At 68.1% G+C, this 56,837-nt stretch carries 53 protein-coding genes and 1 riboswitch (1 of these 54 running past the window's edge); of the genes, 34 read left to right on the forward strand and 19 right to left on the reverse strand.

The features are described from left to right. The first annotated feature begins 830 nt into the window (after window positions 1–830). Window positions 831–1,481: a hypothetical protein gene (locus ACJH6J_RS21100; protein ID WP_346414773.1), complete on the forward strand. Its 651-nt coding sequence runs from the start codon at window positions 831–833 to the stop codon at window positions 1,479–1,481. A gap of 524 nt (window positions 1,482–2,005) precedes the next feature. Here the strand turns inward: ACJH6J_RS21100 and ACJH6J_RS21105 are convergent. After that, a complete protein-coding gene (locus tag ACJH6J_RS21105; protein WP_346414774.1) occupies window positions 2,006–2,182 on the reverse strand; it encodes a hypothetical protein in 177 nt (58 codons plus the stop codon). A 299-nt stretch (window positions 2,183–2,481) separates the two neighbouring features. Between ACJH6J_RS21105 and ACJH6J_RS21110 the strand changes: the two genes are divergently transcribed. Next, window positions 2,482–3,486 (forward strand): glutathione S-transferase family protein, encoded by a 1,005-nt coding sequence (locus ACJH6J_RS21110; protein ID WP_406804487.1) that lies wholly within the window; start codon window positions 2,482–2,484, stop codon window positions 3,484–3,486. A gap of 1 nt (window position 3,487) precedes the next feature. Here the strand turns inward: ACJH6J_RS21110 and ACJH6J_RS21115 are convergent, their stop codons facing one another. Next, window positions 3,488–3,970, reverse strand: coding sequence for a DUF2771 domain-containing protein (locus tag ACJH6J_RS21115; RefSeq protein ID WP_060998943.1), 483 nt, complete (start codon window positions 3,968–3,970; stop codon window positions 3,488–3,490). Then, window positions 3,967–5,607, reverse strand: a complete 1,641-nt coding sequence (locus tag ACJH6J_RS21120; protein WP_064859310.1) for an MFS transporter — start codon at window positions 5,605–5,607, stop codon at window positions 3,967–3,969. Before ACJH6J_RS21120 ends, ACJH6J_RS21115 begins: the two co-directional genes overlap by 4 nt. Window positions 5,608–6,108: 501 nt before the next feature. On the opposite strand from ACJH6J_RS21120, the gene ACJH6J_RS21125 reads away from it, so the two are divergent. Then, on the forward strand, window positions 6,109–6,807 hold the full coding sequence (locus ACJH6J_RS21125) for a DUF3027 domain-containing protein (protein ID WP_234789681.1): 699 nt from the start codon (window positions 6,109–6,111) through the stop codon (window positions 6,805–6,807). On the opposite strand, the gene ACJH6J_RS21130 is transcribed toward ACJH6J_RS21125, so the two are convergent. Both ACJH6J_RS21130 and ACJH6J_RS21135 read right to left on the reverse strand, forming a co-directional pair. Next, the gene (locus ACJH6J_RS21130; protein ID WP_060998947.1) at window positions 6,804–7,262 is read right to left on the reverse strand and encodes an SRPBCC family protein; all 459 of its coding nucleotides are present in this window, start codon (window positions 7,260–7,262) and stop codon (window positions 6,804–6,806) included. The genes ACJH6J_RS21125 and ACJH6J_RS21130 overlap by 4 nt on opposite strands. 30 nt (window positions 7,263–7,292) lie before the next feature. Further along, window positions 7,293–7,559 carry a DUF2530 domain-containing protein gene (locus ACJH6J_RS21135; RefSeq protein ID WP_060998949.1) on the reverse strand — a complete coding sequence of 89 codons (267 nt, stop codon included), beginning with the start codon at window positions 7,557–7,559 and terminating at the stop codon, window positions 7,293–7,295. 41 nt (window positions 7,560–7,600) lie between these two features. On the opposite strand from ACJH6J_RS21135, the gene ACJH6J_RS21140 reads away from it, so the two are divergent. From ACJH6J_RS21140 to ACJH6J_RS21150, 3 genes are read left to right on the forward strand one after another with little or no spacing between them, the layout of a single operon-like run. Next, entirely contained in the window at window positions 7,601–8,032 is a 432-nt protein-coding gene (locus ACJH6J_RS21140) for a MarR family transcriptional regulator (protein WP_318986769.1), read from the forward strand. A 23-nt stretch (window positions 8,033–8,055) separates the two neighbouring features. Continuing rightward, a complete protein-coding gene (locus ACJH6J_RS21145) occupies window positions 8,056–8,877 on the forward strand; it encodes an RNA methyltransferase (RefSeq protein WP_318986797.1) in 822 nt (273 codons plus the stop codon). 10 nt (window positions 8,878–8,887) lie between these two features. Next, window positions 8,888–9,163 (forward strand): DUF2537 domain-containing protein, encoded by a 276-nt coding sequence (locus tag ACJH6J_RS21150; RefSeq protein WP_212813194.1) that lies wholly within the window; start codon window positions 8,888–8,890, stop codon window positions 9,161–9,163. A gap of 164 nt (window positions 9,164–9,327) precedes the next feature. On the opposite strand, the gene sepH is transcribed toward ACJH6J_RS21150, so the two are convergent. Continuing rightward, complete coding sequence (gene sepH, locus ACJH6J_RS21155) at window positions 9,328–10,290, reverse strand: septation protein SepH (RefSeq protein WP_406804488.1); 963 nt, start codon at window positions 10,288–10,290, stop codon at window positions 9,328–9,330. Window positions 10,291–10,415: 125 nt separating this feature from the next. Beyond that, window positions 10,416–11,522, reverse strand: a complete 1,107-nt coding sequence (gene serC, locus ACJH6J_RS21160) for a phosphoserine transaminase (RefSeq protein ID WP_020098899.1) — start codon at window positions 11,520–11,522, stop codon at window positions 10,416–10,418. A gap of 205 nt (window positions 11,523–11,727) precedes the next feature. Between serC and ACJH6J_RS21165 the strand changes: the two genes are divergently transcribed. Both ACJH6J_RS21165 and ACJH6J_RS21170 read left to right on the forward strand, forming a co-directional pair. Continuing rightward, the gene (locus ACJH6J_RS21165) at window positions 11,728–12,744 is read left to right on the forward strand and encodes a diiron oxygenase (protein WP_029120319.1); all 1,017 of its coding nucleotides are present in this window, start codon (window positions 11,728–11,730) and stop codon (window positions 12,742–12,744) included. A 15-nt stretch (window positions 12,745–12,759) separates the two neighbouring features. After that, window positions 12,760–14,436, forward strand: coding sequence for an FAD-dependent oxidoreductase (locus ACJH6J_RS21170; RefSeq protein ID WP_406804489.1), 1,677 nt, complete (start codon window positions 12,760–12,762; stop codon window positions 14,434–14,436). 59 nt (window positions 14,437–14,495) lie between these two features. On the opposite strand, the gene ACJH6J_RS21175 is transcribed toward ACJH6J_RS21170, so the two are convergent. The 3 genes from ACJH6J_RS21175 to ACJH6J_RS21185 all read right to left on the reverse strand — a co-directional run bounded on the left by ACJH6J_RS21175 (window position 14,496) and on the right by ACJH6J_RS21185 (window position 16,866). After that, complete coding sequence (locus tag ACJH6J_RS21175; RefSeq protein WP_020098902.1) at window positions 14,496–14,948, reverse strand: VOC family protein; 453 nt, start codon at window positions 14,946–14,948, stop codon at window positions 14,496–14,498. Between the two features lie 99 nt (window positions 14,949–15,047). Next, complete coding sequence (locus ACJH6J_RS21180) at window positions 15,048–16,190, reverse strand: citrate synthase 2 (protein ID WP_406804490.1); 1,143 nt, start codon at window positions 16,188–16,190, stop codon at window positions 15,048–15,050. Window positions 16,191–16,245: 55 nt separating this feature from the next. Beyond that, on the reverse strand, window positions 16,246–16,866 hold the full coding sequence (locus ACJH6J_RS21185; RefSeq protein WP_406804491.1) for a maleylpyruvate isomerase N-terminal domain-containing protein: 621 nt from the start codon (window positions 16,864–16,866) through the stop codon (window positions 16,246–16,248). Between the two features lie 40 nt (window positions 16,867–16,906). Between ACJH6J_RS21185 and pdxH the strand changes: the two genes are divergently transcribed. From pdxH to ACJH6J_RS21220, 7 genes are all read left to right on the forward strand, one after another. Beyond that, entirely contained in the window at window positions 16,907–17,581 is a 675-nt protein-coding gene (pdxH, locus tag ACJH6J_RS21190) for a pyridoxamine 5'-phosphate oxidase (RefSeq protein WP_346414781.1), read from the forward strand. Continuing rightward, on the forward strand, window positions 17,578–18,849 hold the full coding sequence (locus ACJH6J_RS21195) for an MFS transporter (protein WP_346414808.1): 1,272 nt from the start codon (window positions 17,578–17,580) through the stop codon (window positions 18,847–18,849). Before pdxH ends, ACJH6J_RS21195 begins: the two co-directional genes overlap by 4 nt. A 118-nt stretch (window positions 18,850–18,967) precedes the next feature. Beyond that, window positions 18,968–20,263, forward strand: a complete 1,296-nt coding sequence (locus tag ACJH6J_RS21200) for a citrate synthase (RefSeq protein ID WP_226520639.1) — start codon at window positions 18,968–18,970, stop codon at window positions 20,261–20,263. A gap of 232 nt (window positions 20,264–20,495) precedes the next feature. Further along, the gene (locus ACJH6J_RS21205) at window positions 20,496–21,950 is read left to right on the forward strand and encodes an MFS transporter (protein WP_226520640.1); all 1,455 of its coding nucleotides are present in this window, start codon (window positions 20,496–20,498) and stop codon (window positions 21,948–21,950) included. Continuing rightward, the gene (locus ACJH6J_RS21210) at window positions 21,940–22,359 is read left to right on the forward strand and encodes a MarR family winged helix-turn-helix transcriptional regulator (protein WP_053856484.1); all 420 of its coding nucleotides are present in this window, start codon (window positions 21,940–21,942) and stop codon (window positions 22,357–22,359) included. Before ACJH6J_RS21205 ends, ACJH6J_RS21210 begins: the two co-directional genes overlap by 11 nt. 49 nt (window positions 22,360–22,408) lie before the next feature. Next, complete coding sequence (locus ACJH6J_RS21215; RefSeq protein WP_036419981.1) at window positions 22,409–22,774, forward strand: FKBP-type peptidyl-prolyl cis-trans isomerase; 366 nt, start codon at window positions 22,409–22,411, stop codon at window positions 22,772–22,774. Between the two features lie 118 nt (window positions 22,775–22,892). Beyond that, the gene (locus ACJH6J_RS21220) at window positions 22,893–23,900 is read left to right on the forward strand and encodes an OmpA family protein (protein WP_346414783.1); all 1,008 of its coding nucleotides are present in this window, start codon (window positions 22,893–22,895) and stop codon (window positions 23,898–23,900) included. Between the two features lie 86 nt (window positions 23,901–23,986). Here ACJH6J_RS21220 and ACJH6J_RS21225 read toward each other — a convergent pair whose 3' ends face one another. After that, window positions 23,987–25,336: a HAMP domain-containing sensor histidine kinase gene (locus ACJH6J_RS21225; protein ID WP_226520642.1), complete on the reverse strand. Its 1,350-nt coding sequence runs from the start codon at window positions 25,334–25,336 to the stop codon at window positions 23,987–23,989. Window positions 25,337–25,435: 99 nt separating this feature from the next. Next, on the reverse strand, window positions 25,436–26,146 hold the full coding sequence (locus ACJH6J_RS21230) for a response regulator transcription factor (RefSeq protein WP_029104649.1): 711 nt from the start codon (window positions 26,144–26,146) through the stop codon (window positions 25,436–25,438). A 73-nt stretch (window positions 26,147–26,219) separates the two neighbouring features. Between ACJH6J_RS21230 and ACJH6J_RS21235 the strand changes: the two genes are divergently transcribed. The 5 genes from ACJH6J_RS21235 to ACJH6J_RS21255 are packed head-to-tail and all read left to right on the forward strand — an operon-like array spanning window position 26,220 to window position 32,153. Further along, window positions 26,220–27,209, forward strand: coding sequence for a phospholipase D-like domain-containing protein (locus tag ACJH6J_RS21235; RefSeq protein ID WP_406804492.1), 990 nt, complete (start codon window positions 26,220–26,222; stop codon window positions 27,207–27,209). Further along, entirely contained in the window at window positions 27,202–27,801 is a 600-nt protein-coding gene (locus tag ACJH6J_RS21240; RefSeq protein WP_406775867.1) for a chromate transporter, read from the forward strand. Before ACJH6J_RS21235 ends, ACJH6J_RS21240 begins: the two co-directional genes overlap by 8 nt. A gap of 10 nt (window positions 27,802–27,811) precedes the next feature. Beyond that, entirely contained in the window at window positions 27,812–28,372 is a 561-nt protein-coding gene (locus ACJH6J_RS21245; protein ID WP_406804493.1) for a chromate transporter, read from the forward strand. 47 nt (window positions 28,373–28,419) lie between these two features. After that, window positions 28,420–30,339 carry an ABC transporter ATP-binding protein gene (locus tag ACJH6J_RS21250; RefSeq protein WP_406804494.1) on the forward strand — a complete coding sequence of 640 codons (1,920 nt, stop codon included), beginning with the start codon at window positions 28,420–28,422 and terminating at the stop codon, window positions 30,337–30,339. Further along, window positions 30,336–32,153, forward strand: a complete 1,818-nt coding sequence (locus tag ACJH6J_RS21255) for an ABC transporter ATP-binding protein (RefSeq protein ID WP_406804495.1) — start codon at window positions 30,336–30,338, stop codon at window positions 32,151–32,153. Before ACJH6J_RS21250 ends, ACJH6J_RS21255 begins: the two co-directional genes overlap by 4 nt. Window positions 32,154–32,157: 4 nt before the next feature. Here the strand turns inward: ACJH6J_RS21255 and ACJH6J_RS21260 are convergent, their stop codons facing one another. Beyond that, a complete protein-coding gene (locus tag ACJH6J_RS21260; RefSeq protein ID WP_346414788.1) occupies window positions 32,158–32,997 on the reverse strand; it encodes a LuxR C-terminal-related transcriptional regulator in 840 nt (279 codons plus the stop codon). A 76-nt stretch (window positions 32,998–33,073) separates the two neighbouring features. Between ACJH6J_RS21260 and ACJH6J_RS21265 the strand changes: the two genes are divergently transcribed. The 4 genes from ACJH6J_RS21265 to ACJH6J_RS21280 all read left to right on the forward strand — a co-directional run bounded on the left by ACJH6J_RS21265 (window position 33,074) and on the right by ACJH6J_RS21280 (window position 38,958). Beyond that, entirely contained in the window at window positions 33,074–34,774 is a 1,701-nt protein-coding gene (locus ACJH6J_RS21265) for an AMP-binding protein (protein ID WP_406804500.1), read from the forward strand. Beyond that, on the forward strand, window positions 34,774–36,396 hold the full coding sequence (locus ACJH6J_RS21270) for an AMP-binding protein (RefSeq protein WP_406804496.1): 1,623 nt from the start codon (window positions 34,774–34,776) through the stop codon (window positions 36,394–36,396). The genes ACJH6J_RS21265 and ACJH6J_RS21270 overlap by 1 nt, the downstream gene beginning before the upstream one ends. Before the next feature lie 132 nt (window positions 36,397–36,528). Beyond that, a riboswitch (M-box (ykoK) riboswitch) is annotated at window positions 36,529–36,701 on the forward strand. A gap of 261 nt (window positions 36,702–36,962) precedes the next feature. Beyond that, complete coding sequence (locus tag ACJH6J_RS21275; protein ID WP_346414790.1) at window positions 36,963–37,115, forward strand: hypothetical protein; 153 nt, start codon at window positions 36,963–36,965, stop codon at window positions 37,113–37,115. 82 nt (window positions 37,116–37,197) lie between these two features. After that, a complete protein-coding gene (locus tag ACJH6J_RS21280; RefSeq protein WP_406804497.1) occupies window positions 37,198–38,958 on the forward strand; it encodes an NRAMP family divalent metal transporter in 1,761 nt (586 codons plus the stop codon). Window positions 38,959–39,001: 43 nt separating this feature from the next. On the opposite strand, the gene ACJH6J_RS21285 is transcribed toward ACJH6J_RS21280, so the two are convergent. Beyond that, window positions 39,002–39,196: a hypothetical protein gene (locus ACJH6J_RS21285; RefSeq protein WP_226520652.1), complete on the reverse strand. Its 195-nt coding sequence runs from the start codon at window positions 39,194–39,196 to the stop codon at window positions 39,002–39,004. Window positions 39,197–39,559: 363 nt separating this feature from the next. On the opposite strand from ACJH6J_RS21285, the gene ACJH6J_RS21290 reads away from it, so the two are divergent. After that, window positions 39,560–40,306 (forward strand): SDR family oxidoreductase, encoded by a 747-nt coding sequence (locus tag ACJH6J_RS21290; protein WP_318986766.1) that lies wholly within the window; start codon window positions 39,560–39,562, stop codon window positions 40,304–40,306. 6 nt (window positions 40,307–40,312) lie between these two features. Here the strand turns inward: ACJH6J_RS21290 and ACJH6J_RS21295 are convergent, their stop codons facing one another. Together ACJH6J_RS21295 and ACJH6J_RS21300 are read right to left on the reverse strand one after the other, a co-directional pair. Further along, window positions 40,313–41,065 (reverse strand): IclR family transcriptional regulator, encoded by a 753-nt coding sequence (locus ACJH6J_RS21295; RefSeq protein WP_226520654.1) that lies wholly within the window; start codon window positions 41,063–41,065, stop codon window positions 40,313–40,315. Then, window positions 41,062–42,519: an APC family permease gene (locus tag ACJH6J_RS21300; RefSeq protein ID WP_226520655.1), complete on the reverse strand. Its 1,458-nt coding sequence runs from the start codon at window positions 42,517–42,519 to the stop codon at window positions 41,062–41,064. Before ACJH6J_RS21300 ends, ACJH6J_RS21295 begins: the two co-directional genes overlap by 4 nt. Before the next feature lie 254 nt (window positions 42,520–42,773). Here ACJH6J_RS21300 and ACJH6J_RS21305 point away from each other — a divergent pair, with 254 nt between their 5' ends. The 3 genes from ACJH6J_RS21305 to ACJH6J_RS21315 all read left to right on the forward strand — a co-directional run bounded on the left by ACJH6J_RS21305 (window position 42,774) and on the right by ACJH6J_RS21315 (window position 47,770). Then, window positions 42,774–44,273: an aldehyde dehydrogenase family protein gene (locus ACJH6J_RS21305; RefSeq protein ID WP_226522057.1), complete on the forward strand. Its 1,500-nt coding sequence runs from the start codon at window positions 42,774–42,776 to the stop codon at window positions 44,271–44,273. A 108-nt stretch (window positions 44,274–44,381) separates the two neighbouring features. Further along, window positions 44,382–45,848, forward strand: a complete 1,467-nt coding sequence (locus ACJH6J_RS21310) for an APC family permease (RefSeq protein WP_346414795.1) — start codon at window positions 44,382–44,384, stop codon at window positions 45,846–45,848. Next, window positions 45,845–47,770, forward strand: a complete 1,926-nt coding sequence (locus ACJH6J_RS21315; RefSeq protein WP_346414796.1) for a primary-amine oxidase — start codon at window positions 45,845–45,847, stop codon at window positions 47,768–47,770. The genes ACJH6J_RS21310 and ACJH6J_RS21315 overlap by 4 nt, the downstream gene beginning before the upstream one ends. Before the next feature lie 69 nt (window positions 47,771–47,839). On the opposite strand, the gene ACJH6J_RS21320 is transcribed toward ACJH6J_RS21315, so the two are convergent. Continuing rightward, on the reverse strand, window positions 47,840–48,979 hold the full coding sequence (locus tag ACJH6J_RS21320) for an FAD-dependent monooxygenase (protein ID WP_346414797.1): 1,140 nt from the start codon (window positions 48,977–48,979) through the stop codon (window positions 47,840–47,842). A gap of 96 nt (window positions 48,980–49,075) precedes the next feature. Here ACJH6J_RS21320 and ACJH6J_RS21325 point away from each other — a divergent pair, with 96 nt between their 5' ends. Further along, entirely contained in the window at window positions 49,076–49,618 is a 543-nt protein-coding gene (locus ACJH6J_RS21325) for a TetR family transcriptional regulator (RefSeq protein ID WP_346414798.1), read from the forward strand. Here the strand turns inward: ACJH6J_RS21325 and ACJH6J_RS21330 are convergent, their stop codons facing one another. Together ACJH6J_RS21330 and ACJH6J_RS21335 are read right to left on the reverse strand one after the other, a co-directional pair. Next, on the reverse strand, window positions 49,619–51,118 hold the full coding sequence (locus ACJH6J_RS21330; protein WP_346414799.1) for a carboxyl transferase domain-containing protein: 1,500 nt from the start codon (window positions 51,116–51,118) through the stop codon (window positions 49,619–49,621). Window positions 51,119–51,136: 18 nt separating this feature from the next. After that, complete coding sequence (locus tag ACJH6J_RS21335; RefSeq protein ID WP_318986762.1) at window positions 51,137–51,970, reverse strand: DUF6498-containing protein; 834 nt, start codon at window positions 51,968–51,970, stop codon at window positions 51,137–51,139. An 83-nt stretch (window positions 51,971–52,053) separates the two neighbouring features. Here ACJH6J_RS21335 and ACJH6J_RS21340 point away from each other — a divergent pair, with 83 nt between their 5' ends. The 5 genes from ACJH6J_RS21340 to ACJH6J_RS21360 form a co-directional block, all read left to right on the forward strand. Continuing rightward, window positions 52,054–52,788, forward strand: coding sequence for an enoyl-CoA hydratase (locus ACJH6J_RS21340; RefSeq protein WP_226520662.1), 735 nt, complete (start codon window positions 52,054–52,056; stop codon window positions 52,786–52,788). Next, on the forward strand, window positions 52,788–53,903 hold the full coding sequence (locus ACJH6J_RS21345) for an MBL fold metallo-hydrolase (RefSeq protein WP_318986761.1): 1,116 nt from the start codon (window positions 52,788–52,790) through the stop codon (window positions 53,901–53,903). Before ACJH6J_RS21340 ends, ACJH6J_RS21345 begins: the two co-directional genes overlap by 1 nt. 73 nt (window positions 53,904–53,976) lie before the next feature. After that, window positions 53,977–56,391, forward strand: coding sequence for an HAD-IC family P-type ATPase (locus tag ACJH6J_RS21350; RefSeq protein ID WP_406804498.1), 2,415 nt, complete (start codon window positions 53,977–53,979; stop codon window positions 56,389–56,391). A 49-nt stretch (window positions 56,392–56,440) separates the two neighbouring features. Then, window positions 56,441–56,653, forward strand: a complete 213-nt coding sequence (locus ACJH6J_RS21355; RefSeq protein WP_212813150.1) for an antitoxin — start codon at window positions 56,441–56,443, stop codon at window positions 56,651–56,653. A gap of 2 nt (window positions 56,654–56,655) precedes the next feature. Further along, window positions 56,656–56,837, forward strand: the beginning of a protein-coding gene (locus ACJH6J_RS21360) for an SRPBCC family protein (RefSeq protein WP_212813148.1). The gene runs 256 nt beyond the window's last position; 182 of the gene's 438 nt are visible here — the first part of the coding sequence; it begins with the start codon at window positions 56,656–56,658; its stop codon lies beyond the right edge, outside the window.

A 56,837-nucleotide genomic window follows, 5' to 3' on the forward strand; every position in this document is an offset into this window, starting at 1 on the left:
CACCGTCAGACGGCGATCAACACACCGAAACGGAGGTCGCCTGAAACACCCCGATCCACAGGTATTGACAATTGCTCTGGCGCGTCATCGCAGTTGCCGAGAACGGCGAGTGTATCGTCGGCGAGTCTGATTGGCCACCTTTCCATTCCCCCGCCTGACGCTAGATAAACGCGATGGCGTCCAAGTCGCTGAGCAGGAACAACACGCCGTTGCTCCTGCCGGACACGCCCTGCCTCGGGTGCTTAGCGTGCCTTGCAGTGGGACGCGCTGGATCTTTACGGACTCAAAGCCAACCCGACCCCTCTGAGTGGCAATACCCGGGATGGCGGCGCCGCAGACGGCGAGCGCCGCTCAGATAGCGGTTGCTCTTGTAGCGGATTCACACCACTCCGTGGCGACTCCCGATGGTTTCGGCCGACCCCCAACAAAACACGCTCCGTGGTCGCACCGCTGCCCTCCCCGCCGAGTCCAGGACGGCAAGAGACCGCCGGACGACCCCGCGCTGTACGAATCCCGCGGTCAACTAGCCGAGGTGCGGCGACCTTCTCCTGGTGGAACCGGCGCTGATTCGAGGGGTCACCTGCTAACAGGCGTCGCGGTGCATTTGGAACCCTAATGGCGGTGCGCCGTGACCCGCACTTCTCGCCAGTTGCCACCGGTGCCGGTCGGCTGGCCGGTAGAAGGTGCGGCTAAACATCGGGGCCTAACAGACGATCCACTTAAATGTCTGCCTTCGGCGAGTAATGTATGCGTCCTCAAAGACACTCAGCATAGAGAAGAGTATCGGGTTGAGGTTGAAATCTTGGAGGCTGTGGTCACCGGGAGCGAAGGTGACCCTGGGCGTTATTCTTCTCCTCGCCGCAGGCTGCGCTGCCATGTACTACGCCGACTTGAATAAGGAATCGGTCTTTCCAGCTGCCGCTGCAACAATTGCAGTCGGAGCCCTATTCGTCACCGCTTACAGTGCTTTCAACTCCAGCTCCCGAATGAGGAAAAAGGACAGTCTCGAAGCTTGGACAGAGTGGTCGGACTCTACTCGCGCAGCGCGTCGCCGCGTGACTGACGTTCTTGGCGAGAAGAACCTCACCATGAAGCAGGGGAAAGCGCTGTTAGGTGATGGCACACTCGTGGACAAAGACGGCAACGACTTGACCGAAGAACAGTGTCTTGCGGTCGACCGTGACATCACGGACATCCTGAACGGTCTTGAGAGACTGGGAGCGGGAGCCGTACTTGGCGTCTATAGCGACGCAGTCTTTCGCATCAGGGGTGGGACGATCATCGAACGGACGTACCAGCGGTTCCTGCCTTACATAATCGCTACAAGAGAGGCGGAGGATGTCGAGAAGCGCCAGACCCGAGCGTTTACTGAGCTCTCTGTCCTCTATCAAATGATCGAGCCATCTTTACTGTCGCAGTTACTGCGAGGCAGTAGAGCGTCGTCCGACCAAGCACGGCTCGACGCGTATAGACGCGCATAAGCCCAGATAGTTGATCACATAAAAAGAGGCCGCAGCCAAGTTCGGCTGCGGCCTCTCGCGAAGTACGCGCGTGGACTCTAGAACTCGTCCTTCTCTTCCCATGTGGTCATGTCGATACTCTCCCTCATTTGCTCGCACTTTTCAACGACGAACACGCCCGTTGTGTTCCAGTTTCCTAACAACCCCGGTTGTGACGCTCCCCACTGCGAAATGCCGTCTGACCTGGTCCGTTCTCTGTGGATACCCCTCTTGGGCTCACCGCAATCACTGAAGGCTACAGCAGTTAGCAACACTTGGCTCAGAACTCGGCCGCGCGGACCCGAGGCTCTGGCTGGGCATGAGCTGGCCGATTGGGTTGGCGAACGCGGCGTCGGATTCCTCGACCGGGGAGCGCAGTAGGTCAACGGCGTCTTCTCGGCTAAGCCGTGCCACAACCGTCTCCACGATGAGCCGTCCAGCTTGACCCCGTCGCGGCTCAACCTCTCGCATCGACTGACGCTGGCCGCGGCTGCTCTTGGCGGAGTTCATTGGCGCACCGCACCCTCGCGGCCACAGAAGATCAGGTCCGAGAGTAGGTACTTTCGCACCCGTGGCGAGTTGGTGACGCGACCCGTCTCCTGCAACTTCCGTGCTGCCTGATCCCACACCCCCGGTTTGACGATGGCGGGCCAGGTGCCCTTCTTCGGCTTGGCCGGTGACATTGCCGTCTTCGTCCTTCTCCAACACCACCTGACCCCGGTACTCGCGCAACCCGGCGTTCCGTGGCGCGAGCAGTAGCGCCCGCGCCGACGCACCGGTCCACCTGCTGTCCACGGTGCCCACGACCACCTCGCCGTCGGGACCTACGCGCTTGAACTTGTCTCCGACGCAAGGTGTCCGAGGTGGTCAAGGCCGTCGCGCGCGAACTCGACGCCTGATCCACGCGCCGAACGTTGGCTTGTGTTCGAGAGTCGGCTGATTTCTCGTACCCAAGCCAACTGTTCGCGGGCAGACTGGGGACGTGACCTACGTCAAGCCAGGTTCTGAGTACACCCGCGACACCAACTACATCAGCACCCGGATCACGGCCGACGGTCGTGACGGGTACCCCGTCGAACCCGGGCGGTATCGGCTGATCGTCGCCAGGGCCTGTCCCTGGGCCAACCGCGCCATCATCGTCCGTCGGCTGCTGGGCCTGGAAGATGTTCTCTCCATTGGCTTTTGCGGTCCGACGCACGATCAGCGTAGCTGGACATTCGACCTGGATCCCGGCGGCGTCGACCCGGTGCTGAAAATCCCGCGGCTGCAGGACGCCTACTTCAAGCGCGACCCGGACTACCCCAAGGGCATCACGGTGCCCGCGATCGTCGACGTGCCCACCGGTGCCGTCGTGACCAACGACTTCGCGCAAATGACGCTGGACCTGTCCACCGAATGGACGGCGTACCACCGCGACGGTGCGCCGCAGCTGTACCCCGAGCATCTGCGCGACGAGATCGACAGCGTCGCCAAGCGCGTCTACACCGAGGTCAACAACGGCGTCTACCGCTGCGGGTTCGCGGGATCACAGGAGGCGTACGACGCCGCCTACGACCGGCTGTTCACCGCGCTGGACTGGCTGAGCGAAAGGCTCAGCGGCCAAAGGTATCTCGTGGGGGACACCATCACCGAGGCCGACGTGCGGCTGTTCACCACGCTGGCCCGGTTCGACCCGGTCTATCACGGGCACTTCAAGTGCAATCGGTCCAAGCTCGCCGAGATGCCGGTGCTGTGGGCGTACGCCCGGGACCTGTTCCAGACCCCCGGCTTCGGCGACACCGTCGACTTCGTGCAGATCAAGCAGCACTACTACATCGTGCACGCCGACATCAATCCGACGCAGATCGTGCCGAAAGGTCCCGATCTGGCAAATTGGCTGACGCCGCACGGCCGGGAAGCGTTGGGCGGCAGGCCTTTCGGTGACGGCACGCCGCCCGGGCCGGTTCGCGACGGTGAACAGGTGCCGGCCGGCCACGGCGCTGGGTAGGTCAGGGCCAGACGGTCCGCACGGACCATTCGGCGTGCGGCAGGGGGAACTCGTTGCCGTCGGAATCCCTTGCCAGAGTGGGCAGTTGGACGGCGAGCCCGAGCAGCTTGCCGTGATGCGGGTCGACGGTCGGGATGGTCACGGCCAGCCGCTGGTTCGGCCGGAACTCGCTGACGGTGGAACCGTCGTCCTCGTAGGCGAGCAGCAGCACCCACGGCGCCCGCGCCACGGGCTGCGGCACGGACAGCTGAATGGGGTGCCGCGCCGTGACGTGCAGTTCGCCCGTCGTCGCGGGGACGTCGCACGCCTTCAGGTGGACGTCGCAGTAGCGGTACGGCCCGATGCGCGTCAGCTGGCCATCGGTGAAGGCGCTGATCTCGGGGAAGTCGGGACCCTGGTGCCGCGTCAGCCGCCAGACCAGGACACCTGTGGCCGTCGCCGACAGCACCGCGACCACTGCCAACAGCGCGAGAACTCGTTTCATATCCATCCTTGACGCGCCCCGGGCATTGCCGCGGGATCGGGCCGTGGTCCTTCCTGCTCGGCGAGTACGGGCCGGTTGCCGCCGAAGCCCGGGATCAGTGAGCCACCGTTGTAGCTCACGAGGGTCTGGGCGAGCCCGGGGATCAGCAGGGCGCTGACCGCGGTGAACCCGACCCAGAGGTCGGTATAGATCAGCACACCGACGGCGCCGCCGACCACCCAGGCCAACTGCAGCACCGACTCGGACCGGCCGAAGGCCGACGCCCGGGACGCCTCGGGCAGGTCGTGCTGCAGCGAGGCGTCCAGCGACGCCTTGGAGATCGCCGTGGCGGCCGAGGTGATCAGCGCGGCGGCCGCGGCCACCATCAGGTTGCCGGCCACCGCGGCGGCGATTGCCGCAGCAGTGACGATGACAGTTGCGCGCACGACCACCTGCGCGGGATGCCCCAATTTGAGGCGGGCACTGGCGATGTTGCCGGCGAAGTTCCCGATGCCGGCGGCGGCGCCGATGAGGCCGAGGATCTTCAGCTGTTCCCACGCACCCGCGTCGTGCGACTTGGCGACGAACGCGGGGTAGAGGAACAGAAAGCCGACGAGCACCTTGATGGTGCAGTTGCCCCACAGTGACGTGATGATGTTGCGGCCCAACGGCTGTCGCGGGGACTTGTCGTGATGCGGATGTCGCAGCTGCTCGGTCGGCGCGTGATACGACAGCGTCGCCGGCACCTCACCCTCGGTGACCTCGACCCACTTGGGGATGCGCATCGTCAGGACGGCGCCCGCGACCGCCACGACGGCGACGACGTAGAGCGCGCCCGGCAGATGCATCAGGCCGAAGGTGTACTCGAACGCGGCTGCGACGCCACCGCCCAGACCGGTGCCACCGAGCAGCCCGAACATGGTGAGCCGGGAATTGACCCGGACCAGGTCGATCGTCGGTGGCAGCACACGTGGCGTCACGGCGCTGCGCAGCACGCTGAACGACTTGGACAGCACCATCATCCCCAGCGCGCACGGGTAGAGCACCCACGGGGGATAGCTGCCCGTGGCGCCGTCGTAGTTGCCGATCAGCACCAGCGCCAGCACCACGCGCAGCGCGAACGACACCGCAAGGGCGACGCGCCGGCCGTGCTGCACGCGGTCCAGCGCCGGCCCGATGAGCGGGGCGATCACCGCGAACGGCGCGATGGTGATGAGCAGGTACAGGGCCACCTTGCTCTTGGACTCACCTGAGGCCGCCGCGAAGAACAGCGTGTTGGCGAGCGCGATGCCCATCGCCGCGTCGAGCGCGTTGTTCGCGACGACGGGCCACGTCAGCGCCGTCAGACCGGATTTGTCGGCGCCGTCGGCCGTCGCGGCCCGGTGCACCAGGCCATACACCTTGGTGCCCATCTCACGGCTGCGCTGCGCGGCGGCCCGGGTGACGGTGATCTTCTCGCCGCCCGCGGGGCCGCGGCGCCGGTCGTCGTCATCGCGGCGCCGGTCGTCGTAGCCGTCGTCGTATCCACGGTCGTAGCCATGGCCGTCGTGGTGATCGTCGTCGAGCGGCGGCAGCCAGCGGTTGTCGCTGTGCGACGACGACCCCCGCGGCGGCGGCCGGCGGCGGGCCTGACCAGGATCGCTCGGGTAATTGGCCATGCCCGGATGCTCTTCGTCATCGCGGCGCGGTGGGCGCGGCGGGTAGTAACGGGGATCCCCCGACCTCCCGGCATCCCGCGGTCCACTCATGAGCACGATTGTTCCCCATGCTGCCGACGGCGGCGCGCAGGCAGGCGGTGTGGCCTTGTCCTGGGTGGTCAGGCAGTATTGATCACGATGGACATGCCCAATGACACCGAATCGGCAGCCGTGACGCCGGACGAGTCGACGCCGCCCGAGGCGCCGGTCGAGGTGCCGACCCCTGAAGCCGCCGTGGAATCCGTCGACGCCGTCGAAGCTCCCGCCGAGGCACCGGAATCGGCCGAAGTGCCCGAGACCGTCGATGAGCCGCAGGCCGCCGACGAGTCCCCGGCCGCCGACGCTGTCGTCGACGAGGCCCCGGTTGCGGAGACCGCTGACGCGCCCGCGACCGAAGCGGCCCCCGAGGCCGCGGCGGCTGTCGAAGAAGAGGCCGAGCTGCCCGACCTGACCCCGATCCTGATGGGCGCGGTCGACCAGGCCCGCGCCGCGATCATCGAGTTCAGTGGCGAGGGCGTCGTCGGTGACTACCTGGGCGCCAGCTTCGACGACCCGGCGTCGGTGACCCATCGATTCCTCGCGTCGATGTCCGGCTACCACGGCTGGCAGTGGGCAGTGGTGCTGGCGACCTACCCGGGCGCCGACCACACCACCGTCAGCGAAGTGGTCCTGGTGCCGGGACCTGATGCGCTGCTGGCCCCGCAGTGGGTGCCGTGGAACGAGCGCGTGCAGCCGGGCGATCTGAGCCCGGGCGATCTGCTGGCGCCGCCGCCCAACGATCCCCGGCTGGTGCCCGGTTACCTGGCCTCCGGTGACCCCGAGTGGGACGAGGTGGCTGCCGAGGTCGGTTTCGGCCGCAAGCAGGTGCTCAGCGACTGGGGCCGGACGGATGCCGCGCAGCGCTGGCAGGACGGCGACTACGGGCCGAACGCCGCCATGGCCCGGGCCACCCGCCGGACCTGCCGTGGCTGCGGTTTCTACGTGCCGCTGTCCGGGTCACTCGGCCTGGTGTTCGGCGTGTGCGCCAATGAACTGTCCGCCGACGGACGTGTGGTGTCCGCGGAGTACGGCTGTGGCGCGCACTCGGACACGCCGCCGCCGGAGCCCATCGGCTCACCGGCCTTCGAGCCTTTCGACGACGGCGTGCTCGACCTCGGCTAAGCGCCTTCGGCCGCGGCCTTGATCCGGCCGAGCGAGGTCTTCATGCCCTCGACCAGTTCCACCTCGAAGTTGGGCACGCCGCCCATGAAGCGGTTGATCAGCGTGCTCGAGATCGGCTTGACGGCTTCCGCACGCCGGCTCACGGTCACCTTGGTGCCGGTGCCCGCAGGCTCGAGGTCATAGGTCCACTCGGTGTTGTTGGTGTTGACCCGGAACGACAGCTTCTTCTGCGCGTCGAGCGCGGTGATGGTCGAGGTCGTGGGCCAGAACATCGCGCCGCGGCGGTTGACGTTGACGGTCTTGGTGCCGACCTTGACGGCGCCGACCGCCTTCATCACCCGACACTGCGGGCTCCACTTGGGCATGTTGTCGAGGTCGGAGATCAAGGCCCAGACCTTGGCCACCGGCGCGTTGATGGTGATGTCTGCCTGCAGCAGGGGTGTTTCGCCAGCCATCGGACTTCTCCCTTGTCGAGATGAGAATGGTCAGCGCAGGCCGCGTTGGGCACCTCGTGCGCCGCGACGGGCCGCGCTGCGTTGCCACAGAAATATAGATGTGCCGAGTACGCCGACACCGAGGCCCGCGACGGTCACCGGCCGCCAGGTGTGCAGGGCCGTGACGGTGAAGGCCAGCGCCACCGCCACCAGCCAGCCGACGGCGATCACCACGATCACCGGAACCGGGTCGAGGAGGCGGTCGGGGAGAGCCGGCGGAACGGGTTCCGCCGGATGTTCGTGCGCGGGCGTGGCCATCTCCTCTAACGCTAGTCGATCGATCGGTACGCTATCTGCTCGTGACGGACGCCGATGACCGCTTGGCCAATGACCTGTCGCTGGCCGTTGTGCGGCTGGCACGGCAGTTGCGATTCCGTCGTCCCGATTCGCCGGTGTCCCTGACGCAGTTGTCGGCCCTGGCCACGCTCGCGAAGGACGGCCCCATGACGCCGGGCGCGCTGGCCACCCGGGAGCGGGTGCGGCCGCCGTCGATGACGCGCGTCATCGCTTCGCTCGTCGAGCTGGGGCTGGTGGAGCGCAGTTCGCATCCGGATGACCGGCGCCAGGTGCTGGTCGCGGTGTCCAAAGCCGGCGAGGAGCTGTTCGAGGCCGAGCGCCGGGCGGGCATGGAGTGGCTGCAGGGCCGGCTCGAGAAGCTGTCCGGCCAGGACCGCGGCATCCTGCTGGCTGCCGCTGACCTGATGTTCGCGATCATCGACGAAGCCCAGTGAGCGCTGCCGCAGAACTCGACGCGATGGACGACGTCATCGTTGTCGACGTCACCGACCCCGCCGATCCCCGGCTCGACGATTTCCGCGACCTCAACAGCGTGGACCGCCGGCCTGACCTGCCCTCGGGCAAGGGGCTGGTGATCGCCGAGGGCGTGTTGGTGGCGCAGCGCATGCTGGCGTCGCGGTTCAGCCCGCGTGCGTTCCTCGGCACCGATCGCCGGCTCCGCGAACTGTCCGGCGACCTGGCCGGCTGCGGCGTGCCCTACTACCGCGCCAGCGCCGAGGTGATGGCCGAGGTCGTCGGCTTCCACCTCAACCGCGGCGTACTCGCCGCGGCCCCCCGGCCCGTCGAGCTGACGGTGCCCGACGTGCTGCGGGATGCCCGGACCGTCGCGGTCCTCGAGGGTGTCAACGACCACGAGAACCTGGGCTCGATCTTCCGCAACGCCGCCGGCCTCGACGTCGACGCGGTGGTGTTCGGCGCCGGCTGCGCCGATCCGTTGTACCGCCGCGCGGTCCGGGTGTCGATGGGCCATGCCCTGCTGGTGCCCTACGCCCGCGCGGAGTCGTGGCCCGGTGATCTGAAATTGATGCAGGACAACGGCTTTCACCTGATCGCCATGACGCCGGGGGAGGGTTCGGTGCCGCTGGCCGATGCCCTGGCGCCGCTGGCCGGGGAGAAGGTCGGGGTGCTCGTCGGGGCCGAAGGCCCGGGGCTGACCGAACACACCATGCGGGCCTGCGAGGTGCGGGCGCGCATCCCGATGTCGCGGGGCACCGATTCGCTGAATGTCGCCACGGCCGCCGCGCTGGCGTTCTACGAGCGCGCGCGAACGGCGGGCTAGATTGGCTCAGATGACGACACCGTCGCAGACGCCGTGGGGCACCGGACTGACGGTGTCGGCGTTCGTCGCTGCCGTGACGGCCGCCGCCATCATCGTCCTGTCCCTGGGGCTGCTGCGGGTGCACCCGCTGCTCGCGGTCGGTTTGAACGCCGTCGCGGTCGGTGGCCTGGCCCCGACGGTGTGGGCCTGGCGCGTGCGCCCGGTGTGGCGCTGGTTCGTCTGGGGCGCCGGTGCCGGTGTGGCGCTGGGCTGGATCGCGACGCTCGCGATCGCCCTGGGCCGTTAGCCCCGCCCCGCCATTGAATCTGTAACTACGGCGCAGAAGTGCGGGTAGCGGTGACCCTCAGTACAGGGTCAACGTGAGGTCGGCTGACGCTGTCGTTGAGTGTGTAGCTGTGGCGCAGAAGTGCGAGTAGGGGAGACCCTCAGTGCAGGGTCAACGTAACAAGATCAGCGCTGGCCGTTGGCCCGCACGCCGAGCAGGACGTCTTCCCACGCCGGAATCTCGGGCTTCTTCTTGCGCGGACGCGCGGCGGGAGCGGCCGGCTCGGGGGTCTCGACGACGGCTGCCGGCTCCGGCGCCGGGATGGGCTCGGGTGCCGGCGGGGCCACCGGCGCGGCGGGCACCGGGGGAGCGGCCGGGGGCGGCGTCATGACGACGACGGGGGCGGGCGCGGGCTCCGGCGCAGGCGCAGGCGCAGGCGCAGGCGCAGGCGCGGGTTCCGGCTGATGTGCGGGCATCGGGATCTCGGCGACCGATTCCTCGAAATGCAGCTGCGCGAGCGGCGCGACCGACCGCAGGGCCGGGCGGGTGTAGTTCGGGTCGATCAGCTCGGTCGCGGCGTCGTCGAACGCCGTCGTGGTGCCGCCGTGGGCGCCGGGGCTGAACCGGAAGTGTGCGACGTTGTCGGAACGCCCGGCCTTCCAGCCGAACTGCACGGTCCAGCGGCTGTCCTCGTTGCGCCAGGCGTCCCACTTGGTGGCTTCGGGGTCGAGGCCGCGGGAGATCAGGGCTCCGGTCACCGTCTCGAGCAGGGTCAGCACCGACGGGCCGTCGGGCAGGATCGGGTGCGACGCGCTGGCGAGTTCAGCGGCGCGGGAGCGCTCCAGCAGCACCGGGTGGGCGAAGCGCATGATGCGCTCCGGGCTCACGCCCGCGGCTGCGGCGAGCTGCTCGACGGAGGCGCCGGCCCGGATGCGGGACTGGATGTCACGGGGGCGCAGGGAGTTGGGCACCTCGACCTCGACTTCGATCTCCGTCTGATTCATGGCGGCCCGGTCGCCGCGGACGGCGGCCTTCAGTCGATTGTCGACGCGCAAGACAAACTTGTCTGCGGTGGCCGAACCGTTGGGGGCTTCGCAGATGATGCGCTTGCCGTCGGCGTCGAGTCCGACGACCTTGAGTTCCCTCATTGGTGACCTCCTAGGACGCGGCTTAACGGCTCACCCTAGCGCGTTATCGACTCGTAACCGTGCTGACACACCGAGGCGCGCAGCCCTTCATGGACTGCGCGCCTCGGTTACGTGTCAGGTGGTGCTCAGAGGCGTTCCACAACCCAGTCGACGCACGCCGTGAGGGCGCTGATGTCGTCGGGGTCGACGGCCGGGAACATGGCGACGCGCAGCTGGTTGCGGCCCAGCTTGCGGTACGGCTCGGTGTCGACGATCCCGTTGGCGCGCAACACCTTTGCGACCGCGGCGGCGTCGACGTCGTCGTTGAAGTCGATGGTGCCGACGACCTGCGACCGCAGCGCCGGGTCGGCGACGAACGGCGTGGTGAACGGACGCGACTCGGCCCACGAGTACAGGCGCTGCGACGAGTCGGCGGTGCGCTTCACGGCCCAGTCCAGGCCGCCGTTGCCGTTGAGCCAGTCCAGTTGCTCGGCGAGCAGGATCAGCGTCGCGATCGCCGGGGTGTTGTAGGTCTGGTTCTTGAGGCTGTTCTCCACCGCGATGGGCAGCGACAGGAAGTCGGGCACCCAGCGGTCGGTGGCGGCGATCTGCTCGACGCGGGCCAGCGCGGCGGGGCTCATGACGGCGATCCAGAGGCCGCCGTCGGAGGCGAAGTTCTTCTGCGGCGCGAAGTAGTAGGCGTCGGTGTCGGCGATGTTGACCGGCAGGCCGCCGGCGGCCGAGGTGGCGTCGATCGCGACGAGAGCATCACCGGCGGGACGCTGGATCGGCACCGCGACACCCGTCGAGGTCTCGTTGTGGGCCCACGCCACGACGTCGACATCGGGGTCCGACTGCACGGCGGGCGCGCTGCCGGCGTCGGCCTTGATGATGATCGGGTCGCCGACGAACGGGTTCTTGGCGACGCACGACGCGAACTTGCTGCTGAACTCGCCGTAGGTGAGGTGCAGCGAGCGCTTGTCGATCAGGCCGAACGCGGCGGCGTCCCAGAACGCGGTCGAGCCGCCGTTGCCGAGGATGACCTCGTAGCCGTCGGGGGTGGAGAACAGTTGCTTGATGCCGTCGCGTACGCGCCCGACCAGGTTCTTGACCGGGGCCTGGCGATGCGAAGTGCCGAACAGGTCGCCGGCGGCCGCCAGTGCGGTCAGCTGCTCGGGGCGAACCTTGGACGGGCCGCAGCCGAAGCGTCCGTCGGCGGGCTTGATGTCGGCGGGGATGGTGAGCTCAGCCATGGCCCTCAGCGTAGTTGCAGGTCGACGGCCGGTGACGTGGGGATCCGGCTGCTCGCCCAGCTGCTCCGCACGCAAGTGTGATGACGGTCACAATAGGTGTCCAGATGTGTGACGGCGGGCACTAGTTTTTAGGTGGTACCTCCGGTACCGTTCGACACAAGACAGCCGATTGTAAAGCTGACAGAAAAGCCTTGGGAGGCTCGAAATGGCTCGTACCCGGATGATCCGTCGTTGGCGCCGGAACATGGACGTGCTGGATGACACTGTGTACGTGGAGAAGCTTGCCACGCTGTCCGAGGGGTCGGTGCGGCGCAACTTCAACCCGTACCAGGACATCGCCTGGGACTCTCCCGAGTTTGCGGTCGTGCCCAACGACCCGCGCTGGATCCTCCCGGACACCGACCCGCTCGGTGGCCACCCGTGGTACCAGTCGCAGTCGCAGGAACGTCAGATCGAGATCGGCATGTGGCGCCAGGCCAACGTCGCCAAGGTCGGCCTGCACTTCGAGAACATCCTCATCCGCGGCCTGATGGAGTACGCGTTCTGGGTGCCCAACGGGTCGCCGGAGTTCCGCTACTGCACGCACGAGGCCATCGAAGAGGGCAACCACACCCTGATGTTCCAGGAGATGGTCAACCACATGGGGGTCGACGTCCCGGGCATGCCCAAGCTGCTCAAGTGGATTCAGCCGCTCATCCCGCTGGCTGCCGGCCCGGCGCCCATCCCGTTCTTCTTCGGTGTCCTCGCCGGCGAGGAGCCCATCGACCACACCCAGAAGAACATCCTGCGTGAGGGCACCGAGCTGCACCCGATCATGGAGCGGGTCATGGCCATCCACGTGGCCGAGGAGGCCCGGCACATCTCGTTCGCACACGAGTACCTGCACAAGCGCGTGCCGGAGCTGACCCGCTGGAAGAAGTTCTGGCTGTCGCTGTTCGTCCCGGTCACCATGCGCATCCTGTGCTCGGCGATCGTCGTGCCGCCGCGCGCCTTCTGGAAGAAGTTCGACATCCCGAAGTCGGTCCGCAGCGAGCTGTTCTTCGACGCTCCCGAGTCGCGCATGTTCCTGCGCAACATGTTCTCCGACGTCCGCATGCTGTCGTACGACACCGGCCTGATGAACCCGCTGGCGAAGCTCATGTGGAAGATCTGCAAGATCGACGGCCCGCCGAGCCGGTACCGCAGCGAGCCGCAGCGTCAGCATGTCGTGGTCGCCGCCTGAGCATTTAGATAACTCATGCCGCACGTCATCACCCAGTCGTGCTGTAGCGATGGTTCATGCGTCTTCGCATGCCCGGTGAACTGCATTCACCCGTCCCCGGACGAGCCGGGTTTCGCTACCGCCGAAATGCTGTTCATCGATCCCGCCGCCTGCGTGGACTGTGGTGCCTGCATCACGGCCTGCCCGGTCGGCGCGATCAAGCCGGACACCAAGCTGACCGAAGCGCAGCTGCCGTTCATCGAGCTCAACGCGTCCTTCTACCCGAAGTACGAGGGCAAGCTGCCGCCGACGTCCAAGCTGGCGCCGGTGCCCGACGCCCCGGCGGTCGACCAGCGGCCGCACGGCCCGCTGCGGGTCGCGATCGTCGGCTCCGGGCCGGCCGCCATGTACGCCGCTGACGAGTTGCTGACCCAGCGCGGGGTCCGGGTCAACATCTTCGAGAAGCTGCCGACGCCCTACGGGCTGGTGCGCGCCGGGGTCGCCCCCGACCATCAGAGCACCAAGGGTGTGACGCGCTTGTTCGACCAGATCACGAAGCGCCGCGGGCTCGACTTCTTCCTCAACGTCGAGGTGGGTCGGGACGTCACGCACGCCGAGCTGCTGGAGCACCACCACGCCGTGCTGTACGCGGTCGGTGCGCCCAACGACAAGCGCCTCGACATCGAGGGCATGGAGCTGCCCGGAACCGGAACCGCCACCGAGGTGGTCGCCTGGTACAACGGGCACCCCGAGTTCTCGCATCTGCCGGTCGACCTGGGGCACGAGCGGGCGGTGATCATCGGAAACGGCAATGTCGCGTTCGACGTCGCCCGCATCCTGACCACCGATCCGGATGTGTTGGCGCGCACCGACATTTCCGACCATGCGCTGGCCGCACTGCGCGACTCGAAGGTGCGCGAGGTGGTCATCGTGGCCCGGCGTGGGCCCATCCACTCGGCGTTCACCCTGCCGGAGCTCATCGGCCTGACGTCGACGTGCGACGTGGTGCTCGACGCCGCGGACCACGAGCTGGTTCGTCGGGGTCTGGAAGCCGAGACGGACGCACTGACGCGTCACAAGCTCGAGATCCTCACGAAGCTGCCCGACAGCTCGGCCCCGGCGACGCGCCCGCGGATCCGGCTGGCCTACCAGCTGACTCCGGCCCGCGTGCTCGGCTCGGACAAGGTCACCGGCATCGAGTTCACCGTCACCGGCACCGACGAGGTCCGTCAGCTCGACGCCGGCCTGGTGCTGACGTCAATCGGCTACCACGGCAAGGCAATTCGTGGTCTGCCGTTCGACGATGCCGCCGGCGTGGTCCCCAACGACGAGGGCCGCGTCATCGATCCGGCCACCGGTGAACCCGTCCGCGGCAGCTACGTCGCGGGCTGGATCAAGCGTGGTCCGACGGGCTTCATCGGCACCAACAAGTCGTGCGCGGCGCACACCGTGGATCGGCTGGTCGCCGACTACAACGCCAGCCGGCTTCGTGAGCCGACCGCGAAAAGCGGTGCACTGCAACAGCTCATCCGCGACCGCCGACCCGACGTGGTCGACATGGCGGGGTGGCGGGCCATCGACGCGGCCGAGATCGCGCGCGGCGGCGCCGACCGGCCGCGGGACAAGTTCATCGACGTGTCCGACATGCTGGCCGCTGCCGCGAGCGCGCCCAAGCCGACGCTGCGTCAGCGACTCCTCAGCGCCTTCTCCTGAGTGGTTCGTGCACGATTTTCCGCGGTCACCGCGGAAAATCGTGCACAAATCACTGGTCGCTAGCCCTGCTGGGCCGCCATCGCCTCGGCGATCTCCTCCGGGCTGACGACGCGCACGGTCTGCGCCAGCGACCAGTGGTGGCCGAACGGATCCTCCACCTGGCTGTAGCGGTCTCCCCAGAACATGTCCTGCGGGGCCATCAGTTCGCGTGCGCCGGCGTCGATGGCGCGCTGGTAGGCCGCGTCGACGTCGGGTACCTGCAGGTGGATCGTGACGGGCGTGCCGCCGAAGGCCGTCGGGGTCTGCGACTTGCCGCCACACATCTCCGGGAAGTCGTCGTTGAGGTAGACGTTCGACCCGTTGATGGTCAGTGCGGCGTGCATGAGCTTGCCGTCGGGCCCGGGCACCCGGCCGAGCTCGGTGGCGCCAAAAGCCTTGACGTAGAAGTCGATTGCGGCGGCGCCGTCGCCGACGACGAGGTGCGGGGCGAGGAAGGTCTGGGACTCGGTCATCGTGTTCTCCTCAGAGCGGTACTGCGTGGATTGGGGTCATTCGTTATGACCATCTCCAACGCTACTTCTCATCGGTGACAAGAAAACGGGTCTGAAGTGTCAGCTGTGCGCGATGCTGTCCCAGCCGGCCACCGAGTCCGCGGGGCGCGGCTGCGGGCCGACATAGATGGCCGCGGGACGGACCAGCTTGCCCAGCCGCTTCTGCTCCAGGATGTGGGCGCACCAGCCCGCGGTGCGGCCGCAGGTGAACATGGCGGGCATCATCGCGCTGGGCACCTGGGCGAAGTCCAGGATCACGGCGGCCCAGAACTCGACGTTGGTCTCGATGGCCCGGTCGGGACGGCGCTCACGCAGTTCGGCGAGGGCGGCCTGCTCCAGCGCGGCGGCGGCTTCGAAGCGTGGTGCGTCCAGGCGCTTGGCCGTGGCGCGCAGCACGCGGGCCCGCGGGTCCTCGGCGCGGTACACCCGGTGCCCGAAGCCCATCAGCTTTTCCTTGCGGTCCAGGATGCCCTTGACCACGGCCCGGGCATCGCCGGTGCGCTCGGTCTCCTCGATCATCGGCAGCACGCGGGCGGGGGCGCCGCCGTGCAGCGGGCCGCTCATGGCGCCGATCGCGCCCGATAGGGACGCGGGCACGTCGGCCCCGGTGGACGCGATGACGCGCGCGGTGAACGTGGACGCATTCATGCCGTGCTCGGCGGCGCTGACCCAGTAGGCGTCGATGGCCTCGATGTGCCGCGGATCCGGCTCACCCTGCCAGCGGGTCATGAAACGTGCTGTCACCGTGGGGCATTCGTCGACGAGGCGTTGCGGCACCGCGGGCTGGTAGATGCCGCGGGCCGACTGCGCGACGAACGACAGCGCCGTCACCGACGTCAGCGCCAGCTGCTCGCGGGCGGTGTCGTCGTCGATGTCGAGCAGCGGCTGGAAGCCCCACAGCGGGGCGAGGGTGGGCAGCGCGGCCTGGACGTCGACGCGGACATCGCCGGAGTGCACGTGCAGCGGGAAGGGTTCGGCGGCCGGCAGGCCCCGGCCGAACTCGCCGTCGACCAGCAGTGCCCAGACGTCACCGAAGGTGACGCGGTGGCTCACCAGATCCTCGATGTCGACGCCGCGGTAACGCAGGGCGCCGCCGTCCTTGTCCGGTTCGGCGATCTCGGTCGTGAAGGCGACGACGCCTTCCAGGCCGGCGACGAAGTTCTCGGGGATCTGCGGCGTCGACACTGACGTTGCCTCTGTCATGCCGAAATTGTTCCACTAGCCCGTGGACCGATGGCTACCGGCCGGTAACAAACGGTCAGACGACGGAGAAACCGGCAGGTAGAGCGCCGCGTCCGGTGAGCGCGGGCAGCACTGCGGCGGCCTGACCGGTCAGCGCCGCGATCTGCGCCGCCAGCACGGTGGCGTCGCGCAGTGCCTCGTCGGGCAGCGTGAAATCGATGCCGGTGGTCCGCGCGATGTCGAGGCTGTGCACCGTCAGCTCGAACACCCGGGTCGGCAGGTAGTTGCTGAGCCGGATGCCCAGGCCGCCGATCACGGCGATCAGGGGGTCGCCCGCCCTGTCCAGGTCGGTCCGCACCCGGGCCAGCAGGTCGGCGACTGTGGCCGCGGGATCCGTCCCAAGATTGCGCCCGGCCTCCCGCCCACGTTCGACGATGTCGGGGCTGCCGGCGGCGTAGTCGCGCATCAGCGCGTAGTACTGCGCCGGCCCGGTCACGTCCTCCCGGTCGGCGGGTGTGCGCAGGTAGGTGCTGACGGTGATCAGTGACCGTGAGGTGTGCCCGACCAGCGCCCGCAGGTCCCAGTCACCGAGTCCCGGACCGTCCCACGCCGTGGCCGGGATCTGTGCCACCAGGTCCGCGAAAGCTGTTGCCGCCGAGACGAATACTGAATGGTCCGGGGGTGCGTCGGGCGCCATGTCTGCATTGTGTCACCGCATGGGCGTACCGTCGCCGATCATGGCATCCGATCACGTGGAGCAGTCGGCAGATCATCTGGCCCGGATGCGGGTCGAATACGGCTCGACAGAGAAGGACGGCAGCGTCGACCTCGACGTCGACTGGCTGGACCGGGGCTGGCTGGCGTTGTTCCGCGACTGGATGTCCGACGCGGTGCAGGCCGGGGTCTCCGAACCCAACGCGATGGTGCTGGGCACCGTCGATGCGCAGGGCCACCCGGTCACCCGGTCGGTGCTGTGCAAATCGATCGAAGAGACGGGCATCTCCTTCTATACCAACTACGACTCCGACAAGGGCGAGCAGCTGGCGGCGGTGCCCTACGCGTCGGCGACGTTCCCTTGGTACCTGCTGGGCCGTCAGATCCATATCCGCGGCACGGTGACGAGGGTCGACGCGGCGCACACCGCCGAGTACTGGTCGAAGCGGCCGCGCGGTTCGCAGCTGGGCGCGTGGGCGTCGCACCAGTCAAAATCGATTGCCTCGCGGGCGGCGCTGCTGGAACAGTTGCGTGACGTGACCGAGCGATTCGCCGACGTGCCGGAGGTGCCGGTGCCGCCGAACTGGGGCGGCTACCTCATCGCCCCGGAAGTGATCGAGTTCTGGCAGGGCCGAGAGAACCGCGTGCACAACAGAATTCGCATCACCGGCGACCGGATCGAACGGCTCCAGCCCTGAAAGGTCTGATCGCCGACACCACACCACTGCGCAACCCCGACTATCGCCGCCTGTGGGGGTCCAGCGTCGTCACGGTGATCGGCGCCAACCTGACGATCTTCGCGGTGCCCGTCCAGCTGTACGCGCTGACGCAGAACTCGGCGTACGTCGGCCTGGCGGGCGTGTTCAGCGTGGTGCCGCTCATCGTGTTCGGCCTGTGGGGCGGCGCCTGGGCCGACGCGATGGACCGCCGGCGGCTGCTGATCATCGCGTCCTGCGGGCTGGCGGTCGCGTCGGTGCTGTTGTGGGTGCAGGCCGCCGCCGGGCTGAACAACGTCTGGCTGGTGCTGTGCCTGCTGTCGGTGCAGCAGGCGTTCTATGCCATCAACTCACCGACCCGCTCGGCCGCCATCCCGCGGATGCTGCCTGCCGAGCAGCTGCCCGCCGCCAACTCGCTCAACATGACGGTGTTCCAGGCCGGCGCGATCATCGGTCCGCTGCTGGCCGGCGTGCTGCTGCGCTGGGTGGACCTGTCGACGCTGTACTTCATCGACGCCCTCACCACGATCGCGCCGATCTGGGCCACGTTCCGGCTCACCCCGATGCCACCGGAGCACTCGCCCGACGACGACACCTCACGCTGGGGCTTCGCCGCCGTGCTCGACGGTTTCCGCTACCTGTCGGGCAACCGCGTCGTCCTCATGTCTTTCGTGGTCGATCTCATCGCGATGATCCTCGGCATGCCGCGGGCGCTGTTCCCGCAGATGGCCCACGAGAACTTCGGCGGGCCGGTCGCCGGCGGAACCGCGATGGCGCTGTTGTCGGCGGCCATGGCCGTCGGCGCGGTTGCCGGCGGAGTCTTCTCGGGATGGCTGCCCCGGGTCCGCAGGCAGGGCCTCGCGGTGGTCGTCTCGATTGTCGTCTGGGGCGCGGCCATGGCCGGTTTCGGGCTGGCGGTCGGCCACGCGACCGGCCGGCCGGACGGCTTCCTCTGGATCGCTCTGGTGCTGCTGGCCGTCGGCGGCGCCGCGGACATGGTCTCGGCGGTGTTCCGGAGCACGATCCTGCAGGAAGCCGCCTCCGACGAGCTGCGGGGCCGTTTGCAGGGCGTCTTCACCGTGGTGGTCGCGGGCGGTCCGCGGATTGCTGACGCGGTGCACGGCGCGGCCGCCGCGGTGGTGGGGACCACGGTGGCCGCAACCGGTGGCGGCGTCCTGGTGGTGGTCGGCGTCATCATCTCGGTCGTGGTGGTGCCGGCGTTCGTGCGCTATTCGGTGGCTCGCAACTGATGCTTGACAGCGGGGTTATGGCGACCCGAGCAAGCACATAGTTCTCTTAACGACTACCGTCTAGTCCCGGACGTTTCACCTGCCGACACTGCAAGTCGACACCGCAAAAGGGGTTCAAGTGGCCGACACCTCCAGCTCTGACGACGTAGCCAACCTCCGGTATCCCGGGGGCGAGGTCGATCTCAAGATCGTGCGCGCCACCGAGGGATCGGACGGCATCGAGCTCGGCTCGCTGCTGTCCAAGACCGGCTACACCACGTACGACGGTGGTTTCGTCAATACCTCGGCCACCAAGAGCGCCATCACCTACATCGACGGTGACGCCGGCATCCTGCGCTACCGCGGGTACCCGATCGAGCAGCTCGCGGAGAAGTCGAACTTCATCGAGGTCAGCTACTTGCTGATCTACGGGGAGCTGCCGACGGCCGCCGAACTCGAGGCCTTCACCACCAAGATCCAGCGGCACACCCTGCTGCACGAGGACCTCAAGCGGTTCTTCGACGGCTTCCCGCGCAACGCGCACCCGATGCCGGTGCTGTCGTCGGCGGCCAACGCGCTGAGCGCCTACTACCAGGACTCGCTCGACCCGAAGGATCCCGAGCAGGTCGAGCTGTCGACCATCCGCCTGCTGGCCAAGCTGCCGACCATCGCGGCCTACGCGTACAAGAAGTCGGTCGGTCAGCCGTTCCTGTACCCGGACAACTCGCTGAACCTGGTCGAGAACTTCCTGCGCATGACGTTCGGCCTGCCGGCCGAGCCGTACCAGGTGGACCCGGAGCTGGTCCGCGCCCTGGACATGCTGTTCATCCTGCACGCCGACCACGAGCAGAACTGCTCGACGTCGACGGTGCGCCTGGTCGGCTCGTCGCAGGCCAACCTGTTCACCTCGATCTCCGGCGGCATCAACGCGCTGTGGGGCCCGCTGCACGGCGGCGCCAACCAGGCGGTGCTGGAGATGCTGGAGAAGATCCGCAGCGAGCACGGCGACGTCCGCGACTTCGTCAAGAAGGTCAAGAACCGCGAAGACGGCGTCAAGCTCATGGGCTTCGGCCACCGGGTCTACAAGAACTACGACCCGCGGGCGCGCATCGTCAAGGAGCAGGCCGACAAGATTCTCGGCAAGCTGGGCGGCGACGACGAGCTGCTGGACATCGCCAAGTCGCTGGAGGAGATCGCCCTCACCGACGACTTCTTCGTCGAGCGCAAGCTCTACCCGAACGTCGACTACTACACCGGCGTGATCTACCGGGCCATGGGCTTCCCGACCCGCATGTTCACCGTGCTGTTCGCGCTCGGCCGCCTGCCGGGCTGGATCGCGCACTGGCGCGAGATGAGCGCCGACCCGGGCACCAAGATCGGGCGCCCGCGCCAGATTTACACCGGCTACACCGAGCGGGATTACCCCAACCACTGAGTTTCACCGAGACGGCCCCTTGCGCACAGTGCGCGAGGGGCCGTTCTCTTTTCCCGTGAGCTTGCCGCGTTCTCTTTTCCCGCGAGCGGCCGTGTTTGTACGGCAACACGCCGCCTTTTGCGTGCAATTCGAGGCCGCTCGTCGGCGCCGAGCGCGCGCGTCCTGCTCATGTCGCCAATCTCACGCCGAAACTCCGTTGCCTCAGCAACGGTTGTAGTTTCACAATGGTTGTGTGAATACAACTATCGACGCGCTCACCTCACGGCGCAAGACGATCATCCTGATCTCCTGCTGCCTGAGTCTGCTGATCGTGTCGATGGACTCCACCATCGTGAACGTCGCCATCCCGTCGATCCGCCGCGACCTCGGCGCGAGCGCCGCCCAGATGCAATGGGTCGTCGACGTCTACACGCTGGTGCTGGCGTCGCTGCTGATGCTCTCCGGCGCCGCCGGTGACCGGTTCGGCCGGCGGCGGGTGTTCCAGATCGGCCTGACGATCTTCGCGTGCGGTTCACTGCTGTGCAGCCTCGCGCCGACCGCGGACGCGTTGATCGCCGCCCGCCTGGTCCAGGGCATCGGTGGCTCGATGCTCAATCCTGTTGCCTTGTCGATCATTTCGCAGGTCTTCACCGACCGGGTGGAGCGGGCCCGGGCACTCGGTTTCTGGGGCGCGGTCGTCGGCATCTCGATGGCGCTGGGCCCGACCGTCGGTGGCCTGCTGATCCACGCCGTCGGCTGGCGGTCGGTGTTCTGGATCAACCTGCCGATCTGTCTGGCCGCCATCGTGCTGACCGCGATCTTCGTCCCCGAGAGCAAGTCGGGCACCATGCGCGATGTCGACCCGATCGGCCAGGGGCTCGCGGTGGTGTTCCTGTTCAGCCTGGTCTTCACCCTCATCGAGGGGCCGGGGATGGGCTGGGGCCACCCCCGCACCGTGGCCATCGCGGTGCTGGCCGCGGTCGCCCTCGTCGGCTTCCTGCGCTACGAGCGCCGGCGCCACGACCCGTTCATCGATCTGCGCTTCTTCCGCAGCATCCCGTTCGCCGGCGCCACCGTCACGGCCGTGATGGCGCTGACCGGCTGGGGCGCGTTCCTGTTCATGATGTCGTTCTACCTGCAGAACGAACGGCACTACTCGGCCATGCACACCGGCATCATCTATCTGCCCATCGCCATTGGTGCCCTGGTTTTTTCGCCGTTGTCGGGACGGATCGTCGGCCGCTACGGTGCCCGGCCGTCACTGATGGTCGCCGGTGTCCTGATGGCCTCGGCCGCCCTCATGCTGACGACGCTGACGGCGACGACGCCCATGTGGCGAGTGGTCGTCATTTTCGCGGTATACGGCATAGGGTTCGCGATGATGAACGCGCCAGTGACCAACGCCGCGGTGAGCGGCATGCCGGTGGAGCGCGCCGGCGCCGCGGCGGCGGTGACGTCCACCAGCCGCCAGGTGGGCGTGAGTATCGGTGTGGCACTGTGCGGTTCGATCGCCGGCTCGGCCCTGGCCGGCAGCGGCGTCGACTTCGCCACGCAGGCCCGGCCGCTGTGGTGGATGTGCGTCGCGATCGGTGTCGCGGTCGCCGTCCTCGGCTTCTTCTCGACCTCGCCGCGTGCCCTGCGCTCCGCGGAGCGGCTGGCGCCACTGATCGAGGGATCGCGTGAGCCGGAGCCGGCCGGTGTCCACTGATCCGCTGGCCGACGAGGTCTGGCAGACCATGGCCGCCGTCGTGGTCGAGAACCGCGACAGCTGGAAACGCGCGGTGGTCGAGCAGACCGGACTGCCCTTCAGCCGGGCCCGGATTCTGCGCCGGCTGGATGCCAAGGCCATGACGGCCAAAGAGATCGCCGCCGCGACCGGCATGGACGCGCCGGCCACCACCGTCGCGATCAACGATCTCGAAGAGCGCGGACTGGTTGTGCGCCAACCGGATCCGGAGAACCGGCGCTGCAAACTGGTGTCGCTGACGGACGCCGGCGGCGCGGTGCTGCGCGGCATCGGCCAGATCGATGATCCGGCACCGCCGGTCTTTGCCACGTTGGACGCCGATGAGCTCGCCACGCTCCGTGACCTGCTGAGCCGGCTGCGCCGCCACTAGGGGTGCGGTTCCTGTCCACCCGCGGCAGGTGCCCGACTACGGTGGTCCCGTGGCAAACACGAAACCTGAGATCGAATTCCCGGACGGCCCGGCACCTGAGACGTTGGTGATCGAGGACGTCATCGTCGGCGACGGTGCCGAGGCGGTGCCCGGCGGCAACGTCACGGTCCACTATGTCGGCGTCGAGTACGACACCGGTGAGGAGTTCGACAGCTCCTGGAACCGCGGCGAGACCATCGAATTCCCCCTGCGCGGCCTGATCCAGGGCTGGCAGGACGGCATCCCCGGGATGCGTGTGGGCGGCCGGCGCAAGCTGACCATCCCGCCCGCACAGGCCTACGGCCCCGCCGGTGGTGGGCACCGCCTGTCCGGCAAGACGCTGATCTTCGTCATCGACCTCGTCGGCGTCCGCTGACCTGATCGACTTGCTGTCGGGCTTAGAGCCCGGCGGTTGTGGCGTGTCATGGCGGCAACGTGCCGTCCCCACAGCTGTCGGGCTCTAGGCTCGAACGTGTTTCAGGGAGGGTTTTGCAATGCCGGACACAGCTGACGTCATCGAGCCGTCCGGCAGCGTCCGTCGCCTCGGCACGCGCGGCAGGGTGGCGGCGCTGGCCGTGGTGGTGGCCGTCGTCGCCGCCGTCGGCTGGGTGGTGTTCGGCACCTCCGACGAGCACCGGGCCCCGAGTTCCATCGCGGCCTCGGCGGTACCGACACCGGCACAGCAGCCCGAATTGACCTCCGCGCCGTTCGCGCTGACCCGCGACGGCAACACCGTCACGCTGACGGGCAGCCTCGCCAACACCCGGTCGAAGTCCGAACTGGCCGCCGCGGTGAAAGCGCAGTGGCTGAACGCCACCTTCAATGACAAGACGACCGTCGTCGACGGCGCCGGCACCCCGGACATGGCGGCCATCGGCAACGTGCTCTCCGCGGCCGATGCCATCGCCGATTTCGGGCTGTCCATCGACGGCGCCACGATCACGTTGATGGGGACGGCGCCCAATCTCGACGTCGCCGGCGAGGTGCAGAGCGCCGCAGCGCTGTCGTTCCCGGGGGCGAAGCTGGCCAACAACATTCAGATTCCGGCGCCGGGTGGTCCGGTGGCGCCGCCCGCGCAGGCGCCCTCGTCGGCTCCCGCGCCCACGTCCGCCCCCGCCCCGGCCCCGGCCGGTGGCCCGTGCGCGAAGGTGCAGGCCGACGTCACCGAACTGCTGCGCACCCCGATCAGTTTCGTCACCGGCGGATCGCAGATGACGGGGGAGTCCCGCCGGCTGCTGGTGCAGGTCGCCGACAAGATCCGGGCCGGCTGCCCGAACGGTGCGGTCACCGTGATCGGCTACACCGACAACCAGGGCAGCGACGCCGTCAACCTCAAGCTGAGTGACACCCGGGCCAAAGCCGTTGCCGCCGCGCTGGTTTCGAACGGTGTGCTGGCGGCGAAGATGACGGCCCGCGGCGCCGGCTCCGCCAACCCGATCGCCGACAACGGCACCGAAGAAGGCCGCGCGAAGAACCGGCGGGTCGAGATCACCGTCGGCTGAGCGGCGCCGGCGTTCACCGCGCCGCGAGCGTGCACACAGATCGGCAATTTTCGGAGATTGCGGTGTGGCTGCACATTCGCGGCGGGCTAGTGATGCCCGGGCAGCCGTAGCAGCAGCCGCGTCCCGCCGAGTGGACTGGTCTCCAATGTCGCCGTCCCGCCGTGCAATTCGGCCTGCTGGGCCACGAGCGCCAGGCCCAGCCCGGAGCCCGAGTGCGACGCCGTGGAACCCCGGTTGAACCGTCCGAAGACCTTCAGGCGTTCCTCTTCGGGCACGCCGCAGCCGTCGTCGTCGACGGCGATCTCGACCCCGGCGCGCGAACTGACCGCCGACAGCTGAACTTTCGACGCACCGCCGTGCTTGACGGCATTGGCGATCGCATTGTCGACCGAAAGTCGCAGTCCGGCAGGCAGTCCCACGATGATGATGGTCGGCGCCGGCACCAGCGACACCTCCAGGTCCGGGTACACGCGCATGGCGTCGTGCGCGGCGCGGTCCAGGAGTTCGGTGATGTCCACGGGCACATGGTCATCGACGGTGGACAGCTCGCCCTGCGCCAGCCGCTCCAGCGCCCACAGTGTGGTCTCGATGCGCGACTGCGTGCGCACGATGTCGCTCAGCACTTCCTTGCGCTGCTCGTCGGGCAGGTCGAGCGTGCTCAGGATTTCGACGTTGGTACGCATCGCGGTGAGCGGGGTGCGCAGCTCGTGCGCCGACACCGCCGCGAAGTCCCGCGCCGACGCCAGCGCGGCCTTCGTCCGGCCCTTCTCCTCCCACACGCGGTCCACCAGACCCTTGACGGCGTCAGCGATTTCGACGGCCTCGGTGGCGCCGCGAACGTCGATGTGCGGGGCCTGCCCGTCCTGGCCCTCCGGATCGATGTCGCGCGTCTGCTGCGCCAGCCGTTTGAGGGGACGCACCGCGAACGCGGCCAGCGCCCAGCCCGCGACGGCGGCCGCGCCAATGGCGAACGCGCACAACGCGATCACCCGGCGGTGCAGATTGTTGGTGTCGACGATCGTCGCGTCGTACGTGGCGCCGACCGCCACCAGCATCGGGTCCGGCATGTGGATCTGCACCGTCCGCACCCGGTACCGGACCCCGTTGACCTGGGTATCGGCGTAGCCGACGGGCAGCTCGGGCAGCACGACATTCGAGTTCGAACTGACCTGGCCGTTCCGGCGTGCGGTGATGACGACGTTCTCGTCGTGCGGTGGCCGCGGAATCTCGTCGAGCCCGCGCGGCAGGAACGGGATCGCGAACCCCGCGGCCTCGTCGAGGCGCCGGTCCAGGCGTTCCTTGCGGTCGTTGGTGATGCCGATCCACACGATGGTGCCGACGATCCCGACCACGATGGCCGCGGCGATACCGGTGGCGAACGCGACGCGCGACTGCAGCGACGGAGTGCGACGGAAGACGCGCGCCAGGATGTTCACGGCCTACCGCTGCCGGTTCTTCGCGCAGGCGCTCATCAGCGCACTCGGTTCTTCGCGCAGGCGCTCATCAGTGCACTCTGTTCTTCGCGCAGGCGCTCATCACTGCTGCCTGAGCACGAACCCCACACCGCGGACCGTGTGCAACAGTCGCGGCGCACCGTTGGCCTCCAGCTTGCGGCGCAGGTAGCCGATGAACACGTCGACGACGTTGGTGTCGGCGGCGAAGTCATAGCCCCACACCAGCTCCAGCAGCTGGGCGCGGGACAGCACGGCGGTCTTGTGCTCGGCCAGCACGGCCAGCAGGTCGAACTCGCGCTTGGTCAGGTCGACATCGGCGCCGTTGACGCGGGCCCGCCGGCCCGGGATGTCGACCTCGAGCGGCCCGACCGAGATGGTCTCCGACGAGAACGTCGCCGTCGCACCGCGGCGGCGCAGCAGCGCCTTGACGCGCGCCACGAGCTCGGCCAGCACGAACGGCTTGACCAGGTAGTCGTCGGCGCCGGCTTCCAGCCCCGCCACCCGGTCGTCGACCGAGCTGCGGGCCGAGAGCACACACACCGGCACGTCGTTGTCCATGGCGCGCAGCGCGGTGACGACGCTGACGCCGTCGAGCACCGGCATGTTGATGTCCAGAATGATGGCGTCCGGCCGGAATTCGGTGGCACTGCGCAGGGCCTCGGCGCCGTCGACCGCGGTCGACACCTCGAAGCCGGACAGCCGCAGGCCACGCTCCAATGAGGCCAGCACGTCCGGGTCGTCGTCGACTACGAGCAGGCGGGGGGAGGCGCTTCCGCTATCCATATGCCTCATCTTGCCCGATGGCCCACTGTTATTGACGGAGGCACGTCTGGCAGCCGCTATTCGGTGCTAGCATCCGGCGCTTATGGGGCCTGTGTCGCCGCGAGTCATCGTCCAACCCGATGATGGCGTGCAGCCGGTGCGGGATTTCCTCGCATCGGCGCAGAAGTCGTTGCTCATCAAGCAATTCACGTTCACCGAACCGTCGCTCGTGGCGGCGGTGATCGAGCGCCACCAGGCGGGCGTCGACGTGCGCGTCATGCTGAACCCGGCCCGCTCGGGCGGCGACCGCGCCAATGACGAGACCTTCGAACAGTTCTCGGATGCCGGCGTGAACGTCCAGTGGTCCAACCCGACGTTCTACGTGACGCACGAGAAGTCGATCGTCGTCGACGAGACGGCGGCGCTCGTGGCCACGTTCAACCTGTGCGAGAAGTACTTCACCCTCACGCGGGACTATGGCTTCATCACCACCGAGCCGGACCACGTCGCGCAGATCGTCGAGGTGTTCGACGCCGACTGGTCCCACACCGATTGGGAGCCGTCGCAGTATCACGGCCTGCTGTGGAGCAACTCGAATTCGCGGTACCACATGGCGAAGTTCATCGACACCGCCGAGCACCGGCTGCGCATCCAGCACCCCAAGTACGTCGACGCCGTCATCCTCGACCACATCGCGGCCGCGGTGGGCCGTGGCGTGAATGTCCATGTGCTGTGCGGTGGCAAGCACGGCATCAGCGACTGGGACATCCTCGACACGTTCGCCTCGCTGCGGACCCTGCGCCGGTTCGGCGCGAAGGTGCGCAAGCAGAAGAACCTGCGCGTGCACGCCAAGCTGGTCATCGTCGACGACCACGAAGCGCTCGTGGGTTCGATGAACATCGACCGCAGCGCCTTCGACCTGCGCCGTGAACTGGGCGTGATGGTCAAGGACCCGGACGCCGTCGCGCAGCTGTCGCAGGTGTTCGACGCCGACTGGGAGAGCTCGCACCACTACGAGCCGCCCGATCCGCTGGACTCGTCGCAGCATCACGAAGACGACTTCCCGCACGACCCCGAGCTGGTCCATGAGTGAGCAGATCGACTCGACGGCCCAACGGGTTTCGTTGTTCGAGTTGGTCCTGACGTTCAACCACATCGCGCTGGCGTCGTTCGGCGGCGGGCTGTCGGCGTGGTCGCGCGAGGTGCTGGTGGTGGAGAAGGGCTGGCTCGGGGACGCCGAGTTCCTCTCGGCCACAACGATGTGCCGCATCCTGCCCGGTGCCAACCAGGTCAACATGGCGGTGTTCGCCGGCACCAAGATGCGCGGCTTCCCCGGCGCGGCCGCCGCGGTGTTCGGCTTGTGCGCCATGCCGCTGGTCATCGTGCTGGCGTTGTCGTTCGCCTACTTCCGGTTCAAGGAGGTGCCCGCCGTCAAGGGCGTGCTGCACGGGGCTTCTGCGGCCGCGGTGGCCCTGACGCTGACGATGGTGCTCAAGACGGGCCAGAAGTGCCTGACGGGCGCGGTGCCGGTCCTGCTGTTCGCCGGCGCCTTCGTGCTCAACGGGGTGCTGCGGTTCCCCTTGCTGGGGACGCTCGCGATCCTGGCGCCGCTGAGCCTGATCTGGGCGTGGCCGCGCGAGCGCGGCAACGACCCAGGGCCGCGGGATCGCGCCACAGCAGCATGAGCACCCCACGATGAGTACCGCGGCGCTTTCCACCTACATCCAGCTCATCGGGCTGTTCGGCATGCTGTCGCTGCTGTCCATCGGCGGCGGCAACGTCGTGCTGCCGGAAATGCACATCAACGCCGTCAACGGCAGGCACTGGCTGACCGACAACCAGTTCGCCGACCTGTTCTCCATCTCGCAGACCGCGCCGGGCCCGAGCATCCTGATCGTGTCGATGGTCGGCTACGGCGCCGGCCTGAAAGAGGGCGGGATTCCCGGCGCGATCATCGGCGGTGTCGTCTCGATGGTCGCGATGGTGGTACCGGCCGCGGGCTTCGTCTACATCATCACGTTGATCTGGCAGAAGGCCGAACGCTCCAAACTGCGCCGCGCGGTCGAGAAGGGTTTCGCCCCGCTCACGGTCGGCCTCATCCTGGCGGCATCGCTGGTCATGAGCCGCGCCGCCGACCACGACTGGCGCGCCTACACCGTCACCGCGGTGTGCACGGTGATCTTCATGCTCACCAAGCTGAATCCGCTCATCGTCGTCGCCGCGGCCGGGCTGGTCGGGTACCTGGGTTTCATCTGACCTGGTCGTGCCGCCGCGCACCGGGTATGTCGGTGGCACGTGCGAGCATGGAAGTTGTTGTGTCTGATGTAGCCCAGCCCCTGCATTCGGCGCCGGCGATCGCTCCGGTGCCGCAGCGTCGACGTGCGTCGGCGGACTTGCTGCGCCTGCTGCCGTATCTGCGGCCGTACCGCGGACGCTGGGCCGCCATGCTGCTCACCGCGTTCGCCGGTCTGGGCGTGACGGTGTCCATCCCATTGGTGACCAAGGCGGTGATCGACGGCCCGGTGCGGCACCAGGACCAGCCGGGCCTGTGGGTGCTCGGTTCGGCCGCGCTGACGTTGGGGCTCGTCGAGGCGGTGCTGTGGTTCATCCGGCGCTGGCTCGGGGCCCGCGCGACCATGGGCGTCGAGGCCGACATCCGCAAGGAGCTCTACGCGCGCCTGCAGATCCTGCCCATGTCGTTCCACCGGCAGTGGCAGTCCGGGCAATTGCTGTCGCGGGTGATGAACGACCTTGGCACCATTCGCCAATTCCTCGGCTTCGGCCTGCTGTTCTTGGTGCTCAACACGATTCAGATCATCGCGGTGACCGGCATCCTGCTGACCATGTACTGGCCGCTGGGTGTGGTGGTGCTGGCGTCGGTTCTGCCGGTGTCCGTCACGATCTTCCGGTTCGAGCGGCAGTTCACCGTGCTGTCGCGGCAGGCGCAGGACCAATCCGGCCATGTCGCAACGCATGTCGAGGAGTCGGCCCTGGGCCTGCGGGTGATCAAGTCGTTCGGCCGCGAGGACTACGTCTACCAGCGGTTCGACGAGCGGGCGACGGCCCTGTACGACGCCGAGGTCGGCAAGGTGGCGGTGTCGGCGCGCTTCTGGACGCTGCTCGAGGTCATCCCCAACCTGACGCTGATCTTCGTGCTCGGGTTCGGTGCGTACGCGGCCGGCCACGGTCAGGTCACCATGGGCACGCTCGTCGCGTTCATCACCATGATGCTGTCGCTGGTGTGGCCCATCGCGTCGCTGGGCTTCCTGCTGTCGATGATGCAGGAGTCCATGACGGCCGCCAATCGGGTCGCCGAGATCTTCGACGCGCCAGTGGATATCAGCGACGGACCGGTCGACACCGTGCCGCGCGGTGGGCACCTGGAACTGCGTGACGTCGGCTTCCGCTTCCCCGACGCCGAACCTGACGACTGGGCGCTGCGCCACGTGTCGGTGACGGTCGAGCCGGGGCAGACACTGGCGCTCGTCGGCGCCACCGGCTCCGGCAAATCGGTTCTCGCCGCACTGTTCTCACGGCTGTACGACGTGACCGAGGGCGCGATCCTGCTCGACGGACGAGACATCCGCGAGCTGTCGCTGCCCGCCCTGCGGACCGCCGTGGCCACTGCCTTCGAGGACCCGACGCTGTTCTCGATGTCGGTCGTCGAGAACCTCACCCTCGGTCGCGGCGCCGACAACCCGGCGACCGACGACGAGATTCGCGAGGCGATCGACATCGCCGCCGCCCAGTTCGTCTACGACCTGCCGTTCGGGCTCGACACCCGCATCGGCGAGCAGGGCATGAGCCTGTCCGGTGGTCAGCGGCAACGTCTTTCGCTGGCCCGCGCCATCCTGGCCGCGCCGTCACTGCTGGTGCTCGACGACACCCTGTCGGCCCTGGACATGCACACCGAAGCGGAGGTCACCGTCGCGCTGCGGCGGGTGCTGACGTCGGTGACGGGCATTGTGGTGGCGCACCGCGCGTCCACCGTGCTGCTGGCCGACCGGGTGGCGCTGCTGCAGGACGGCACCATCACGCGCATCGGTACGCACGCCGAATTGCTCGAGCAGGCACCGGAATACCGGTACCTGCTGTCCGCCGACGACGAGCTCGACGACGGTTGCGAGCGCAGCTGCGATTGGGAGCAGGACGCCGAACGCGAACGGCTCGAGCAGCTGTATCTGGAGCAGACGGACGAGTCCGAAGAGGTGCGGAGGCGATGAGCACCGAGAGCTGGCGCGGCCAGACGGTCGACAAGGTCGAGGACCTGCCCATCGACGAGAACGTCTCGCGGCGTCGCGAGGCACGATCCCTGCTGGGCTCGTTGCTGAAGCCGTACCGGTTCGCGGTCCTGCTGCTGGCGCTGGTCGTCGTCGTCGAAAACGGTGCGCGCCTGTCGGTTCCGCTGCTCGTGCAGCGCGGCATCGACCACGGCATCCCGCCGATCCTGCAGGGCGGGCCGGCCCGTGAACTGCTGCAGATCGTCGCGGCCCTGTGTGGCGTCGTGGTGCTGCAGGCCACGTTCCGGCTGTTCTTCCTGAACCGGTCGGGCCGCATCGGGCAGAAGGTGCTGCTGGAGCTGCGGCGCCGGGTGTTCCGGCAGTTCCAGCGCCTCGACGTCGCCTTCCACGACCGCTACACCTCGGGCCGCGTGGTGAGCCGGTCCACCAACGACATCGAAGCCATCCAGACCATGCTGTCGACGGGTTTCGACAGCCTCATCACCGCCGTGCTCACCCTGGGCGGCACCGCGGTCCTGCTCGTCACGCTCGACGTGCGGCTGGGCCTGATGTGCCTGGGTGCCTTCCCGCTCCTGGTGCTGCTGGTCGCCTGGTTCCGGCGCGAATCATCGAAGACGTACCGCACCGTCCGGGAACGCGCGGCGCTGGTGATCGTCCAGTTCGTCGAAACCATGACGGGCATCAAAGCGGTGCAGGCCTACCGGCGCGAGCCGCGCAACCAGGAGATCTTCGGCGACGTCGTCGACGACTACCGCGTCATCAACGAACGCACCATGACCCTGCTCGCGGTGTTCATGCCCGCGGTCAAACTCATCGGCAACGTCACCACCTCGGTGGTGCTGCTGTACGGCGGCTACCTGGTGCTGCACGGCCGCATGACGATCGGCACGCTGACGGCCTTCCTGCTGTACCTGCGCATGTTCTTCGAACCGATGCAGGAGATTTCGCAGTTCTTCAACACCTTCCAGTCGGCGGCGTCGGCGCTCGAGAAGCTGGCCGGGGTGCTCGCGCAGCAGCCCGCCATCATGGACCCCGCCGACCCTGTCGCGCTGGCGACGGTCAAGGGGGACATCGCTTTTCGGGGTGTCAGCTTCGGCTACACCCCGCAGCGTCCGGTGCTGCCCGAACTGAATCTGACGGTGCCCGCCGGGCAGACCGTCGCCCTCGTCGGTGCCACCGGCGCGGGCAAGACCACCATCGCCAAGCTCATCGCGCGTTTCTACGATCCGGTGACCGGCACCGTCACCCTCGACGGCATCGACCTGCGGTCCATCGCCCAGACCGAGCTGCGTCAGCACGTCGTGATGGTGACGCAGGAGAACTTCATGTTCGCCGGCACCGTCGCCGACAACATCCGGTTCGGGCGCCCCGACGCCACCGACGACGAGGTCCGCGCAGCCGCGGAAGCCGTTGGCGCGGACCGGTTCATCGACAATCTGCCGGACGGTTACGACACCGACGTCGCCAATCGGGGCGGGCGGCTGTCGGCGGGGCAGCGCCAGTTGGTCGCGTTCGCCCGCGCGTTCCTGGCCGACCCCAAGGTGCTGATCCTCGACGAGGCGACGTCGTCGCTGGACATCCCGACCGAGCGGCTGGTGCAGCGCGCGCTGGCGACCGTGCTGGCCGGGAGGACCGCGCTCGTGATCGCGCACCGGCTCTCCACCGTGCAGTCCGCGGACCGGGTCCTGGTCCTCGACGGCGGCCGCATCGTCGAAGACGGTCCGCCCGACGACCTGGTCGCGCAGAACGGGCGGTACGCGGCGCTGCACCGCGCCTGGATCGACTCGCTGGCCTGACCGGTCAGGGAATCAGCCGCAGCTGCCGCGCCTTCGACACCGCCTCGTGCCGGCTGTGGGTGCCGAGTTTCGTCGCGGCACTGCGCAGATAGCTCTTGACGGTCTCGGGTTTGAGGGAAAGCCGCTGGGCGGCTTCGGTATTGGTGCAGCCCAGTGCGATCTGCGCCAGCACGTCGAGTTCACGCGGGCTGAGCGGACCGGCCGGTGCGGGCCCACCGGCCAGTGCCTCGGCCAGCCGGTCGGCGAGGCCGCCGAGATCGCTCGGTGCGACGGGCGCGTTTCCGGCCGCCAGCCGTCGCAGCTCGGCGTGCACTTGGCGGATGTGTTCGGTGTTGACCGCCGTGTCGGCGGCCGCGGCCTGCTGCAGCCGCAGCCGGCGGTCCACTTCGTCGCGGATCGTCAGTTCGTCCGACAGGCGCTGCGCCGACGCCATGATCAGGTCGACGGTCCGCCCGCCGAAAGGTGCGCTGGACCGGTAGGCGCCGTAGAGCACCGCCCGGGCCCGGCCATCGACCACGACCGGTACCGCCAGCACCGACCGGATGCCCTCCGACAGCACGGGCATGTCGTAGTCGTGGGTGATGGACGGTGCGTGCCGGTAGTCGGTCACCGCGAGCGGCTGACCCGAGACCATGCTGGCCCCGCCGAGCCCGCACATCGAGCGCACCGTCAACCCGCGGAGACCGCCGCCGCGGGTGCCGTAGAACTCCGTGATCAGCAGCGCGTCGTCGTGCACCTCGCCGCCGAACATCACCGGCACCGCACCCTCGGAGCCGAGACGTCGCAGCTCAGCGCGGACCGCGTCGGTATCACGCGGGCGCAGCAGAGACGGGCCGGTCGTCACGGTCAGTACCCTCTTTCGGGGGTAGCGGGCGGATGGGTGTGACGTAGATCCTACGTTCATGGCGACAGAGGCTGTGATCACCACCAACACCGAGCAGTACCGAGCGGCCCGGGACCGGCTCGTGGCGTCGATCGGTGACTACTCGCAGGCCGTCGATTCGTTCAGCTGGCCGCGGCTGACCGGCACGTTCAACTGGGCCACCGACTGGTTCGACGTCATCGCCCGCAGCCCCGAACGGGCCGGGCAGACGGCGCTCTGGATCACCGAAGAAGGCGGTGATGAGCAGCGCTACACCTTCGCCGAGATGGCCGACCGGTCCGACCAGGTCGCGACCTGGCTGCAGTCGCTGGGCGTCGGCAAGGGCGACCGCGTCATCGTCATGCTGGGCAACCAGGTCGAGCTGTGGGAGTCGATGCTGGCGGTGGCCAAGCTCGGCGCGGTGGTGATGCCGACGACCGGGGCACTGGGCCCGGCCGACCTGGCCGACCGGATCACCCGCGGCGGCGCGGGCTTCGTGGTGACCAATGCCGCGGACGCGGACAAGTTCGCGTCCGTCGACGGGCAGTACACCGGCATCGTCGTCGGGGATTCGGCACCCGGCTGGCACCGCTACGCCGATGCATACCAAGCGGTTTCGGCCGGTCCGTTCCGCGCCGTCACCGACGTCGACGACCCGCTGCTGGTCTACTTCACCTCGGGCACCACCAGCAAGCCCAAACTCGTTGAGCATTCGCAGATTTCGTATCCCGTCGGCCACCTGTCCACGATGGCCTGGATCGGGGTGACGCCCGGCGACGTCCATCTGGCGATCAGCTCGCCGGGCTGGGCCAAGCACGCCTGGAGTTGTGTGTTCGCGCCGTGGATCGCCGAGGCGACGATCTTCGTCTACAACTACAGCCGCTTCGACGCCGCCGCGCTCATGGCGCAGCTGCGGCGCGCCGGCGTCAACACCTTCTGCGCGCCGCCGACCGTGTGGCGGATGTTGATCCAGGCCGACCTCGGCACCAAACCCGAAGGGCTGCGCGAGATTCTGGGCGCCGGTGAACCGCTGAACCCCGATGTCATCGCCAAGGTGCAGGATGCCTGGGGCCTGACCATCCGGGACGGCTTCGGCCAGACCGAGACCACCCTGCTGGTCGGCAACACCCCGGGGCAGCCGGTCAAGGCCGGATCGATGGGCCGGCCGATGCCGGGTGTGCCCGTGGTGTTGGTCGACCCGGTGACCGGCGAGCCGGCCGACGAGGGCGAGATCTGCCTGGAGCTGGGCGCGCGGCCGCTCAACCTGATGACGGGTTATCTCGGTGACCCGCAACGCAATGCGGCCGTCATGGCCGGCGGTTACTACCACACCGGTGACGTTGCGTCCCGCGACGACGACGGCTACATCACGTACATCGGCCGCACCGATGACGTGTTCAAGTCGTCGGACTACAAGGTGTCGCCCTTCGAATTGGAGAGCGTGCTCATCGAGCATCCCGCGGTGGTGGAAGCCGCGGTGGTGCCGCAGCCCGACGACACCCGGCTCGCCGTGCCGAAGGCGTACGTCTGCCTGGCAGACGGCTGGAGTGCCGATGCGGACACCGCGCGGGCGATCATGGAATTCGCGCGGGACCACCTGGCGCCGTACCTCAAGGTCCGGCGGGTGGAATTCTTCGATCTGCCCAAGACGATTTCCGGCAAGATCCGGCGCGTTGACCTGCGCAAGCGCGAAGATCAAGCGCATGCGGCCGGCACCCCGATCGCATCGGAATACCGCTATGAGGATTTGGTGAACTGATGCTGAGCTACGACGCGGGCCCCACCGACACCCCGATCCTGGAGGAGACCATCGGGACCAACTTCGAGCGCACCGTCGCGGCCCATCCGGACACGCTCGCGTTGGTCGACCGCGGACAGGGACTGCGGTACACGTATGCCGAACTCAACGTCGAGGTCGACCTGATCGCCCGCGGCCTGATGGCCCGCGGCATCGAGAAGGGGGACCGCGTCGGTGTCTGGTCGCCGAACTGCGCGCAGTGGATCGTGACGCAGCTGGCGACGGCCAAGATCGGCGCCATCCTGGTCAACGTGAATCCGGCATACCGGGTGCACGAACTTGCCTACGCGCTCAACCAATCCGGGATGCGGATGCTGATCTCGGCGACGTCGTTCAAGACGTCGGACTACGTGGCGATGATCGACGAGGTCCGTCCCCAGGTTCCGGACCTGACGGACGTCGTCTTCCTGGACGGCCCGGACTGGGAGCGGTTGCGTGCCGACAGCGCGGCGGTCGGCGCCGACGCCTTGGCGGCCCGGCATGCCTCCCTGTCCAACACCGACCCGATCAACATCCAATACACCTCGGGCACAACCGGGTTCCCGAAAGGTGCGACGCTGTCGCACCGCAACATCCTGAACAACGGCTACTTCACCACGGAGGGCATCAACCTGCGGGCGGGGGAGCGGTTGTGTGTCCCGGTGCCGTTCTACCACTGCTTCGGCATGGTGATGGGGGTGCTCGGCTGCATGAGTCATGGTGCGGCCGTGGTGATCCCGGCCCCCGGGTTCGACCCGGCGGCCACCCTCGATGCCATCGAGGCCGAGCAGTGCGCCGGCGTCTACGGCGTGCCGACGATGTTCATCGCGATGCAGAACCATCCGTCGTTCGCCGGGCGGGACCTGTCGAGCCTGCGTACCGGCATCATGGCCGGATCGGTGTGCCCCGTCGAGGTGATGAAGCACTGCGTCTCCGACATGCACATGGCCGAGGTCGCGATCTGCTACGGCATGACGGAGACGTCGCCGGTGTCGTGCCAGACGCTGATCGACGACGACCTGGACCGCCGCACCGCGACCATCGGCCGGGCGCATCCGCATCTCGAGGTCAAGGTCGTCAACCCGGAAACCGGCGAGACGGTGGAGCGCGGCGAGCCGGGGGAGTTCTGCACGCGCGGCTATTCGGTCATGTTGGGCTACTGGAACAACGACGAAAAGACCCGGGAGGCCATCGATTCCGAGGGCTGGATGCACACCGGTGATCTCGCGGTGATGCGGGCCGACGGCTACTGCGCCATCGTCGGCCGCATCAAGGACATGGTGATCCGCGGTGGGGAGAATGTGTACCCGCGCGAGATCGAGGAGTTCCTGTACACGCACCCCGACATCGAGGATGCCCAGGTGATCGGCGTGCCCGACGCCCGCTACGGCGAGGAGATCTGCGCGTGGCTGCGGCTGCGGCCCGGCGCGGCGCCGCTGGACGCCGCCGCCATCCGCGAATTCACCGCGGATCGGCTGGCGCACTTCAAGATTCCGCGCTACGTACACATCGTCGACGAGTTCCCGATGACCATCACCGGCAAGGTCCGCAAGGTCGACATGCGCGCCGAGAGCATCCGCATCTTCGGTCTCGAGCAGCCTTAGCGCGCGGTTCTCGCCGCGAATGTGCAGCCAGGCACTGTTCCCGGCACATTTCGCGATCTCTTGGCACGCTCGCGGGGAATGGTCCGAACAATCGAGTTGACGGGTCTACGCGCCCGGGTTACCTTGGCTACGTCAGCACCTCGCTAGGCGAGGCTCCTGGACGAACAGAAGCCACTGATCCGACGACGTCGAGAGACGCCCAGGGTCAGGACAGGTCTCCCCGGATTAAGGGGTTACCCAAAGTGGCTATCCACCGCGGTGGATTACGTCGTCCAGTGCCGAAGCTCTGACGAGAGGGGTGCGGCAGCGCCTGGTTTTAACAGCCTTTTAATGGGTATAGGTTCGCTGCCATCTCCCTTTTGTGTTGTCATGGGATAGCTGCCCCGAGGTGGGCCCGACGGCTAGGAGGTGAGGTACGACGTGAGATCTGGCGATGGCGACAGTTCCAGTTTGGGACGAAAACACCACGTAGACACCAGCATCCGAGCACTCCCGTTATCCTGCCGACCGGCCGGTTCCGCCTGACCGACAGGCCACGGGAGTCCGATCCCGACAGGAGCTCTGTCATGACCGTATTTCGCAACCGCACCGTCCGCCGCATTGCCCGGCTGGTGCACAGCCGCACGCACCTGACCCCGCAGGAACGGCACAACCTGCAGTTGTCGCACACGCCGCTCGCGGTGATCTCGGCGTCTCTCGGGGCGCACCCCAACTTCTGATCCGTTCGGCCGCACGGTCCGCCCACCGATTCCGGTGGGCGGACCCCTGTTGTGCTGCCATTTTCCCGGGAGGAATCTCGACATGGCCCTGTTTTCCCGTACCCCGCGGCCCGCCGGCGAAACATCAGCGCGGCAACGTGATTCACCGAGCACCGCGGTGCTCGACACCGCGCACGTCGGCGACATCGTCGGCGCGCTCGGCACCATCCGTACCGACGAGACCACCACCGGCCGCAGCCGCTGGCAGCGCTTGAAGATGCTGCTCGTGGTGATGGGACCCGGCCTCATCGTCATGGTCGGCGACAACGACGCCGGCGGCGTCGCGACCTACGCCCAGGCCGGCCAGAACTACGGCATGGCCCTCATGTGGACACTGGCGCTGCTGATTCCGGTGCTGTACGTCAACCAGGAGATGGTGGTCCGGCTCGGCGCCGTCGCCGGGGTGGGGCACGCCCGCCTGATCTTCGCGCGGTTCGGCAAGTTCTGGGGCGCCTTCAGCGTTGGCGATCTGTTCATCGTCAACGCGTTGACCATCGTCACCGAATTTGTCGGGGTGTCCATGGCGTTGAACTACTTCGGGCTGCCCAAGGCGATCTCGGTGCCGCTCGCGGCGGTGCTGCTGTTCGCCGTGGTGGCCGGTGGTTCGTTCCGCCGTTGGGAGCGTTTCATTTTCGCGTTGATCGCGATCAACATCGTGATCTTCCCGCTGGCGTTCATCGTGCACCCGTCCGCGACCGAAACCGCGAGGGGCCTGATCCCGTCATTCCCGGGCGGCCTCAACTCGACGCTCTTGCTGCTGATCGTGGCGATCGTCGGCACCACCGTCGCGCCGTGGCAGTTGTTCTTCCAGCAGTCCAACATCGTCGACAAGCGGTTGACCCCCAAGTGGATTCGCTACGAGCGGATCGATCTGTGGATCGGCATCGTCGTGGTGATGGTGGGTGCGGTCGCGATCATGGCCGCCGCCGCGTTCGGGCTCGGCGGCAGTGCCGCGGCCGGCAACTTCACCGACGCCGGTGACGTGGCAACGCAGCTGGGCCGGCACGTGTCGCCCACCGCGGGTGCGCTTTTCGCCATCCTGCTGCTGGACGCCTCGCTCATCGGGGCCAACGCCGTCGGCCTCGCCACCACCTACGCCCTGGGCGACACCATGGGCAAGCGGCACTCGCTGCACTGGAAAGTCAGCGAGGCGCCCGCCTTCTATCTGGGCTACGCGGCACTGCTCGCGGTGGCGGCCGCGGTGTCGTTCAGCCCGGATCACGTGCTGGGTCTGCTGACCCAGGGTGTGCAGGCGCTGGCCGGGGTGCTGCTGCCGTCGGCGACGGTGTTCCTGGTGCTGCTGTGCAACGACAAGGCCGTGCTGGGCCCGTGGGTCAACACCATGCGGCAGAACATCATGGCCGGCGTGATCGTGTGGGCGCTGGTGCTGCTGTCGCTGGCCCTGACGGCGGCGACGTTCTTCCCGAATCTGACTGCCGCGCAACTCGAGTGGGGCTTCGGGGCCGGAGTCGGTGTCGGCATGCTCGGCGGCGGGGTCATCGCCGGTGCGACGGCGCGGTCGCGGCACCGGCAACGGAAGCAGGCGGCTGCCGACGTGGCCGCGGAGCTGGGCGGTCTGGACCCGGAGCAGGTGGAGGATCTGGACGACCAACCCGACGACCGCGCCGTCCGGAAGGCGCTGCGGAACCAGGAGCGGGACAGCTTCCGCACGCCCGCGCTGGACACCCTGGACCGGCCCGCCTGGTCGCCGCTGCGGGTGGCCGGCATGGTCGCATTGCGCGGTTACCTGCTGGTGGCTGTGGTGCTGGTCGGGGTGAAGGTCGCCGAGGCGATCAGCGGCTGACGGAAGTGGGCGCGGTGCCGGTGGTGCCGCGCCCACCTGCGGCTCACAGTGAATCGCGTGCGGGGCAGTGCGAGGTGTCGCCGTCCTTGCAGGTACACAAGGCCGTGTGCCGACGTTCCGGAGCGATGCCAGCAACATCGTCCGCCGGGCCGCGTACCGCCGTGACGATCGACGCCGTCCCCGCCGCCGCGGTGAGCAGCAACTCGACTTGATTTGCGGACTGCAGCAGAACGACCAATTGATGCACTGTAAGCAGCCGATTTACCACGCTGACCGTCCGATGCATTGCATTGCTGTGCGTATCCCGATTCGTCCTCGCCGACTGTCGCACAGTACCGACGCGTGCGTCAATACCGCAAACGCTCAGGTGTGGCCTCGCAGCCGGTGCGGGCGCTGTCACATGAGCGGGGGCACCAATTGTGTTGCGTCGTTCCGCAATACGAGAGCCGGCCGCAGCGGTGGCGGATCCGCGCCGGGCCGAACGCGCAGACCGCCGAGATGTCCCCGGATGCCGGTTTCACAACCTGCGGCACGGCATGCGACGTAGGCTGACAGGTCCGGCTCCCGTGTCGGCGTGGCGACGGCGAAAGGTGTTGGCACAGTGAAGGTGACAGTGATCGGGGCCAGTGGCCTCATCGGGACCCTGCTCGTCGATCTCCTGACGCGGGAAGGCGAGGACGTGGTCGCCGCGTCCCGGCGCTCCGGTGTCGATGTGCTCAGCGGGGCAGGCCTCGCCAAGGCCTTGGCGGGCGCCGACGCCCTCGTCGACGTCACGAACTCGCCGTCCTTCGCCGACGAGGTCGTGATGGATTTCTTCGTCCGGTCGACCACCAATCTGGTGGCCGCGGCACAGGCGGCGGGGGTCGGCCACTATGTCGCACTGTCGATCGTGGGCGTCGACGCCCTGCCGGACAGTGGCTACATGCGGGCGAAGGTCGCGCAAGAGCGGATCATCGAGGCGTCCGGGTTGCCCTACTCGATCGTGCGTGCCACGCAGTTCCATGAGTTCGCAAAGGCGATCGTCGAGTCGATGGTCGTCGAGATCGACACCGATGAGGGCGACGAGCACGATGTGCGGGTGCCGTATGCGCTGATTCAACCGATCGCGGCCGATGAGGTGGCGGCCTACCTGGCCGAGGTCGCGATCGAGCCGCCGCGCAACCATGTGATCAATATCGGTGGACCAGAGAAGATCCCGTTCTCCCGGATGGCCCGGGAGGTGCTGGCGCTGCATCATGACGACCAGCGGGTGGTGGTCGACCCGCACGCGAAGTACTTCGGCACGACGCTGAAGAAGGACAGCCTGGTCACCGGGGCCGGGGCGATGATCGCCTCGATTCCTTTCTGATCGGCCTCACGCCAGCAGCGGCGCCAATTGGGTTGCGCAGTCCTGCAACACCGGAATCTGCTTCCGCAGGAGCTGCTCCTGCTCGGCCCGTCCCGACATGGCCACCGCGGCCACCAAGGTGGCGGTGGTCGACCGGACCGGCACCGCGACACACGCCGAATCGGCCCGCAGCTCCCCGGTCTGGACGGCGTAGCCGCGCTCCCGGACCTCGGCGAGCTGTTCGGCCAGAGCGGATTTCGAGGTGATGGTGCGGTCGGTGAGCGTCGCCGGGTTGAGGGCGAGCAGCGTCTCGGCATCGTGCTTCTCCGCGAGCAGCAGCTTGCCGACGGCACTGGCGTGCAGGTGCCGGTTGAGCACCGATTCGTCTGCGGGCGGCGGGTATTCGCCGTCGGCGTCGGCGAGGCGCACCGAGGTGTTTGTGAAGTAGAACAGGTGCACCCCGAAGCGCACCGACAGCCGCAGCTCGGCCAACGTCTCGCGGGCCTTGGTGCACACGGTGGGGGAGACCGCGGCATCGATCAGCAGGCCCATCCGCGGGCCCAGCGCGAAGCCCGACAGGTCCGGCAGCCGCACGATGTAGCCGTCGGCGACAAGGAGATTCAGCAGCCGGTAGGTGGTGGCCGACGGCATGGACAGGTGCTCGGCGATGTCCTTCGCGGTGACCCCGGTGCCGGCCAGCGCGACGGCCTCGAGCACCTGAAGGGCGCTCTGGACGGCCTTGGGCTGGCGACCGGACAGCGCGCCGTCGGCGGGGCTCACCGGCGCACCTCCCACGGGTTGTAGTCGGCGAAGACGTCACCGGCGACCGTTTCGTCGAACACCCCGACGCGTTCGGCGAGATCGGGAATCTGCCGGCGGCGGGCCAGGAATGCCGCCAAACCCAGTGCCAGCAGCGCGGAGTAGACGGCGGTGGCGATCCACACCGGCGATGCCACGGTCAGCGCGGCCCAGACGATGATCGCGATCATGGTGGCGGCGGTGGCCAGTCCGACGATCAGTGGCACGGTGGTGAGCTCGCCGATCCGGCGCAGAAATGCCGGAGTGGCCAGACACACCAGCAGATACGCCACGATGTAGCCGTGGGCCGACACCGCCAGCAGCCCGACGAGGACGTCACGGCTGGACTCTGCGGCGAACAGGTAGGCGACCGGCACCGCGACGATCACCGGCATCGCGACGGTGAGTGCGACGTGCGGCGTGCGATAGCGCGGGTGGGCGTGGCCGAGGGCGTCCGGCAGCAGGCCCTCGCGTCCCATCGCGAACAGCGTCCGGGACAGCGCGGTGGTGGAGCCGATCACGCATGCGATCCACGACGCGGTGATGCCGACTTCCATCGCGACGGACAGCGCGCCGGCCAAGGTGTCGGCCGAGTCGGGGAGGGAGAGCACGATGGGCGTCGACCCGGTGCGGGTCTGGATCGTGCCGGTGGTCTGCAGGACGGCGGCGAACGTGTACAGCGCCCCCAGCGCCAGCGGCGTCCAGCGGATGGCCCGGCTGACGGTGACGAACGGGCGCTGCGCCTCGCGGGCCACGGTACTGGCGCTCTCGAAGCCCACGTACGAGGTGATCGCGAGCAGCAGCGCGAACCCCAGCGCGGAATGTGGCGCATCCGCAACGGCTTTCGGTGATGCGGCGCTACCGGTCACGGCCCCGCCGAAGGCGATCATCAACACCACCCCGGCGACCACGATCGCGAACAGCTCGACGGCGAGCGAGATGCGCGCCGACAGCCTGATGCCCCGCACCATGAGGATCAGTGCCGCGGCGCCGACCAGTACGGTCAGGCCGGCGATGACGGGTTTGCCTGCCGGCACCCCGACGCGGCCCAAGAGCGTCGCCAGGTAGCCGGCCGCGCCGAGCGCGCTCGCCATCGCGGCCGCGGCGTAGCCGACGACCAGCGACCAACCCGCCGCGACACCGGGAACCGGGCCGAGGCCCTTGACGGTGTAGCTGTACAGCCCGCTCACCGCGACCATGCGGGTGGAGAACTGCGTGATGCAGTACCCGACCGCGGTCATCATGAGCGCGGTCAGGATGAACACCGCGATCGTGGTGTGGCCGGCCGCCGGCAGGACCAGCGCGGGCAGCGTGACCATCACGGCCGACGGCGCCACCGCCGACACCGACTGCCCGAGAACCTGGGTGAACGTCAGCTGCGCGCGCTGAAGCCCGGCGACCGGCGAGCGGCTCCGGATGGTTCGGGTGGGGCCCATTTGTCGGAAGGTAGCCGATGGCCGCCGACCTCGGCAGCGTTGTCGGGTAAACATCGAAAATCTTCAAATGAGAATCGGAGGCCGGGCCGGCCTCGGTGCGGCCGACAGCGGGTCCGGAAATTGACGCGAACTGCGATTATCGACCGGCCCGAATGAGAATGCCGGAGCCATTCCAAATGAGAATCCGAATTCGCGAAATACCCATTCGGAATTAGTGGTGACGCGCACCACATCGAGGCGTAGACATGATTCCCATGACAGCCACGCTCAGTACCGATCTGGACCCGCGGACCGCCGATTTCATTTCCCGTCCGCAGCAGATGTACGTCGACGGACAGTGGGTCGAATCGGCGTCCGGCCGGCGGTTCGACACCGTCGACCCCGCCACCGAGCAGGTCATCACGACGGTCCCGCACAGCGACGCCGAAGACGTCGAGCGGGCAGTGCGGGCGGCACGCCGGGCTTTCGAGGACGGCCCGTGGCCGACCATGACGCCCGCCGAGCGGCAGCGCATGATCTGGCGCATCGCCGAGGGCATCACGGCCCGGGCCGATCAGTTCGCCGAACTCGAGAGCATCGACAACGGCAAGTCCGTCGCCGTCGCGAAGGCCGTCGATGTCACCTGGGCCGCGGAGATCTTCTACTACTACGCCGGCTGGGCCACCAAGATCGAGGGCCGCACCGTGCCGGTATCGGTGCCGTGGGCGCCGGGCGCCAAGTTCCACGCCTTCACGCTGCGTGAGCCCGTCGGTGTCTGCGCCCAGATCACCCCGTGGAACTTCCCGCTGGTCATGGCCGCGTTCAAAGTCGCACCGGCCCTGGCCTGCGGGAACACCGTCATCCTCAAGCCCGCCGAGCAGACCCCGCTGACCGCGGTGCTGCTCGCCGAGGTCATCGCCGAGGCCGGCGTCCCGGCCGGGGTGTTCAACCTGCTGACCGGCTTCGGTGACGTCGGCGCGGCACTCTCGGCACACGACGGCGTCGACAAGGTGGCCTTCACCGGCTCCACCGAGGTGGGCAAGAAGATCGTCAACGCCGCATCCGGCAACCTCAAGAAGGTCTCGCTGGAACTGGGCGGCAAGAGCCCGCAGGTGGTGTTCGCCGACGCCGATCTCGAAGCCGCGATTCCCGGCGTGGCCGGCGGCTTCCTGTTCAACCACGGCCAGACCTGCACGGCCGGCACCCGGCTGCTGGTCGAGGACGCCATCTTCGACGAGTTCACCCAGGGCGTCGCCGAGCACGCGGCCGGCCTGCGGATCGGGCCCGGGCTCGACCCCACCAACGACATCGGCCCGCTGGTCTCGCGCGAGCAGCTCACCAAGGTCACCGGTTACCTCGACGACGGCATCGCACAGGGCGCACGGGCCCTGGCCGGCGGCGGCCGGCACGGCGACAGCGGCTTCTACGTGCAGCCCACGCTGCTGGTCGACGTGCACCGCGACTTCAACGTCTACCAGGAGGAGATCTTCGGGCCGGTCGCCGTGGCCGTGCCCTTCAACCGCGACCGCGGCGTGCGCGAAGCCGCCAACGACACCCCCTACGGGCTGGCCGCCAGCGTGTGGACGCGCGACGTCTCGACCGCGCACCGGGTGGCGCAGCAGATCAAGGCCGGCACGGTGTGGGTCAACTGCCACAACGCGTTCGATACGGCGCTGCCGTTCGGCGGCTACAAACAATCGGGCTGGGGCCGTGAACTCGGTGAGGGCGCCATCGCCGAATACACCCAGACGAAAGCCATCAACATCGCGCTGTGAATTCGGGAGCCAAATGAGAATTCGCCCATTCGGCAATTCTCATTTGAACTCACTCAAGCCTTACCGCACCGCAACCAATTTACATTCAATTCCAGCGAAGGTGCTGTCATGACAACTGACGCAGTTCTCGATGCCGGTCGAAGCACCGGTGCTCAGCCCAATCGATTGACGGGCCGGCTCGGCCCGGTGGCGATCGTGTTCATGGTCGTCGCCGCCGCCGCTCCGCTGACCGTCGTCGCCGGCACCTTCCCGATCGGCATCGCCGCCGGCAACGGGGCGGCCTACCCGGGTTCGTACGTCGTCTGCACCGCGGTGCTGCTGCTGTTCGCGGTCGGGTTCACCGCCATGGCCCGCCACATCTCGGGCGCCGGCGCGTTCTACACCTACATCGCGCACGGCTTCGGCCGGCATGCCGGGCTCGGTGCCGCGTTCCTGGCGCTGCTCTCCTACACCGCGGTCCAGGTCGGGGTGTACGGCTACATCGGTGCGTCCATCAACGAGCTCGTCACCGCCCACGGCGGACCCGTCGTGCCGTGGTATCTCTACGCGCTGCTGATGATGGCGGTCACCGGATTCCTGGGTTACCGGCACATCGAGCTGTCGGGCAAGGTGCTCGGTGTCCTCCTGGTCTGCGAGGTCGGCATCGTGCTGGTGATCAACGCCGCGGTCATCGGACATGGCGGCGCACAAGGGCTTTCGACGGCCGTGCTGCACTCGGGCAACTTCTTCTCCGGGGCGCCGGGCATCGCCCTGATCTTCGCGCTGGCCGGCTACATCGGTTTCGAGGCGACGGCGGTGTTCCGCGACGAGGCCCGTGACCCGGTGCGGACCATCCCGCGGGCGACGTACGCCGCGCTGCTGCTGATCGGTGGCTTCTACGCGCTCAGCAGCTGGGCGCTCGTCAGCGCGTGGGGTGACGCCGGCGCGGTCGACGAGGCGACGAAGAATCCCGCGACCATGCTCACCGAGACCGCGACCCACTACGTCGGTGCGGTGGCCGGCGACCTGGTCCAGATCTTCTTGATCACCAGCCTTTTCGCGGCGCTGCTGTCCTTCCACAATGTGCTGGCCCGCTACATCTTCTCGCTCGGCAACAGCCGGGCACTGCCCGGGCGCTGCGGCCGCTCCCACCCGCGGCACGATTCCCCGCACGTCGCCTCGTTCGCCCAGACCCTCTCGGCGCTGGTGCTGGTCGCGGCCTCGGTCCTGGCCGGCCTGGACCCGGTGACCCAGGTGTTCACGTGGTTCGTGGGCGCCGCGTCGGTGGGGATCGTCGTGCTGATGACCCTGACATCCGCGGCCGTCGTCGTCTACTTCCGCCGCACCCGACTCGACACCCGGCCGTGGCACACCGTGATCGCGCCGAGCCTCGGCTTCGCCGGTCTGGCAGTGCTGTCGGTGATGACCGCGGTCAACCTGCCGCTGCTGGTCGGTGGTTCCGGAACCTTGGCCGCGATCATCGGCGTCCTGCTGGTCGGTGCCTTCGCCGGCGGCATCGCGGTCGCGGTGATGCGACCGCACGCCGGAGCTCAACAGAACGAAAACCCTGATATCGCAAAGGAGATCGCACGATGACTGCCACTATTGAACCGCAGGTGACCACAGTTCCGGACCACCCGCTCACCCCGCTGAGCGCCGACGAGATCCGCGCCGCACGCCGCATCGTCGACGCGCACGGCCTGCTCGGTGACAGCGTCCGCTTCGTGTTCGTCGCACTGGAGGAGCCGCACAAGAGCGAGGTGCTGGCCTTCCGCCCCGGTGCCGCCATGGACCGCCGCGCCCGGGTGCTGCTGCTGGACCGCGCCACCGGCCAGGGCTCCGATCTGGTGGTGTCGGTGACCGAGGGCCGCGTCGTCAGTGAGGTGGCGATCGACAGCACCTGCGACGGCCATGTGCCGATCCTGGACCAGGAGTTCGAGGACATCGAGGCGTTCCTGCTCGACTGTCCCGAATGGATCGAGGCCATGACCAAACGCAAGCTGAATCCGGCTGACGTGCGGGCGGTTCCGCTGTCGGCCGGCGTCTTCGGTCACGAGGACGAGGTCGGCCGGCGCATCGTCCGGGTGCTGGCGTTCTACCAGTACGACGCCGCCGACCTGCCGTGGGCGCACCCGATCGACGGCGTCGTCGCCTACGTGGACCTCACGGGCCGCAAGGTCGTCAAGGTGATCGACGAGATCGAGCTGCCGCTGCCCACCGAACGCGGCGAGTGGGATGCCGCGCCGCATGCCGTCCCGGCCCGCACCGACCTCAAGCCCATCGAGATCACCCAGCCCGAGGGCGCGAGCTTCACCGTCGACGGCAACCAGATCACTTGGGCCGATTGGTCTTTCCGCTTCGGCTTCGATGTGCGTGAGGGCCTGACGCTGCACCAGCTGTCGATCGACGGGCGGCCGGTGGTGTACCGCGCGTCCATCGCCGAGATGGTGGTGCCGTATGCCGATCCGTCACCGGTCCGCTACTGGCAGAACTACTTCGACCAGGGGGAGTACCTGTTCGGCCGGTACACCAATGCCCTCGAACTGGGCTGCGACTGCCTCGGCGAGATCAAGTACTTCGACGTCACCATCGCCGACGAGAACGGCGAGCCCAAGCTGATGAAGAACGCGATCTGCCTGCATGAGGAGGACTACGGCGTGCTGTGGAAGCACACCGACATGTTCAACGGCATGGCCGAGGTCCGGCGGTCGCGGCGTCTGGTGATCTCGTTCTTTCTGACCATCGGCAACTACGACTACGGCTTCTACTGGTACCTCTACCTCGACGGCACCATCGAGTTGGAGGCCAAGGCCACCGGCATCGTGTTCGCATCGGCTTACCGTGGGCCGGAGGGCTTTTCCACCGAGATGGCGCCGGGCCTGGGCGCGCCGTTCCATCAGCACATGTTCTCGGCACGGTTGGACATGGCGGTCGACGGACTGACCAACACTGTCGAGGAAGTGGACGCCGTCGGTGTCCCGATGGGACCGGAGAACCCGTGGGGCAACGCCTTCCGCCCGCAGAAGACCAAGCTGACGCACGAGCTCGAAGCCATGCGCACCGCCGACAACCTCAAGGCCCGGGTCTGGCACATCACGAACCCGACCAAGCAGAACCGGCTGGGCCAGAACGTCGGCTATGCGCTGCATCCCGAGGGGCAGCCCACCTTGCTGGCCGATCCGTCGAGCTCCATCGCCAAGCGCGCGGCCTTCGCGACCAAGCACCTGTGGGTGACGAAATACGATCCGGCAGAGCGGTATCCGGCCGGTCAGTTCGTCAACCAGCACCCGGGCGATGCCGGCTTGCCGTCGTACGTCGCGCAGGACCGCAACATCGAGGGCGAGGACATCGTGGTGTGGCACACCTTCGGGCTGACGCACTTCCCGCGGCCCGAGGACTGGCCCGTGATGCCGGTGGACTACGCCGGATTCAAGCTCAAGCCGGTCAGCTTCTTCGATCGCAATCCGGCGCTGAATGTGCCGCCGTCACCGAAGAAGTCGCACTGCTGCAACGGCTGAGCGGGAAATGAGCTGCCGGGCCTGGTCACCCCCGAAGACCAGGCCCGGCTTTCCGCTGTCGGGGACCGCTCAGCGGTTGGAGAGCCCGGAAAGCCGCCACGCCAACTGATTTCGCACGGCAGGAACGCGGCCCGCCAGCCCGATCGCCAGGTTCCGGATGGGGCGGACCGGTGCGGGCAAGGTGGCCAGCCGGGTCAGGCGGTCGGTCAGCGTCACGACTTGCTGCGCCAGGGGGCGTCGGGCCGCGCTGTAGTCGTCGAGTACCGCGTCGCGTCCCGTCGCCAAAGCAGTTGCCAGGGCTGCACTCAACGCGAGCGCGTCCTGGATACCCAGGTTCATGCCCTGGCCGCCGGCGGGGCTGTGGACGTGGGCGGCGTCGCCGGCGAGCAGTACCCGGCCGGCCCGGTAGCTGTCGGCGACCCGGTGGTGCACCCGGAACCGGGAGCCCCACTCGACGCCGGTCACCGTCACCCGGCCGGGCCCGAAGGCGCGGGTGTCGAGCAGGTTCTGGACGAAGGCGACCGACGGTTCCTCGGGCGCCGAGTCGACGGGCGCCACGATCCGGTACGTGCCGCCGGGTAGCGGCGCGACGACCGTCAGCCCGGTGGACGCCCAGAACAGGATCACCTCGTCGTCGGTGACGTCGCCGCTGAGGCGGACGTCGGCCAGGGCGAACGACTGCCCGTACTGCCCGCCGCTGAACCCGATTCCAGCCTGCTCCCGCACGACGCTGTGCATGCCGTCGGCGCCGACGAGGTACCGCGCCCGGATGACGTCGCCGTCCTCGAACTGCGCCGTGACGCCGCGGGCGTCCTGCGTCACGCCGGTCAGCGTCTTCGGCCGGATCACCTTGCCGCCGAGCTCGGCCAGGCGGTCGAGCAGCACCTGCTCGGTGGTGCACTGCGGCACCATCAGGCTGTAGGGGTAGCGGGTCGGCAGCGTGCTGAAGTCGACCGGGATCAGGGTCCGGTGGCCATCGCGGATGGTGAACCGCGGAGCCGGAATGCCCAGCTCAACCAGGCGTTCGGAGACGGCCAGTTCTTCGAGCACCTCCAGCGTGCGGGCGTTCACCACTGCGGCGCGTGACGTGTTGGCGCCCGCGGCCAGGCGGTCGACCACCAGGGCGTCGACACCGCGGGCCTGCAGCGCGGCGGCAAGGGCCAGTCCGGTGGGGCCTGCTCCGACGATCAGGACATCGGTGTCGGTCATCTGCGTCTCCTTCCGCGTATGCCAACAGTTGTTGGCATAACCATGGTTACGCGTTTCGGCACCGAAGTCAACATGTGTTGGCATACAGTTGTTGGCATGCGCAGATCGTCAGAAGAGACCAAGGCCGTGATCCTGGCCGCCGCCCGGGAGCGGTTCGCCACGACCGGTTACCAGGCGGCGACCATCAGGGCCATCGCCGCCGACGCGCACATCGACCCGTCGATGGTGATGCGGTACTTCGGCAACAAGGACCAATTGTTCGCCGCCGCAGCCGAATTCGACCTGCGCTTCCCCGACCTGTCCAACGTCCCGAAGACCGAACTCGGGGCCGCGCTGGTCGCGCATTTCCTCGACCGCTGGACGCAGGACGAGGGACTGATCGTGCTGCTGCGCTCCTCGACCACGAATGCCGATGCGGCGCAGCGCATGCAGAGCATCTTCGCCGACCAGTTGCGCCCCGCCATTGCGCGGCTCAGGCCCACCGATCCCGCACGCTGCGCCGGGCTGATCGCCACGCAGGTGCTCGGCATGGCGATGTGCCGCTTCGTGCTGAAGCTGCCACCCATCGTCGCGATGAGTGACGACGACCTCGTCCACTGGCTCGCACCGACGCTGCAGCGCTATCTCGACGAGGCCTGATCAGCTGTCGGGGACGCCGATCCGCCGGTAGCGCTGCAGCCGCACCCCGAGCCGCTGGGCCGCGGGCACGGTGTGCAGCGCATGCAGTTCGGCGGCGATGGCGGCAGACATCCGCTCCGTGAACCCGGCCGGGTCGTCGGCGGCGTCGACTTCCTCGGACACGATGACGTCGACGATGCCGGTCTTGAGCAGATCGGCCGACCGAACCCCTTGGGCGGCAGCAAGTTCCGGGGCATGGTCGACGTCGCGGTAGACGATGGCGCTGGCGCCTTCCGGTGGCAGCGGAGCCAGCCAGCCGTGCTGGGCGGCCAGCACCCGGTCGGCCGGCACCATCGCCAGCGCCGGGCCACCGCTGCCCTGACCCAGCAGCACCGACACCGTCGGCGTATCGAGCGTGACGAGTTCGGCGAGGCACAGCGCGATCTCCCCGGCGAGCCCGTCCTCCTCGGCCTGCTGCGACAGTGCGGGGCCGGCGGTGTCGATCACGAGCACCAGCGGCAGTTGCAAGCCGGCCGCCAGCGCCATGCCGCGGCGGGCCTCCCGCAGCGCGCGCGGCCCGACGAGGCCGCCGATCACGCGACGCTGACCGACCACCACGGCGGGCTGCCCGCCGAACCGGGCCAGCGCCAGCAGCGTCGTCCCCGATTCGCCGCGCCCGGTCCCGGACAACAGCACCCGGTCCGTGGCCCCGTGCGCCAGCAGGTAGTCCACGCCGGGCCGGTCCGCGCGCCGCGACGCCGCCACCGACTCCCACGCCGGCACCTCAGGGATTTGTGCACGATTTTCCGCGCCCACCGCGGATTTTCGTGCACAAATCCCTGGGTCGGGCGGGTCGGCGACCACCGTCAGCACGCGATTGACGACACCGCGCAGCTTCTCGAGCGGCACGACGCTGTCGATGACACCGTGGGCGAAGAGGTGTTCGGCGGTCTGCACCCCTTCGGGGAACGGCTCGCCGTAGAGGTGCTCGTACACCCGCGGCCCGAGGAACCCGACGAGCGCGCCCGGCTCGGCGGCGGTGAGGTGCCCGAGCGATCCCCAGGACGCGAACACCCCGCCGGTCGTCGGGTGCCGTAGATACACCAGGTACGGCAGGTGCGCTTTCTTGTGCAGCTCGACGGCCGCGGCGATCTTCACCATCTGCAGGAACGCGACGGTGCCTTCCTGCATGCGCGTCCCACCCGACGACGGCGAGGCGATCAGCGGCAATCCGAGCGCCGTCGCGCGCTGCACGGAAGCGGTGATCCGCTCGGCCGCGGCCACCCCGATCGAGCCGGCCAGAAAGTCGAATTCGCAGGCCACCACGGCCACCCGCCGGCCGGAGACGGTGCCCTCGCCGGTCAGGACGGACTCGTCCAGTCCGGTGCGCAGCGTCGCGTCGGCCAGTTCGGCGCGGTAATCGTCGGTGACGGCCACCTCCAGGGGCGGTCCGTCCCAGCTGCGGAACGATCCGTCGTCGAGGATGGCGTCGAAGAACTGACGGGCTCCGGTCCGACTCACCCGGGTCAGGCTAGTCGGCTACCGTCCGGCCCCGGTCCACACTTCGTCGTTTCGTGTCCGGCGCCTGACCTCGGCGGCCTGATCCTTCACCCACATGTCTTCGAACCGCTGTCCCTCGGGCTCGCGCCGGATCCGGTTCATCGCCCCGCTCAGCCACTTCGGCGGGGTGGCCGGCTCGTACATCGGCAGTGCCGAGGCCAGGGAGTACAGCGTCTTCAGCACGACGAACACCCCGAACATGCGGGCCGGTGAGTTGGTCACCGCGGCGGCGAAGATGCCGAAGATCAGCGCGAGATGCACCACGCCGACCCGCCCGAAGCTGCGGTTGGCGGTCTGCTCGAGCAGACCGAACGACCAGCGCCGCAGGTACGGCACATCCACGAGGAAATCGACCGCGACGATGACGAGCATCTGCAGGCAGCCGATGCCCGCGCTGCGCCAGTCGAGGCCCACCAGCTCGGCGTTCCCGTTGTGCGTGAGGATCAACAGGATCACGGCGATGAAGACGCCGTGCGCCGCACAGAACACCGCGTTGATGAAGAAGAACCCCTTGATGAAGGAACCGGGCTTGGCTCGTGACTCGATTGCTCCTCGCGTCCGCACGGGCCCCTTCGACTGCGGCGCTTCGTACCGGAAATGGCCGCGGCGCGGGTTCCACCGCTGCTGCAGGACGCCGCGGGCGTAGATGAACAGCAACCCGGCGACGGTCTCGAACCAGTAGACGATCAACGTCGTCGCCGCGGACCACTCCTGCGTGAACCAGCCGACCGCGGGAATCGCGTTGGCCGCGACGAGCGTCAACAGATGAGCGAACTGATTCGCCCTGGGTTGTTCGGGCGCAGTGGGCGGCACGCGCCCCATCGTCGCACCTGAACACCGGCGGCACTCCGCAACGCGGCTCGGCGCTCGATCGTGGCACCGCATAGGCTGGCCCAATGATCGGAGTGACGCGGGACGGCAATGTCCTGACCCTGGAAATGCAGCGCCCGGAGCGGCGCAACGCGCTGAACGCCGCGCTCGTCGACGGCGTCCGCGAAGAAATCGAGAAGGCCTCGCCGTCGGACACCCGCGCCATCGTGCTGACCGGGCAGGGCACCGTGTTCAGCGCGGGCGCCGACCTGTCCGACGCCGAGGGCGTCGCCAAGGAACTGCCGGACAAGGCCCTGGCCCTGAACCTGGCGATCGACGCGAGCCCGATCCCGATCATCGCGGCGCTCAACGGCCCCGCGATCGGCGCCGGCGTCATCCTCGCCATGATCTGCGACCTGCGGGTTGCCGCGCCGGGCGTGTTCTTCCAGTTCCCCATCGCCAAATACGGTCTGGCCCTGGACAACTGGAGCATCCGCCGGCTGACGTCCCTGGTCGGCCACGGCCGCGCCCGCGCCATGTTGCTCGCCGCCGAGCGTCTCGAACTGGAGACCGCGTTGCAGACCGGCATGGTCAACCGCACCGGCACGCTGGCCGACGCCCAGGCCTGGGCCGCCGAGATCGCCGGCTACGCGCCGCTGTCGCTGGCGCACTCCAAGCGCGTGCTGAACGACGACGGTGCCTACGACAACGTGCGCGGCGAACACACCCGCATGTTCAACAAGGCCTGGGCCAGCCCGGATGTGATCGAGGCGCAGGTGGCCCGGTTCGAGAAGCGGGCGCCGCGGTTCCAGGGCGCCTGATGCTACGACGGGCACTGCGGCTGATGTGGGGAACGGCGGCGCTGGCAGCCGGTGGCTGGGTCTTGCGGGCGCTCAACGGCACGCCGGCCGCACTCGGCGCCGGCCCCGCGGACATCAACGCGGTGGCCGCCGATTCGCCCAATTATCACGACGGCGTGTTCGTCAACCTCGAGCCGCCGTCCGGTACCGAGCTGACGCGCGAACAGCAGGCCGGCCTGGTCCGTGAACTGCTGACCAGCAGCGCGGTCCAGCGTCCGCCGATGCCCATCCCGCTGGTGGTGCCCGATCCCGGGCTCCCCGCCGGGGACCTCGCGGTTACCTGGTACGGGCACTCCTCGGCGCTGATCGAGATCGACGGCTACCGCGTGCTGGCGGACCCGGTGTGGAGCCGACGCTGCTCGCCGTCGCGCCGGGTGGGTCCGCAGCGGCTCCACGAGGTGCCGGCGCCGCTGGAGGCACTGCCGGCCGTCGACGCGGTGATCATCAGCCACGACCACTACGACCACCTCGACATCGACACCGTCACACAACTGGCCGGCATGCAGCGGGCCAAGTTCTTCGTGCCGCTGGGGATCGGCGCGCATCTGCGGTTCTGGGGCATCCCGGCCGCGCGCATCGTCGAACTCGACTGGAACCAGAGCGCCACGCTCGGCGAGCTGACCCTGGTCTGCACCCCGGCCCGGCACTTCTCGGGACGGTTCCTGACGCGCAACACCACGCTGTGGGCGTCGTGGGCGTTGATCGGCCCGCAGCACCGGGCGTTCTTCGGCGGCGACACCGGCTACACCAAGAGCTTCGGGGACATCGGCGCCGACCACGGGCCGTTCGACCTGACCCTCATGCCCATCGGCGCGTACCACCCGGGCTGGCCGGACATCCACATGAATCCCGAGTTCGCGGTGCGGGCGCATCGCGACGTGACCGACAGCGGCCTGCTGGTGCCGATCCACTGGGCGACGTTCCGCCTGGCGCCACACCCGTGGTCCGAGCCGGTCGAGCGGATGATCATCGCCGCCCGTGACGAATCGGTGGACGTGGCCGTCCCGATGCCGGGCCAACGGGTGGAGCCGGCGCGGTTGCCGGGCCTTGATGAGTGGTGGCGGCCGTCTCAATAGCGATTTGTGCACGATTTTCCGCGCCTGCCGCGGATTTTCGTGCACAAATCCCGACGTAAAAGGGGGATGACGGGTGACTGTCGACGATCCGGAACGCAGCGTCACGACGGATCTCGCCGGTCTGTCGGATGCCGACGTCGCCCAGCGCGTCGCCGCCGGCCAGACCAACGACGTCCCGACGCGGGCGGCCCGCAGTGTCTCGGAGATCATCCGCGCCAACGTCTTCACGCGAATCAACGCGATTCTCGGCACGCTGTTCCTGATCGTCCTGGCGACGGGCTCGGTCATCAACGGGCTGTTCGGGCTGCTGATCGTCGCCAACAGTGCCATCGGCATCATCCAGGAGCTGCGGGCCAAGCAGACCCTCGACCGGCTGGCCATCGTCGGGCAGGCAAAACCGTTGGTGCGCAGGCAGTCCGGCACTCAGGAACGACCCGCGGGCGAGGTGGTGCTCGACGACGTCATCGAACTCGGCCCCGGTGATCAGATAGTGGTCGACGGCGTCGTGCTGGAAGCCGCCAACCTCGAGGTCGACGAGTCACTGCTCACCGGTGAGGCCGACCCCATCGACAAAGGCGCCGGCGACACCGTCATGTCGGGCAGCTTCGTGGTCGCCGGGAGCGGTTCCTACCGTGCGACCAAAGTCGGGCGCGCGGCATACGCCGCCCAATTGGCCGCTGAGGCAAGCAAATTCACCCTGGTGAAGTCCGAGCTGCGCAGCGGCATCAACACCATCCTGCGGTTCATCACCTACCTGCTGTGGCCGGCCGGTGCGCTGATCATCTACACCCAGCTGTTCACCGTCACGGGCGTGGGCTGGAAGGAGTCGGTGCTGCGGACCGTCGGTGCCCTGGTGCCGATGGTGCCCGAAGGCCTGGTGCTCATGACGTCGCTGGCGTTCGCCGTCGGCGTGGTCCGGCTGGGCCGGCGGCAGTGCCTGGTGCAGGAGCTGCCGGCCATCGAAGGCCTGGCCCGCGTCGACGTGGTGTGCGCCGACAAGACCGGAACGCTGACCGAAAACGGTATGCGGGTAAGCGATCTGAGCACCTTCACGGCCGACGACGCGGCGTCGGTGCTGGCGCAGATGGCGGCCGACGACGTCCGGCCCAACGCCAGCATGGCCGCCATCGCCGAGGCGTACAAACTGCCGCCGGGCTGGACCCAGACCGCGAACGCGCCGTTCAAATCGGCGACCAAATGGAGCGGGGTGTCCTACGGCGAGCACGGCAACTGGGTGCTCGGCGCGCCCGACGTCCTGCTCGCGGCCGGTTCACCCGAAGCCGAGCAGGCCGAACAGATCGGCGCCCAGGGCCTGCGGGTGCTGCTGCTCGGCTCGTCGGACCGCCCCGTCGACGCACCCGACGCGCCCGGTGAGGTGACGCCCGCGGCGCTGGTGACGCTGGAGCAGCGCGTCCGCCCCGATGCCGGCGAGACGCTGGAGTACTTTGCGCAGCAACATGTCTCGGTCAAAGTGATCTCGGGCGACAACGCGGTGTCGGTGGGTGCGGTGGCCGGTTCGCTCGGCCTGAACGGCGAGACCCTCGACGCCCGTCGGCTCCCGGACGATCCGGAACAGTTGGCCGAAACCGTCAGTGAATACACCACGTTCGGCCGGGTCCGGCCGGACCAGAAGCGCGCCATGGTGCATGCCCTGCAGTCGCGTGGCCACACCGTCGCGATGACCGGCGACGGCGTCAACGACGTGCTGGCCCTCAAGGACGCCGACATCGGTGTCGCGATGGGATCGGGCAGCTCGGCGACGCGGGCCGTCGCGCAGATCGTGTTGCTGGACAACAAGTTCGCCACCCTGCCGTATGTGGTGGGGGAGGGCCGCCGGGTGATCGGCAACATCGAGCGCGTCTCGAACCTGTTCCTCACCAAGACGGTCTACTCGGTGCTGTTGGCGGTTCTGGTGGGCCTGGCGGGTCTGTCCGCCAGGTTCTTCGGCACCGAGCCCGTGCTGTATCCGTTCCAGCCCATTCACGTCACCATCGCGGCGTGGTTCACCATCGGCATTCCGGCGTTCATCCTGTCGCTGGCGCCGAACAATGAACGCGCACACCATGGTTTCGTGCGCCGGGTGATGACGGCCGCGCTGCCGTCGGGCCTGGTGGTGGGTGCCGCGACGTTCGCCTCCTACCTGCTGGCCTATCACGGGAAGTACGCGGACGCGGTCGAGCAGAACCAGGCGTCCACCGCGGCGCTGATCACGCTGCTGGTGTCGGCGGTGTGGGTGCTGGCGGTGGTGGCACGGCCGTACCAGTGGTGGCGTGTCGCGCTGGTCGCCGCGTCGGCGTTGGCATATGTGGTGATTTTTTCGATTCCCTGGGCGCAGCAACAGTTCATGCTCGACCCGTCGAACCTGGCGCTGACCTCGGCGGCCGTCGGAATCGGGCTGGTGGGCGCCGGTGCGATCGAGGTGTTGTGGTGGCTGCAGGGCCGCTGGCTGGGCGAGCCGCGACGGTTGTGGCGAACCGAAGAGCAATGAAGAATGAGCACGTTCACCGGACAATCCGGCAATAGATAGGGTGGGAATCATGGGATTTCTGGACAAGGTGAAGGACCTGGCGGCGCAGAACGCCGACAAGGTCGAGGCCGCTATCGAGAAGGTCGGCGACATCGTCGACGAGAAGACCGAAGGCAAGTTCAAGGGCGCTGTCGACAGCGCCCAGGAAGCGGCGAAGAAGGCCGTCGCAGGAGACCAGCCTGCTGCTGAGGCTCCTGCCGAGGGGACGCAAGAACAGCAGTAGTCATGGCAAAACTCGCAAGTTCCATCGAAGTACCGCTGTCGCCCGAAAAGGCCTGGGAGGCAGCGTCGGACCTCTCCCGGTATGACGACTGGCTGTCCATCCACCGGATGTGGCGCAGCCCGTTGCCCGAGACCCTGGGGAAGGGCACGCAGATCTCGTCCGTCGTCGAGGTCAAGGGCATGCT

Origin of the sequence: Mycobacterium sp. SMC-18 (assembly GCF_045310895.1) — a bacterium.
Classification (GTDB): domain Bacteria; phylum Actinomycetota; class Actinomycetes; order Mycobacteriales; family Mycobacteriaceae; genus Mycobacterium.

Coding starts and splice junctions, on each gene's coding strand:
- ACJH6J_RS21105 (WP_346414774.1), bottom strand. CDS start 2,182: ATGTCACCGGCCAAGCCGAAGAAGGGCACCTGGCCCGCCATCGTCAAA.
- ACJH6J_RS21115 (WP_060998943.1), bottom strand. CDS start 3,970: ATGAAACGAGTTCTCGCGCTGTTGGCAGTGGTCGCGGTGCTGTCGGCG.
- ACJH6J_RS21120 (WP_064859310.1), bottom strand. CDS start 5,607: ATGGCCAATTACCCGAGCGATCCTGGTCAGGCCCGCCGCCGGCCGCCG.
- ACJH6J_RS21125 (WP_234789681.1), top strand. CDS start 6,109: ATGGGCGCGGTCGACCAGGCCCGCGCCGCGATCATCGAGTTCAGTGGC.
- ACJH6J_RS21130 (WP_060998947.1), bottom strand. CDS start 7,262: ATGGCTGGCGAAACACCCCTGCTGCAGGCAGACATCACCATCAACGCG.
- ACJH6J_RS21135 (WP_060998949.1), bottom strand. CDS start 7,559: ATGGCCACGCCCGCGCACGAACATCCGGCGGAACCCGTTCCGCCGGCT.
- ACJH6J_RS21145 (WP_318986797.1), top strand. CDS start 8,056: ATGGACGACGTCATCGTTGTCGACGTCACCGACCCCGCCGATCCCCGG.
- ACJH6J_RS21150 (WP_212813194.1), top strand. CDS start 8,888: ATGACGACACCGTCGCAGACGCCGTGGGGCACCGGACTGACGGTGTCG.
- sepH (WP_406804488.1), bottom strand. CDS start 10,290: ATGAGGGAACTCAAGGTCGTCGGACTCGACGCCGACGGCAAGCGCATC.
- serC (WP_020098899.1), bottom strand. CDS start 11,522: ATGGCTGAGCTCACCATCCCCGCCGACATCAAGCCCGCCGACGGACGC.
- ACJH6J_RS21165 (WP_029120319.1), top strand. CDS start 11,728: ATGGCTCGTACCCGGATGATCCGTCGTTGGCGCCGGAACATGGACGTG.
- ACJH6J_RS21170 (WP_406804489.1), top strand. CDS start 12,760: ATGCCGCACGTCATCACCCAGTCGTGCTGTAGCGATGGTTCATGCGTC.
- ACJH6J_RS21175 (WP_020098902.1), bottom strand. CDS start 14,948: ATGACCGAGTCCCAGACCTTCCTCGCCCCGCACCTCGTCGTCGGCGAC.
- ACJH6J_RS21180 (WP_406804490.1), bottom strand. CDS start 16,190: ATGACAGAGGCAACGTCAGTGTCGACGCCGCAGATCCCCGAGAACTTC.
- ACJH6J_RS21185 (WP_406804491.1), bottom strand. CDS start 16,866: ATGGCGCCCGACGCACCCCCGGACCATTCAGTATTCGTCTCGGCGGCA.
- pdxH (WP_346414781.1), top strand. CDS start 16,907: ATGGCATCCGATCACGTGGAGCAGTCGGCAGATCATCTGGCCCGGATG.
- ACJH6J_RS21220 (WP_346414783.1), top strand. CDS start 22,893: ATGCCGGACACAGCTGACGTCATCGAGCCGTCCGGCAGCGTCCGTCGC.
- ACJH6J_RS21230 (WP_029104649.1), bottom strand. CDS start 26,146: ATGAGGCATATGGATAGCGGAAGCGCCTCCCCCCGCCTGCTCGTAGTC.
- ACJH6J_RS21235 (WP_406804492.1), top strand. CDS start 26,220: ATGGGGCCTGTGTCGCCGCGAGTCATCGTCCAACCCGATGATGGCGTG.
- ACJH6J_RS21240 (WP_406775867.1), top strand. CDS start 27,202: ATGAGTGAGCAGATCGACTCGACGGCCCAACGGGTTTCGTTGTTCGAG.
- ACJH6J_RS21245 (WP_406804493.1), top strand. CDS start 27,812: ATGAGTACCGCGGCGCTTTCCACCTACATCCAGCTCATCGGGCTGTTC.
- ACJH6J_RS21250 (WP_406804494.1), top strand. CDS start 28,420: ATGGAAGTTGTTGTGTCTGATGTAGCCCAGCCCCTGCATTCGGCGCCG.
- ACJH6J_RS21255 (WP_406804495.1), top strand. CDS start 30,336: ATGAGCACCGAGAGCTGGCGCGGCCAGACGGTCGACAAGGTCGAGGAC.
- ACJH6J_RS21270 (WP_406804496.1), top strand. CDS start 34,774: ATGCTGAGCTACGACGCGGGCCCCACCGACACCCCGATCCTGGAGGAG.
- ACJH6J_RS21275 (WP_346414790.1), top strand. CDS start 36,963: ATGACCGTATTTCGCAACCGCACCGTCCGCCGCATTGCCCGGCTGGTG.
- ACJH6J_RS21280 (WP_406804497.1), top strand. CDS start 37,198: ATGGCCCTGTTTTCCCGTACCCCGCGGCCCGCCGGCGAAACATCAGCG.
- ACJH6J_RS21300 (WP_226520655.1), bottom strand. CDS start 42,519: ATGGGCCCCACCCGAACCATCCGGAGCCGCTCGCCGGTCGCCGGGCTT.
- ACJH6J_RS21305 (WP_226522057.1), top strand. CDS start 42,774: ATGACAGCCACGCTCAGTACCGATCTGGACCCGCGGACCGCCGATTTC.
- ACJH6J_RS21310 (WP_346414795.1), top strand. CDS start 44,382: ATGACAACTGACGCAGTTCTCGATGCCGGTCGAAGCACCGGTGCTCAG.
- ACJH6J_RS21315 (WP_346414796.1), top strand. CDS start 45,845: ATGACTGCCACTATTGAACCGCAGGTGACCACAGTTCCGGACCACCCG.
- ACJH6J_RS21320 (WP_346414797.1), bottom strand. CDS start 48,979: ATGACCGACACCGATGTCCTGATCGTCGGAGCAGGCCCCACCGGACTG.
- ACJH6J_RS21325 (WP_346414798.1), top strand. CDS start 49,076: ATGCGCAGATCGTCAGAAGAGACCAAGGCCGTGATCCTGGCCGCCGCC.
- ACJH6J_RS21340 (WP_226520662.1), top strand. CDS start 52,054: ATGATCGGAGTGACGCGGGACGGCAATGTCCTGACCCTGGAAATGCAG.
- ACJH6J_RS21345 (WP_318986761.1), top strand. CDS start 52,788: ATGCTACGACGGGCACTGCGGCTGATGTGGGGAACGGCGGCGCTGGCA.
- ACJH6J_RS21355 (WP_212813150.1), top strand. CDS start 56,441: ATGGGATTTCTGGACAAGGTGAAGGACCTGGCGGCGCAGAACGCCGAC.